46 protein-coding genes and 1 pseudogene (1 of these 47 running past the window's edge) are annotated in these 57,071 nt (G+C 75.2%); 30 read left to right on the plus strand and 17 right to left on the minus strand.

Going from position 1 to position 57,071, the window contains the following annotated elements; all coding sequences use genetic code 11:
• Positions 1–58: 58 nt before the first annotated feature.
• Complete coding sequence (locus RNC47_RS00270) at positions 59–1,243, plus strand: acyl-CoA dehydrogenase family protein (RefSeq protein WP_311594500.1); 1,185 nt, start codon at positions 59–61, stop codon at positions 1,241–1,243.
• 7 nt (positions 1,244–1,250) lie between these two features.
• Here the strand turns inward: RNC47_RS00270 and RNC47_RS00275 are convergent, their stop codons facing one another.
• Positions 1,251–1,655 carry a hypothetical protein gene (locus RNC47_RS00275; protein WP_311594501.1) on the minus strand — a complete coding sequence of 135 codons (405 nt, stop codon included), beginning with the start codon at positions 1,653–1,655 and terminating at the stop codon, positions 1,251–1,253.
• 214 nt (positions 1,656–1,869) lie between these two features.
• On the opposite strand from RNC47_RS00275, the gene RNC47_RS00280 reads away from it, so the two are divergent.
• The 4 genes from RNC47_RS00280 (at position 1,870) to fxsA (ending at position 6,789) form a co-directional block, all read left to right on the plus strand.
• Entirely contained in the window at positions 1,870–2,310 is a 441-nt protein-coding gene (locus RNC47_RS00280) for an Lrp/AsnC family transcriptional regulator (protein WP_311594502.1), read from the plus strand.
• A gap of 60 nt (positions 2,311–2,370) precedes the next feature.
• Positions 2,371–4,011, plus strand: a complete 1,641-nt coding sequence (locus RNC47_RS00285; RefSeq protein ID WP_311594503.1) for an amidohydrolase — start codon at positions 2,371–2,373, stop codon at positions 4,009–4,011.
• A 465-nt stretch (positions 4,012–4,476) separates the two neighbouring features.
• Complete coding sequence (lnt, locus tag RNC47_RS00290) at positions 4,477–6,189, plus strand: apolipoprotein N-acyltransferase (protein WP_311594504.1); 1,713 nt, start codon at positions 4,477–4,479, stop codon at positions 6,187–6,189.
• A 3-nt stretch (positions 6,190–6,192) separates the two neighbouring features.
• Entirely contained in the window at positions 6,193–6,789 is a 597-nt protein-coding gene (gene fxsA / locus RNC47_RS00295) for an FxsA family membrane protein (RefSeq protein WP_311594505.1), read from the plus strand.
• Between the two features lie 171 nt (positions 6,790–6,960).
• Here fxsA and RNC47_RS00300 read toward each other — a convergent pair whose 3' ends face one another.
• Together RNC47_RS00300 and yczE are read right to left on the minus strand one after the other, a co-directional pair.
• Entirely contained in the window at positions 6,961–7,335 is a 375-nt protein-coding gene (locus tag RNC47_RS00300) for an RNA polymerase-binding protein RbpA (protein ID WP_132818429.1), read from the minus strand.
• Between the two features lie 168 nt (positions 7,336–7,503).
• On the minus strand, positions 7,504–8,244 hold the full coding sequence (yczE, locus tag RNC47_RS00305) for a membrane protein YczE (protein ID WP_311594508.1): 741 nt from the start codon (positions 8,242–8,244) through the stop codon (positions 7,504–7,506).
• 63 nt (positions 8,245–8,307) lie between these two features.
• Here yczE and yczR point away from each other — a divergent pair, with 63 nt between their 5' ends.
• Positions 8,308–9,813: a MocR-like transcription factor YczR gene (gene yczR, locus RNC47_RS00310; protein WP_311594509.1), complete on the plus strand. Its 1,506-nt coding sequence runs from the start codon at positions 8,308–8,310 to the stop codon at positions 9,811–9,813.
• A gap of 6 nt (positions 9,814–9,819) precedes the next feature.
• Here the strand turns inward: yczR and RNC47_RS00315 are convergent, their stop codons facing one another.
• Positions 9,820–11,502 (minus strand): bifunctional 3'-5' exonuclease/DNA polymerase, encoded by a 1,683-nt coding sequence (locus tag RNC47_RS00315; protein WP_311594510.1) that lies wholly within the window; start codon positions 11,500–11,502, stop codon positions 9,820–9,822.
• 44 nt (positions 11,503–11,546) lie between these two features.
• Positions 11,547–12,377: a DeoR/GlpR family DNA-binding transcription regulator gene (locus RNC47_RS00320; protein ID WP_311594511.1), complete on the minus strand. Its 831-nt coding sequence runs from the start codon at positions 12,375–12,377 to the stop codon at positions 11,547–11,549.
• A 123-nt stretch (positions 12,378–12,500) separates the two neighbouring features.
• Here RNC47_RS00320 and RNC47_RS00325 point away from each other — a divergent pair, with 123 nt between their 5' ends.
• Complete coding sequence (locus RNC47_RS00325) at positions 12,501–14,831, plus strand: hypothetical protein (protein ID WP_311594512.1); 2,331 nt, start codon at positions 12,501–12,503, stop codon at positions 14,829–14,831.
• Positions 14,832–14,837: 6 nt separating this feature from the next.
• Here the strand turns inward: RNC47_RS00325 and RNC47_RS00330 are convergent, their stop codons facing one another.
• Positions 14,838–17,276 carry a right-handed parallel beta-helix repeat-containing protein gene (locus RNC47_RS00330; protein WP_311594513.1) on the minus strand — a complete coding sequence of 813 codons (2,439 nt, stop codon included), beginning with the start codon at positions 17,274–17,276 and terminating at the stop codon, positions 14,838–14,840.
• 379 nt (positions 17,277–17,655) lie between these two features.
• On the opposite strand from RNC47_RS00330, the gene RNC47_RS00335 reads away from it, so the two are divergent.
• Together RNC47_RS00335 and RNC47_RS00340 are read left to right on the plus strand one after the other, a co-directional pair.
• A complete protein-coding gene (locus RNC47_RS00335; RefSeq protein ID WP_311594514.1) occupies positions 17,656–19,083 on the plus strand; it encodes a family 2B encapsulin nanocompartment shell protein in 1,428 nt (475 codons plus the stop codon).
• 90 nt (positions 19,084–19,173) lie between these two features.
• The gene (locus RNC47_RS00340; RefSeq protein ID WP_311594515.1) at positions 19,174–20,550 is read left to right on the plus strand and encodes a family 2B encapsulin nanocompartment shell protein; all 1,377 of its coding nucleotides are present in this window, start codon (positions 19,174–19,176) and stop codon (positions 20,548–20,550) included.
• Positions 20,551–20,580: 30 nt separating this feature from the next.
• Here RNC47_RS00340 and RNC47_RS00345 read toward each other — a convergent pair whose 3' ends face one another.
• Complete coding sequence (locus RNC47_RS00345) at positions 20,581–21,117, minus strand: DUF6643 family protein (RefSeq protein WP_311594516.1); 537 nt, start codon at positions 21,115–21,117, stop codon at positions 20,581–20,583.
• Between the two features lie 238 nt (positions 21,118–21,355).
• On the opposite strand from RNC47_RS00345, the gene RNC47_RS00350 reads away from it, so the two are divergent.
• From RNC47_RS00350 to RNC47_RS00360, 3 genes are read left to right on the plus strand one after another with little or no spacing between them, the layout of a single operon-like run.
• Positions 21,356–22,858 carry a TerD family protein gene (locus RNC47_RS00350; RefSeq protein WP_311594517.1) on the plus strand — a complete coding sequence of 501 codons (1,503 nt, stop codon included), beginning with the start codon at positions 21,356–21,358 and terminating at the stop codon, positions 22,856–22,858.
• Complete coding sequence (locus RNC47_RS00355; RefSeq protein WP_311594518.1) at positions 22,855–23,676, plus strand: glutamate racemase; 822 nt, start codon at positions 22,855–22,857, stop codon at positions 23,674–23,676. The genes RNC47_RS00350 and RNC47_RS00355 overlap by 4 nt, the downstream gene beginning before the upstream one ends.
• A 9-nt stretch (positions 23,677–23,685) precedes the next feature.
• Positions 23,686–24,186, plus strand: coding sequence for an NUDIX hydrolase (locus RNC47_RS00360; protein WP_311594519.1), 501 nt, complete (start codon positions 23,686–23,688; stop codon positions 24,184–24,186).
• A 7-nt stretch (positions 24,187–24,193) separates the two neighbouring features.
• On the opposite strand, the gene RNC47_RS00365 is transcribed toward RNC47_RS00360, so the two are convergent.
• From RNC47_RS00365 to dhaK, 3 genes are read right to left on the minus strand one after another with little or no spacing between them, the layout of a single operon-like run.
• Positions 24,194–24,607, minus strand: a complete 414-nt coding sequence (locus RNC47_RS00365) for a PTS-dependent dihydroxyacetone kinase phosphotransferase subunit DhaM (protein ID WP_311594520.1) — start codon at positions 24,605–24,607, stop codon at positions 24,194–24,196.
• Entirely contained in the window at positions 24,608–25,222 is a 615-nt protein-coding gene (gene dhaL, locus RNC47_RS00370; protein WP_311594521.1) for a dihydroxyacetone kinase subunit DhaL, read from the minus strand.
• Between the two features lie 40 nt (positions 25,223–25,262).
• Positions 25,263–26,255, minus strand: a complete 993-nt coding sequence (dhaK, locus tag RNC47_RS00375; RefSeq protein ID WP_311594522.1) for a dihydroxyacetone kinase subunit DhaK — start codon at positions 26,253–26,255, stop codon at positions 25,263–25,265.
• Between the two features lie 258 nt (positions 26,256–26,513).
• Between dhaK and RNC47_RS00380 the strand changes: the two genes are divergently transcribed.
• On the plus strand, positions 26,514–28,598 hold the full coding sequence (locus RNC47_RS00380) for an NAD-binding protein (RefSeq protein WP_311594920.1): 2,085 nt from the start codon (positions 26,514–26,516) through the stop codon (positions 28,596–28,598).
• Here the strand turns inward: RNC47_RS00380 and RNC47_RS00385 are convergent.
• Positions 28,573–29,481 (minus strand): annotated as a pseudogene (locus tag RNC47_RS00385) (methyltransferase); the annotation flags it as partial. The gene RNC47_RS00380 and the pseudogene RNC47_RS00385 sit on opposite strands and share 26 nt — an antisense overlap.
• Before the next feature lie 269 nt (positions 29,482–29,750).
• Here RNC47_RS00385 and RNC47_RS00390 point away from each other — a divergent pair.
• From RNC47_RS00390 to RNC47_RS00425, 8 genes are all read left to right on the plus strand, one after another.
• Positions 29,751–30,263: a hypothetical protein gene (locus tag RNC47_RS00390; protein ID WP_311594922.1), complete on the plus strand. Its 513-nt coding sequence runs from the start codon at positions 29,751–29,753 to the stop codon at positions 30,261–30,263.
• Positions 30,263–31,654, plus strand: coding sequence for a hypothetical protein (locus RNC47_RS00395; RefSeq protein ID WP_311594523.1), 1,392 nt, complete (start codon positions 30,263–30,265; stop codon positions 31,652–31,654). Before RNC47_RS00390 ends, RNC47_RS00395 begins: the two co-directional genes overlap by 1 nt.
• Complete coding sequence (locus RNC47_RS00400) at positions 31,651–32,943, plus strand: VWA domain-containing protein (protein WP_311594524.1); 1,293 nt, start codon at positions 31,651–31,653, stop codon at positions 32,941–32,943. The genes RNC47_RS00395 and RNC47_RS00400 overlap by 4 nt, the downstream gene beginning before the upstream one ends.
• 35 nt (positions 32,944–32,978) lie before the next feature.
• Positions 32,979–34,109 carry an ATP-binding protein gene (locus RNC47_RS00405; protein ID WP_311594525.1) on the plus strand — a complete coding sequence of 377 codons (1,131 nt, stop codon included), beginning with the start codon at positions 32,979–32,981 and terminating at the stop codon, positions 34,107–34,109.
• Positions 34,106–36,955 carry a DUF5682 family protein gene (locus RNC47_RS00410; protein WP_311594526.1) on the plus strand — a complete coding sequence of 950 codons (2,850 nt, stop codon included), beginning with the start codon at positions 34,106–34,108 and terminating at the stop codon, positions 36,953–36,955. Before RNC47_RS00405 ends, RNC47_RS00410 begins: the two co-directional genes overlap by 4 nt.
• A 67-nt stretch (positions 36,956–37,022) precedes the next feature.
• The gene (locus tag RNC47_RS00415) at positions 37,023–37,349 is read left to right on the plus strand and encodes a plasmid stabilization protein (protein ID WP_311594527.1); all 327 of its coding nucleotides are present in this window, start codon (positions 37,023–37,025) and stop codon (positions 37,347–37,349) included.
• A 104-nt stretch (positions 37,350–37,453) separates the two neighbouring features.
• Positions 37,454–37,963 (plus strand): ArsR/SmtB family transcription factor, encoded by a 510-nt coding sequence (locus tag RNC47_RS00420; RefSeq protein ID WP_311594528.1) that lies wholly within the window; start codon positions 37,454–37,456, stop codon positions 37,961–37,963.
• A gap of 38 nt (positions 37,964–38,001) precedes the next feature.
• Entirely contained in the window at positions 38,002–38,826 is an 825-nt protein-coding gene (locus RNC47_RS00425) for a M23 family metallopeptidase (RefSeq protein ID WP_311594529.1), read from the plus strand.
• Between the two features lie 27 nt (positions 38,827–38,853).
• On the opposite strand, the gene RNC47_RS00430 is transcribed toward RNC47_RS00425, so the two are convergent.
• On the minus strand, positions 38,854–39,894 hold the full coding sequence (locus RNC47_RS00430) for a LacI family DNA-binding transcriptional regulator (RefSeq protein ID WP_311594530.1): 1,041 nt from the start codon (positions 39,892–39,894) through the stop codon (positions 38,854–38,856).
• Between the two features lie 162 nt (positions 39,895–40,056).
• Between RNC47_RS00430 and RNC47_RS00435 the strand changes: the two genes are divergently transcribed.
• Both RNC47_RS00435 and RNC47_RS00440 read left to right on the plus strand, forming a co-directional pair.
• A complete protein-coding gene (locus RNC47_RS00435) occupies positions 40,057–42,381 on the plus strand; it encodes a glycoside hydrolase family 3 N-terminal domain-containing protein (protein ID WP_311594531.1) in 2,325 nt (774 codons plus the stop codon).
• Positions 42,382–42,470: 89 nt separating this feature from the next.
• Positions 42,471–43,316, plus strand: coding sequence for a siderophore-interacting protein (locus RNC47_RS00440; protein ID WP_311594532.1), 846 nt, complete (start codon positions 42,471–42,473; stop codon positions 43,314–43,316).
• Here the strand turns inward: RNC47_RS00440 and RNC47_RS00445 are convergent.
• From RNC47_RS00445 to RNC47_RS00455, 3 genes are read right to left on the minus strand one after another with little or no spacing between them, the layout of a single operon-like run.
• Positions 43,313–44,179, minus strand: coding sequence for an amidohydrolase family protein (locus RNC47_RS00445; RefSeq protein ID WP_311594533.1), 867 nt, complete (start codon positions 44,177–44,179; stop codon positions 43,313–43,315). The genes RNC47_RS00440 and RNC47_RS00445 overlap by 4 nt on opposite strands.
• Positions 44,176–45,099 carry an aldo/keto reductase gene (locus RNC47_RS00450; protein ID WP_311594924.1) on the minus strand — a complete coding sequence of 308 codons (924 nt, stop codon included), beginning with the start codon at positions 45,097–45,099 and terminating at the stop codon, positions 44,176–44,178. The genes RNC47_RS00445 and RNC47_RS00450 overlap by 4 nt, the downstream gene beginning before the upstream one ends.
• Positions 45,096–45,926, minus strand: a complete 831-nt coding sequence (locus RNC47_RS00455; protein WP_311594534.1) for a FadR/GntR family transcriptional regulator — start codon at positions 45,924–45,926, stop codon at positions 45,096–45,098. Before RNC47_RS00455 ends, RNC47_RS00450 begins: the two co-directional genes overlap by 4 nt.
• 209 nt (positions 45,927–46,135) lie before the next feature.
• Between RNC47_RS00455 and RNC47_RS00460 the strand changes: the two genes are divergently transcribed.
• From RNC47_RS00460 to RNC47_RS00470, 3 genes are all read left to right on the plus strand, one after another.
• Positions 46,136–46,912: an SDR family NAD(P)-dependent oxidoreductase gene (locus tag RNC47_RS00460; RefSeq protein WP_311594535.1), complete on the plus strand. Its 777-nt coding sequence runs from the start codon at positions 46,136–46,138 to the stop codon at positions 46,910–46,912.
• A gap of 222 nt (positions 46,913–47,134) precedes the next feature.
• Positions 47,135–48,955, plus strand: a complete 1,821-nt coding sequence (locus RNC47_RS00465; RefSeq protein WP_311594536.1) for a serine/threonine-protein kinase — start codon at positions 47,135–47,137, stop codon at positions 48,953–48,955.
• 24 nt (positions 48,956–48,979) lie between these two features.
• Positions 48,980–49,477 carry a hypothetical protein gene (locus tag RNC47_RS00470; RefSeq protein ID WP_311594537.1) on the plus strand — a complete coding sequence of 166 codons (498 nt, stop codon included), beginning with the start codon at positions 48,980–48,982 and terminating at the stop codon, positions 49,475–49,477.
• A gap of 33 nt (positions 49,478–49,510) precedes the next feature.
• Here RNC47_RS00470 and RNC47_RS00475 read toward each other — a convergent pair whose 3' ends face one another.
• Positions 49,511–50,611, minus strand: a complete 1,101-nt coding sequence (locus tag RNC47_RS00475) for an aminoglycoside phosphotransferase family protein (RefSeq protein ID WP_311594538.1) — start codon at positions 50,609–50,611, stop codon at positions 49,511–49,513.
• A gap of 237 nt (positions 50,612–50,848) precedes the next feature.
• On the opposite strand from RNC47_RS00475, the gene RNC47_RS00480 reads away from it, so the two are divergent.
• Complete coding sequence (locus RNC47_RS00480) at positions 50,849–52,324, plus strand: DNA-binding protein NsdB (RefSeq protein WP_311594539.1); 1,476 nt, start codon at positions 50,849–50,851, stop codon at positions 52,322–52,324.
• A 51-nt stretch (positions 52,325–52,375) separates the two neighbouring features.
• Here RNC47_RS00480 and RNC47_RS00485 read toward each other — a convergent pair whose 3' ends face one another.
• Positions 52,376–53,824 (minus strand): SpoIIE family protein phosphatase, encoded by a 1,449-nt coding sequence (locus RNC47_RS00485; RefSeq protein ID WP_311594540.1) that lies wholly within the window; start codon positions 53,822–53,824, stop codon positions 52,376–52,378.
• A gap of 235 nt (positions 53,825–54,059) precedes the next feature.
• Here RNC47_RS00485 and RNC47_RS00490 point away from each other — a divergent pair, with 235 nt between their 5' ends.
• From RNC47_RS00490 to RNC47_RS00500, 3 genes are all read left to right on the plus strand, one after another.
• Positions 54,060–55,496: a HEAT repeat domain-containing protein gene (locus RNC47_RS00490; RefSeq protein ID WP_311594541.1), complete on the plus strand. Its 1,437-nt coding sequence runs from the start codon at positions 54,060–54,062 to the stop codon at positions 55,494–55,496.
• A gap of 141 nt (positions 55,497–55,637) precedes the next feature.
• On the plus strand, positions 55,638–56,762 hold the full coding sequence (locus tag RNC47_RS00495) for a glycosyltransferase family 4 protein (RefSeq protein WP_311594925.1): 1,125 nt from the start codon (positions 55,638–55,640) through the stop codon (positions 56,760–56,762).
• Positions 56,759–57,071: the 5' portion of a glycosyltransferase gene (locus RNC47_RS00500; protein ID WP_311594542.1), read on the plus strand. Its footprint extends 863 nt past the window's final position; 313 of the gene's 1,176 nt are visible here — the first part of the coding sequence; it begins with the start codon at positions 56,759–56,761; its stop codon lies beyond the right edge, outside the window. The genes RNC47_RS00495 and RNC47_RS00500 overlap by 4 nt, the downstream gene beginning before the upstream one ends.

The raw sequence follows: 57,071 nt of genomic DNA on the forward strand, positions 1-57,071 counted from the left end.
CGCCGAGACCCGGCGACACCTCCGCGTCACCTGCCGACCACTCGCAGGAGGAAGCGCGATGACGCTCGCCCAACCGCCCGTGGCGCCGGCGCCGGTGCCACGCCGGATGCCCGCCCCCGAGTCCCACGACCTGCTCGGCCTCGTCAGGGACCTGATCCGACGGGAGATCAGGCCGGTGGCCGCCGAGGAGGAGGCGGCGGGGACCTTCCCCCGTGAGCTCTTCTCCCGGCTCTCCGCCACCGGGCTGCTGGCGCTGCCCTACCCGGAGCGGTTCGGCGGCGGCGACCAGCCGTACGAGGTCTACCTCCAGGTGCTGGAGGAGCTCGGCGCGGCCCGGCTGACCGTGGGCCTCGGCGTCAGCGTGCACACCCTCGCCTGCCACGCGCTGGCCGCGTTCGGCACCGACGAGCAGCGCGCCTGGCACCTGCCGCAGATGCTGGGCGGCGGGCTGCTGGGCGCCTACTGCCTCTCCGAGCCGCAGTCCGGGTCCGACGCGGCGGGGCTGCGCACCCGCGCCCGGCGCGAGGGGGACGAGTGGGTGCTCTCCGGCACCAAGGCGTGGATCACCCACGGCGGGATCGCCGACTTCTACACCGTGCTGGCGCGCACCGGCGGCGAGGGACCGCGCGGCGTCACGGCCTTCCTGGTGCCCGGCGGGGCCCGCGGGCTCACCGCCGCGGCTCCCGAGCGGAAGATGGGCATGGGCGGATCGCCCACCGCCCAGCTGCACTTCGACGAGGTGCGCGTCGCGGACGCGCGCCGCATCGGCGAGGAGGGGCAGGGCTTCGCCATCGCCATGGCCGCCCTGGACTCGGGGCGGCTGGGCATCGCCGCCTGCGCCGTGGGCGTGGCACAGGCGGCGTTGGACGAGGCGCTGGCCTTCACCACGGGGCGCCGCCAGTTCGGCCGGCCGGTCGCCGACTTCCAGGGGCTCCGCTTCATGCTGGCCGACATGGCCACCCAGATCGAGGCCGGCCGGGCTCTCTACCTGGCCGCGGCCCGCCTGCGGGACGCCGGCGAGCCGTTCGGCCAACAGGCCGCCATGGCCAAGCTGTTCTGCACGGACATGGCCATGCGGGTCACGACCGACGCCGTGCAGCTGCTCGGCGGCTACGGCTACACGGCGGACTTCCCGGTCGAGCGCTATCTGCGCGAGGCCAAGGTGCTGCAGATCGTGGAGGGCACCAACCAGATCCAGCGGGCGGTCATCGCCCGCCATCTGGTCGGTCCCGAGCAGCGCTGACCTCTCGTCAGGCGGCCCGCTCCAGCGGCGGCACGGCGGCCGGGCGGACACCGGGCCCCGAGGCGTGGGAGAACGGCTGGAGCCGCCAGTCGAGGCCCTCGGGGAGCGCCGCGTCGGCGGCGCTCTCGGGGAGGAGCGTCGTGAGCGGCAGGGGCGTCAGCCCGTCCTCGTCGGCGAGGCGCCCCGAGCCGGGGCAGATGGTCAGCCCGAACGGGTTCCACGGCGTCGGGCAGAGCGCGTGCTGCGGCAGCGGCTCGCCCAGACCCCCGAGGGCGATGGGCCGCGAGCAGTCGGGGCAGACGACGCGGTACAGCTCGACGTCCGCCGGTTCCTCCCCGTAGTCCTGGTCGTCGTCCTCGAACTCCGGCAGTCCGCCGGCCGGTTCGGAACGGAGTGGCTTCACTGAGCGCATGTACATCCCCCTAGGACGGCGCAGTGGCGTTGGCCACAGCAAGCACTTCCCGCGCCGTTCGACGAATAATCGTGCAGGCGAACCGCAGGTGGGCGGCCCTTTGTGTCGTTCGTCACACAAGTGTTGTGAAACTGTGGCCCGTCACGCGCCCCCTTTGGCACCCCGAGCGTCGCGCGTCTCCGGGCGGGCGCCGTTCCGGGTAGGTTACGGGACCGTGGAGGAACTTGACCGGCGCATTGTGGAACTGCTCGTCAAGGACGGGCGGATGAGCTACACCGACCTGGGCAAGGCCACCGGCCTTTCCACCTCGGCGGTCCACCAGCGGGTACGCCGCCTCGAACAGCGCGGCGTCATCCGCGGCTACGCGGCGATCGTCTCGCCCGAGGCCGTCGGCCTGCCGCTCACGGCCTTCATCTCGGTGAAACCCTTCGACCCCAGCGCCCCCGACGACATCGCCGAGCGCCTCGCCGGCGTCGCCGAGATCGAGGCGTGCCACAGCGTGGCGGGCGACGAGAACTACATCCTCAAGGTCCGGGTGGCCGCCCCCGCCGACCTCGAACACCTGCTGGCCCGCATCCGCTCGCTGGCCGGCGTCTCGACCCGCACCACCGTCGTCCTCTCCACCCCCTACGAGGCGCGCCCGCCGCGGGTCTGAGCGGCCCGCCCCCGGCACCCCGGGCCAGCGTCGGCGCCCGGGAGCCGGAAGACTAGGGGCATGACCGAAAGCACCGCCCCACACCGGCCGCCGCGCACCGTCCTGCTGCGCCGCGGCGAGGTCCACAGCCCGGCCGACCCCTTCGCCACGGCCATGGCCGTCCAGGGGGACCGCATCGCCTGGATCGGCTCGGAGAGCGCCGCCGACTCACTGGCCGCCACCGCCGACGAGATCGTGGACCTCGACGGGGCGCTGGTCACCCCCGCGTTCACCGACGCGCACACGCACGCCACCGCCACCGGCCTCGCCCTCACCGGACTCGACCTGGCCCCGGCCGCCGACCTGCCGGCCGCCCTCGCCCTGATCCGCGCCCACGCGGCGGCCACCCCGCCCGGCGGCGTGCTCCTCGGCCACGGCTGGGACGCCACCCGCTGGCCCGAGCGCAGGACCCCCACCCGCGCCGAGCTCGACGAGGCCGCCGGCGGCCGTCCCCTCTACCTCAGCCGCGTCGACGTGCACTCCGCGCTCGTCACCACCGCGCTGCTCGACCGGGTGCCGGGGATCACCACGCTGCGCGGCTACGCCCCCGAGGGGCCGCTCACCACCGACGCCCACCACGCCGCCCGGCGCGCCGCGCACGCCACCGTCACCGCCGAGCAGCGCACGGCCGCCCAGCGGGCCGCGCTGCGCCGCGCCGCGTCGCTCGGCATCGGCTCGCTGCACGAGTGCGGCGGCCCCGACATCTCCAGCGAGGACGACCTCACCGGGCTGCTCGCGCTGGCCGAAGCCGAGCCGGGGCCGCGGGTCTTCGGCTACTGGGGCGCGCTGGTCACCGGCGTCAAGGAGGCCGAGGCGGTCCGCGAGCTCGGCGCGGTGGGCGCCGGCGGCGACCTGTTCGTCGACGGCTCCCTCGGCTCGCACACCGCGCACCTGCACGCGCCCTACGCCGACGCCGACCACACCGGGGCCGAGCACCTGACCGTGGACGAGGTGGCGGCCCACGTCGCCGCCTGCACCGAGGCCGGCCTCCAGGCCGGCTTCCACGCCATCGGGGACGCGGCGATCGACGGGGTCGTGGCGGGCGTGCGGGCGGCGGCCGAGCGCGTCGGGCTCGACCGGGTGCGGGCCCTGCGGCACCGGGTCGAACACGCGGAGCTCATCACCGAACAGGCCGTCGAGGACTTCGCCGAACTGGCGCTCACCGCCTCCGTGCAGCCCGCCTTCGACGCCGCCTGGGGCGGCCCGGACGGCATGTACGCGCGGCGGCTCGGCGCCGAGCGGGCGGCCGCCCTCAACCCGTTCGCCGCCCTGCTGCGGGCCGGCGTGCCGCTGGCCTTCGGCTCCGACGCGCCGGTCACCCCGCTCGATCCCTGGGGCACCCTGCGGGCCGCCGCCTTCCACCGCACCGAGCGGCACCGGATCTCGGTGCGCGCCGGCTTCGCCGCGCACACCAGGGGCGGCTGGCGCGCCGTCGGCCGCGACGACGCCGGCGTGCTGGCGCCGGGCGCCCCCGCCGACTACGCGATCTGGCGCACCGGTGAGCTGATCGTCCAGGCGCCGGACAGCCGGATCGTCCGCTGGTCGACCGACCCCCGCTCGGGCACCCCGGGGCTGCCCGACCTGACCCCCGGGTCGCCGCTGCCCGAGTGCCTGCGCACCGTGGTCGCCGGCCGCACGGTATACGACCGGCTGAACGAGTGATCCACCGGCCCCGGATACCGCCGAACGACGTGCGCTCCGCCTGTCGAACTCCCGCGCCCACTCCGCACTGACCTGGCCCTTTGAGGAAAACGCCGAGGTCAGAGGGCTGTTGACAGGCGGCGGTTGTCGAAGGGTAGGTTCGGCCGGGTCCACCACAGGACGTCCGGTCGGCGCTCCTCCGCGCAGTCGACGAACGCCGCTGGGCCAGAGGGCGGGGTGCCGGACCGGCGCTTCGCCAGCGGGAGCCAGGTCCAGCGGGTCCGCGGCACGGGGGCGGAAGGCTTCGTCCGTCCGGCTGGTGCGACCCGGGCGGGGCCCGGACGCTCAGTAGACAACGGCTTTCGGTCGACCCGCAGCCAGCGGGTCCCGGGTCGGACCGAAGGGCGCCGGGTCCCGATCCGCCGCTGTTCGCCCTTTCGGGGTACGGTCGTTCATCATCGCCCGCTCAGCAGAGAGGCCACGACCGTGCCATCGGGCCCAGACGCGACCACGGCCAGCGAGACCGAAGGCGGGGGACCCGAGGGCGCGGACCCGTCGGCCGGCGAGGCACCGCGGGCCGGGGCGGGCGCGGCGGCGGCCCCTCGTCGCCCGGGCCGGTTGCGGAGGCTGGCGGGCGGGGCGCGCCGCCACTGGCGGGCCGGCGTGGCGGCCGCGGTGGCCGGACTCGGACTGGCGCTCGCCTTCCCGCCGTTCGGCCTGTGGCCGCTGTCGGTGGCGGCCGTCGCCGCGTTCTCCCTCCTCACCCACGGTCGCACCGGTCGCCAGGGCGCCTGGCTCGGGCTCGCCTTCGGCTGGCCGTTCTTCCTCCTGCTGCTGAGCTGGCTGCGGGTCATCGGCTGGGACGTCACGGTCGGGCTCGCCCTCGTCGAGTCGCTGTTCGTGGTGGTGCTCGGCGCCGGGCTCGCCCGCACCTCCCGGCTGCGGGCGTGGCCGCTGTGGGCCGCCTGCCTGTGGGTGGCCCAGGAGTGGGCCAGGGACCGCGTCCCGTTCGGCGGCTTCCCGTGGGGCCGCCTGGCCTTCGCCAACACCGGCAGTCCGTTCACGCCGCTGGCCGCGCTCGGCGGCGCGCCCCTGGTCACCTTCGCCGTCGCGCTCAGCGGCGCCCTGCTGGCCTGGGCGGCGCTGCGGCTGCTCGCCGCTCGGCGCGTCGCCGAGGCCGCCGAGCGGGCCCCGGGGGCCCGGCTGCCGGCGCTCGGCGCGGTCGGCCTGGCGGCGGCGGTCGCCGTCGCCGGCTACGCGGTGCCCGTGCCCACCGGCGCCGACGACACCGTCTCCGTCGCGGTCGTCCAGGGCAACGTGCAGCAGCCGGGCATGGACTTCCTCGGCCGCCCGATGCTGATCCTCAACAACCACGTGGCGGCCACCCTGGACCTGGCCGCCGAGATCGACGCCGGACGCGTCGAGCGGCCCGATCTCGTGATCTGGCCGGAAAACGCCTCCGACCTCGACCCGTTCCGGAGCGACGAGGCACGCGCCGCCATCGAGCGGGCGGTCGGGGCCGTGGACGTGCCGATCCTGGTGGGGGCGCTGGTCGAGCACCCCACCAGGGAGGGCTACGTCGAGAACCAGGGCATCGTCTGGGACCCGGAGACCGGCCCCGGCGCCTCCTACACCAAGCAGCACCCGGTGCCGTTCGGCGAGTACGTGCCCTTCCGCGAGCAGTTGAGCACCTTCATCACCCGCCTCGAACGGGTGCCGCGCGACTTCTACCCCGGGGACTCCACCGGCGTCCTCGACGTCGGGCCCGCCCGCCTCGGGGACGTCATCTGCTTCGAGGTCGCCTACGACGGGATCGTCAGGGACACCGTCAACGACGGCGCCCGGGCCCTGGTCGTGCAGACCAACAACGCCACGTACGGCAACACCGGCCAGCCCGAGCAGCAGCTGGCCATGTCCAGGCTGCGGGCCGTCGAGCACGGTCGGGCCGTCGTCACCGCCGCCACCAGCGGGATCAGCGCCGTCGTGGCCCCGGACGGCCGGGTAGAGCAACAAACCGAGGAGTTCACCAGGGACGTGCTCACCGCCGAGCTGCCGCTGCGCGACGACCGCACCGTCGCGGACCGTGTCGGCGCGGCACCCGAGTGGGTGCTGGCCGGGCTGGGGCTCGTCGCCTGGGGTGTCGCCGCGCGGGCTCGGGCCGGCGCGTTTCGGGAAGGCGCGCAGGCCAGGCACACTTGATCCATGACGACCGGCAGGCCGAATCCGTACGGCATCCAGGGAGCGACCAGCGTCCGCCCCGTTCGCAGGCGGCGGACGCGGCCGCTGCTGCCTCTCGGCGTGGCGGCCTGGGCGCTGCTCGAGATCTATCTGCTCACCCTGCTCGGCCGGCTGGCCGGTGGGCTCACCGTCTTCCTGGTCCTGGTGGCCGGCGTGCTGCTCGGCGCGCTGGTGATCAAGCGCGCCGGCAGCCGCGCGTGGCAGCGTCTCGTGGCCAGCATGCGCCCGGAGGGCGCCCCCACGGAGGACCGCGGGGGCAACGGCCTCGCGATGCTGGGTGGCCTGCTGCTGATGGTGCCGGGGCTCGCCTCGGACGTCGTTGGGCTGCTCTGCCTGTTCCCGCCCACGGCGGCGCTGCTGCGCAAGGGCGCGGGCCGCTACCTGCGCCGGCGCGGTGGACCGCTCGGCGAGGCGTTCCAGGAGGCCAGGGCGGCCCAGGAGCGCATGCGAATGCGGCGGCCCGACGGCAAGGTGGTGCCGGGCGAGGTGGTGTCCGAGGAGGACGAGGGGGACAAGGGCCCGGCCGAGGGCCGCGAGCGGCGGGACGGCGGGGACGACTGACTGAATGCCGCGGCCCGCCCCTCGCGAGGGGCGGGCCGCGGCATTCAGTACGGCTCGGTACGGCCGTGAGAACAGACAAAAGGCAGACAAAAGGGCCGGGTCACACCCGCGTGACCCGTGCCCCTGGTCTGCTCGTGGGCCTCGGTGGTGGGCGTCAGTGGCGCCGGCGCCCTAGGCCGTCTTGCGGCTGTCGCGCGGATGCACCGCGATGTTCATCGCACCGGAGCGCAGGACGGCCAGCCGCTCGGCCAGCACCTCCTCGAGCTCCTCTCGGGTGCGGCGCTCCATCAGCATGTCCCAGTGCGTACGCGCGGGCTTGGCCTTCTTCTCCTCCGGTCCCTCGCCGTCCACCAACAGGGCCTGAGAGCCGCATACCTTGCATTCCCACTCCGGCGGGATCTCGGCCTCCACCGAGAACGGCATCTCGAACCGATGGCCGTTCCGGCATGCGTACTCCACCGCCTGCCGCGGCGCCAGGTCAATGCCGCGGTCCGTCTCGTAGCTGGTCACCACGAGCCGCGTGCCGCGAAGAGCTCGCTCACTCATGAATCGTGCCTCCCGGGCTGGTCGCCCACAGGACAGGTGTCGCTGTCGTCATCATCAGGTCAACGTCCGGTCGGCGGTGAAGATTCCCGTTGCGGGTCATGCGTCGCCCGTCGTACCGCCCCTTCTTGTACCCACCGGCGTCCGGTTTGTCACATCTGACAGGAGATGTCACCCGGCGTCCGCACAGGATGGCCCGGGGTAACGGCTCATCCGGCGGGACCGAAGGCGAAGGATACCCGGCCCGCGCCGCTCCTCGAAATCCATTCCGGATTCCGTCTCCCGGATGGCGAAGATCCGCAGGAAGAACTGGGCCAGCGGGCCGATGGCCACCGCGTACACCACCGTGCCCACCCCGGCCGTGCCACCCAGCAACACGCCGCTGACCAGCACCGTCACCTCCAGGGCCGTGCGCATCAGCCGGATGGACCGACCGGTGATCCGGTGTAGCGCGGTCATCAGCCCGTCCCGGGGCCCGGGGCCGAACCTGGCCGAGATGTACAGGCCCGTGGCGGCGCCATTGAGCACGACGGCGCCCAGCATCAGGGGGACGCGCGCCCCGAGGGCCGTCACCTCGGGAAGCAGCCGCAGCGCCAGGTCCATCGTGGTGCCGATGAGCAGCACGTTGGAGAGCGTGCCGAGGCCAGGCCGCTCCCGCAGCGGGATCCACAGCAGCAGCACCAGCGCGCCCGTGATGTTCACCACCATGCCGATGGAGAGCCCGGTGTGCTCCGCCACCCCCTGGTGGAACACGTCCCAGGGGTCGAGCCCCAGCCCGGCCCGCACCATCAGCGCCATGCTGGCGCCGTAGAGCGTCAGCCCGCCGTACAGCTGGAGGAGGCGGCGCGGTATTCGCTTGTTCAACACTGCTCCCGTCGATCGGATCCCGCTGGCGCGAGTGGCCTGGTGCATGTCACCCTGTGGCCTGACTGGACCCGTGAACCATGGCCAATCGCCGAAAGGTGGACTGATTTCGTGCCCCAGTGGACCTCGACCATCGGTGCCGGCCAGCTCGCCCGGCTGCTCAACTCCGGGGAAGGCCACCAGCCGACGACCGGGCCACGGCGCCAACCCGCCTACCGCGCGCTGGCCGACGGGATCCGGCTGCTGGTCCTCGAAGGCCGGGTGCCCGTCGCCGCCAGGCTGCCCGCCGAGCGGGAGCTGGCCGGGGCGTTGGCGGTCAGCCGGACCACCGTGGCCACCGCCTTCGAGGCGCTGCGTGGTGACGGCTTCCTGGAGTCGCGCCGGGGCTCCGGCAGTTGGACGGCCGTGCCGCCCGGCAGGCCGCTGCCGGGCCGGGCGCTGGAACCGCTGCCGCCGGACGCGGCCGGTCGCGTCATCGACCTGGGCTGCGCCGCGCTGCCGGCCCCCGAGCCCTGGCTCACCCGCGCCTTCCAGGCCGCGCTGACGGCGGTGGCGCCGGCCGCCAGGACCCACGGGGACTTCCCGGCCGGGCTCGCCGAGCTGCGGCAGGCCATCGCCGACCGCTACACGGCCCGCGGGGTGCCCACCATGCCGGAGCAGATCATGGTCACCACCGGCGCCATGGGCGGGGTCGGCGCCGTCTGCCGGCTCTTCGTCGCGCACGGCGAGCGGGTCGCGGTGGAGCACCCGTCCTACGCCAACGTCCTCCAACTGCTGCGGGAGGCCGGCGCCCGCCTGGTGCCGGTCCCGATGGCCGACGGCCTCGCCGGCTGGGAGCTGCCGCTCTGGCGCCGGGTCCTGAAGGAGGCCGCGCCACGCCTGGCCTACGTGGTCGCCGACTTCCACAACCCCACCGGCGTGCTGGCCACCGAGGAGCAGCGCCGCGAGCTGGTGGCGGCGGCCCGCGCCGCCGGCACGCTGCTCGTGGTCGACGAGACCATGGCGGACCTCGCGCTCGACACCGAGCCCGGCGCGCCACCGCCACGGCCGGTCAGCGCCTTCGACCACGGCGGCGCCACGGTGATCACGGTCGGCTCGGCGAGCAAGAGCTTCTGGGCCGGGCTGCGCATCGGCTGGGTGCGGGCCGCCCCCGAGGTGATCCGCAGCCTGGTCGCCGCCCGCGCCTACGCCGACCTGGGCAGCCCGGTGATGGAGCAGCTCGCGCTGCACTGGCTGCTGACCGAGGGCGGCTGGGAGGAGGCCCTGACCCTGCGCCGCGCCGAGATCCGCGCCAGCCGCGACGCGGTCGTGGCCGCGCTCCGCGCGCACCTGCCGGACTGGGAGTTCACCGTCCCGTCCGGCGGCCTCGCGCTGTGGGTGCGCACCGGCGGCCTGTCCGGGTCCCGCGTCGCCGACGTGGCGGAGCGGCTCGGCGTCCGGGTGCCCTCCGGGCCGCGCTTCGGCGTGGACGGCGCGTTCGAGGGCTACGTTCGGGTGCCGTTCACCGTCAGCGGCCCGCTCGCCACCGAGGCCGCCGTCCGGCTGGCCGCCGCGGCCCGCCTGGTCGCCGAGGACACCACCCCCGCCCTCCAGACCCCGGCCGGCTACACCACCTGATCGCGGCTAGTCCTTGGCGTCGGCATAGCACTCGACGACCGCCGTGGTCAGCGGGAAGCGGACGGGGGTGGGGCCGAACGTGAGGTGGCCGGCCGAGGCGGCCGCGGCGTGGACGGCCTCGACGACGGCTTCCGCCTCCTCGGCCGGGCAGTGCACGATCACCTCGTCGTGCTGGAAGAAGACCAGCTCGGCGGCCATGTCCCACAGGGACCCGCGCAGGGCGGCCAGCATCAGCAGCGCCCACTCCGCCGCGCTGCCCTGCACCACGAAGTTCCGGGTGAACCGGCCGCGGGCCCGGGCCGACGAGGAGCCCTGGCCGACCGGCTCCGCCCGGTCCTCCGGTGGGATCCCGGCGTCGGCCGGGGGACAGGTGCGGCCCAGCCAGGTCCGCACCAGGCCGCCCTGCTCGCCGACCCTGGCCGCCTCGTCCACATGACCGACCGCCGCCGGGAAGCGGCGCCGCAGCGCCGCGAGCTGCAGCAGCCCGTCGCCCGAGGTCTGCCCGTAGATCGCGCCCAGCAGCGCGAGCTTGGCCGCCGCGCGGTCCCCCGAGAACCCGCCGTGGGCCAGCGCCGTGTAGAGGTCGTCGGCCGCGCCGGCCGCGGCCATCAGGCCGCGGTCCCGGGAGACCGCGGCCAGCACCCGCGGCTCCAACTGGGCCGCGTCCGCCACCACCAGGCGCCACCCCGGGTCCGCGACCACCGCGCGCCGCACCACCCGGGGGATCTGCAGCGCCCCGCCGCCGTTGGTGGTCCAGCGGCCCGACGGCGTGCCGCCCGGGACGTACTCGGTGCGGAAGCGCCCGTCGCGCACCCAGGAGCGCAGCCAGGACCAGCCGTGCGCGGTGTGGATCCGGTACAGCCGCTTGTACTCCAGGAGCGGGGCCACCGCCGGATGGTCGACCTCCCGCAGCTCCCAGGCCCGGGTGGACGACAGCCGGATGCCGGCCCCGGCGAACGCCCTGATGACCTCGGCCGGCAGGTCGGGCCGCACCCGCGCCCCGGGGCCGAAGGCCGCCGACACCTCCTCGGCCAGCTCGGCGAGCCGCGCCGGCTGGGCGCCGCCCGGGTAGCGCCGGCCGAGCAACTCGTCGAGCAGGCGCAGGTGGACGTCCGCGCGCCACGGCAGCCCGGCCCGGCCCATCTCGGCCGCCACCAGGGTGCCGGCCGACTCGGCGGCGATCAGCAGCCGCATCCTCTCCGGGTGCGCCACCGCGCCGGCACGCGCCAACTGCCCGGCGTACACCTCGAGGAGGGCGACCAGGGGGTCGGCGGTGGCCGGCAGCGGGGCGGGCCCCGCGTCGAACAGCGAGGGCTGGGCCGAGTCCGCCGCGGTCGGCCGGGGGGCGTCCGGCACCGGAAGGCCGTGCAGCCTGGCGAAGGCCGCGCTCAGCGAGCGCGGCAGCCCGTACCCGCCCTCGTGGCCGAGGAGCAGCGCCTCGGCCGCCTCCACGTCGTAGCAGCGGGGGACCCGGAGCCCGGCCGCGAGGAGCCGGGGGTAGACGCTCGCGGTCGACCGCCAGACCCAGCGGGCCACCCCGGGCCGCGCCCGGACCGCCTCGGCGGGGCCCGGCTCCACCACGACGGGGCCGACGGGGCGCCCGGCCTCGTCGAGCGCGCACACCCGGACCGAGCCGTCGGCGTACTCCGCCAGGGCGTGTCTGCCGCTCACCGACCTTTCCTCGCTCATGTGTGCGAGTCTGGCAGTCGCCACTGACAACGCCCCGACGGTCGTCAGCCCTCGCTCTCCCCGGCGATGACCAGCTCCGCCAGGTGCTCGGCGATCTCCTCGCGGTCGGCGCGCGGCAGCCCCGCGTCCGTCACCAGGGTGTCCACCTCGTCCAGCGTCGCGAACGAACTCAGCCCCGTCGTCCCCCACTTGGTGTGGTCGGCGACCACCACCACCCGGCGGGCCGAGCGGATGAAGTGCCGGTTGGTCTCCGCCTCGGCCAGGTTCGGGGTGGACAGGCCGGCCTCCACCGAGATGCCGTGCACCCCGAGGAACAGCACGTCGAAGTGGAGGGAGGCGATCGCCGCGTCGGCGACCGGGCCCACCAGGGCGTCCGAGGGCGTCCGCACCCCGCCCGTCAGCACCACCGTCGCCCCGCCCGCGCCGGCCGGCCGACCGCCGTCGCCCGGCTGCCCGGCGTGATGGAACACGTCCGCCACCCGCACCGAGTTGGTGACCACCGTCAGGTCGGGCACCTCAAGCAGCTCGTGCGCGAGCGCGAACGTGGTCGTGCCACCGGACAACGCCACCGCGCTGCCGGGCGTCGCCAGCGTGGCCGCCGCCCTGGCGATGGCGCTCTTGGCCGACAGCTCGAGCGAGGACTTGGCCTCGAAGCCCGGCTCGTGGGTCCGACGCTCGGCCACCGGCACCGCGCCCCCGTGCACCTTCTCCAACGCGCCCTGCCGCGCCAACACGTCCAGGTCGCGGCGCACCGTCATGTCCGACACCTGAAGCATCCGCGTCAACTCGCTGACCCGGATGCCGCCCCGCCGTCTGACCTCGTCAAGGATGAGCGCACGGCGCTGCCCCGCCAGCAGGTTCTGGTTGTCGCTCACGGCGTCTCCTCACAAGTGAATGAGTCATCCTCGCATGCTCCAACATCCCCCGATCGGGGACGGTTCGGCGTGCCCCTGACAGGAGAGAGGTCAAGGGAGGGCAAGACAGCAGGGGGAGCCAGGATGAGTGCCGACGAGATCACGTCCAGGCCCGCGGCCGCGCCGCAGGAGCTCCCGGAGCCGGCCGTCGAGTTGCTGGTGCACGGCGTCGGCGGCACCACGCCGCAGGCGATGCTCGAGGACAACCGCACCACCCGGGTCACCGGCGACGCCACCGCCAGCGTCCACCGCCGCACCGACGACCTCGACGAACGGCCCTGGGACGACGGGCGGCCGCTGCGCGAGGCGTACTCCTGGTCCAACCTCACCTCGGGCAACGGGGCCCGCGCGCTCTGGCTGCTGCTCCTCCCGTTCATGATCGTCAACCTGGCCCACTGGATGCGTCCGGCCGCCGCCGGCACCCGCCGCACCCAGCGCGCCTTCGACGTGCAGGTGCGACTGCTGGCGCTCTCGCTCACCGTGCTGTTCACCGCCGGCGCCTGCGCCGTCGCGCTCGACCTCGTCGCCTGGCAGTGCGCCGGCTCCGCCGCCTGCGCCGCGGACTCCGGCTGGCTCGACCCGCTGGCCGGCGAGGGCTGGTGGGCCCAGCCGGGCCGGCGGCTCGCGCTCGGCGCCGCCCTGCCGCTGGTGCTCGTCCTGCTGCTGTGGGGGCTCTCGCACCGCACCTGGAGCGCCTACGAGTCGGCCTCCCCACCGGTGCGACCCCGTCCGGACGGCGAGGAGCCGGCGGTGCTCGGCCGCGCCGGCTTCTGGTACGGCCGCGGCATCGTCGCCCGGCTGCGCGCCAGCCACACCGCCATCGGCCTGCTGACCCTCGCCGCCGCGCTGCTCACCGCCACCGGCCCGCACGACCGGGGCCCGGAGGGCGCGGGCGCGCTGGCCGCCGCCGGCTGGGTGCTGACCGGCCTCACGGCGGTCGGCTGGCTGGTGGTCGTGGTCCAACTGGTCCGGCACGGCCGCACCGAGGAGGAGCGCGACGACAGCCCCGAGCCGTCGCTGGCCCGCGCCCTGCCCTGGAGCGCCCTGGCCCTGGTGCTCGTGGTCGTCGTGCACACCGCGTGGAGCAGGCCCGAGTGGCTGACCAGCGGACGCCATCCGGCCGGCGCCGGCATCTTCCCCGGGCTGATGATCGTGCAGGGCGTGCTGGTCGTGGGTCTCGCGTTGACGGCCCACCGGCTGCACCGGCAGGCGCCGAGCGCCGACCGCGGGGCGCTCGCCGGGCTCGGCGCCGCCTCGGTGGCCCTGCTCGCCTGCGGGCTCGGCGGAGTGCTGACCGGAGGCGTGACCGAGTGGGTCGCCGACCGGCTCGCCTCCTCGCACGACGACGCGTCCGGCGGCTCCATCGCGGGCCCGCCGGTGGTGCTGAGCTGGGAGGCGGCCGCCATCCCCCCGCTGCTCCTCGTGGTGCTCGGGCTCGCGGTGGCCGCCGGGCTGCGGGTGGTCCGCCGACGCCGCGAACTCGCGCCCGGCGTCAGGGACCGCTACCCGGACGAGGGCTGCGAGCCCCAGGAGGACCGCAGCCGCAGCATCGCCTCGGCCGTGGCCCGCGCCGAGCTCACCGACTCGGCGCCCGTCCTGGTCGGCTGGGTCACCGCCTCCTGCCTGGTGCTCGGCCTCGGCTGCGTCGCCGGGGCGCTGACCGGCGATCCGCCGTCCGAGGCGGCGGACTCGGCGCCGGCCGTCGTCTCCGCGCTCGCCGACGCCTGCCAGAGCACGGGCTCCTGGCTGATGGGCGCGGGCGTGGTGCTGATGGTCGCGCTCGGCCGCCGCGCCTACCGCGACGCCGGGGCCAGGCGCACCATCGGCATCCTGTGGGACGTCGGCACCTTCTGGCCGCGCGCCGCCCACCCCTTCGCCCCGCCCTGCTACGCCGAGCGTGCCGTGCCCGACCTGTCCTGGCGGATGGGCACCTGGATCGACGCCACCGGCGGGCGCCTGGTCATCTCGGGCCACTCGCAGGGCAGCGTGCTGGCCGCCGCGGCCGTCTGGCAGCTGGACGCGGCCACCCGCAGCCGGATCGCGCTGCTCACCCACGGCTCGCCGCTCGAGCGGCTCTACGGCCGCTGGTTCCCCGTCTACTTCGGCCCGGCCGCGCTGCGCGCGCTCCACCGGGACGTGCCCTGCTGGCGGAACCTGTGGCGGGCCACCGACCCCATCGGCGGCCCGGTGCTGGTGGCCGGGGCCGACCTGCCGCCGGTGGACCGCGGCCCGCTCGCCGACCCGTTGCACTACGGCCGGAACCTGCTCCGGCCCCTGCCCGAGCCGATCCTGGGGCACGGCGACTACGCCGCCGACCCGGCGTTCGCCGCGGAGCGCGCCGCCCTGTTCGACCGGCTGCTGCGCGGCCAGGCACCGCCGCCGCTGCCGGAGCAGCGGGCGGCCGAACCGGTGTGACGGCGGTCAGAGCCCGGGGCCGCCCTGCGCCAGCGGCGGCAGGTCGTCCGGGTAGAGCAGGGTCAGCTCCTCGGTGCTCGGGTCGGCCAGTCGCGCCACCCGGCCGGCGTGCCGCTCCACCATCGCCTCGAACGTCTGCCGCGCCGTCCTGCCATTGCCGAACGAGGGGCCGCGGTCCATCGCCGTGAAGTACTTCAACAGCGCGTCCTGGGTGCCGACGCCCAGGTCGTACTGCTGGTCGTGGGCCTGCTGCCCCACGATGCTCAGCAGCTCCTCCGGCGAGTAGTCGCCGAAGGTGATGGTGCGCGAGAAGCGGGAGGCCACGCCGGGGTTGACCGCCAGGAACCGCTCCATCTCGGCGGTGTAGCCGGCGACGATCACCACCACCGCGTCCCGGTGGTCCTCCATGAGCTTGACCAGGGTGTCGATCGCCTCGCGCCCGAAGTCCCGGCCGGCGTCCTCCGGGGAGAGCGCGTACGCCTCGTCGATGAACAGGACACCGCCGCGCGCCCGCTCGAACGCCTCCTGGGTGCGGATCGCCGTCGAGCCGATGTGCTCGCCCACCAGGTCGACCCGGGACACCTCCACGAGGTGCCCGCGCTCCAACACGCCGAGGGCGGCCAGGATCTCGCCGTAGAGCCGCGCCACCGTGGTCTTGCCGGTGCCGGGCGAGCCGGTGAACACCAGGTGCCGGCGCACCGAGGCGGCCTTGAGGCCGGCCTGCTGGCGGCGCCGCCCCACCTCGATCATGTCGATCAGCGCCCGCACCTCGCGCTTGACCGTGTGCAGGCCGACCAGGGTGTCGAGCTCGGCCAGCACCTCGTCGGCCGGCCGGCCGTCCGCCGCGGCCGGCTCCTCGGCGGGCGGCGGCTGGCTGGGCGCGGCGCCGGCCGGCGCCGCGGTGACCCGCTCCGGCCGGGCGGCGGGCGGGGGAGCGGCGTCGGTGGCCTTCAGCCGCACGTCGGCGCCCGGGGCGGTGGACTCGTCGCTGTGGCAGTCGGTCAGCACCGGGCTGTCCTCGGCGAAGACGTAGCCGCCCCTGGCGCACCGCTCGGTGCGGCAGCGGTTGAGCTCGGTGCGGCAGCCGTCGATGACGTGGAAGCCGTAGCCGCCCGAGTCGCTGATCCGGCAGCGGGTGAACCGGCCCCGGCCGCCCGCCGAGACGTAGACCCCGGCCTCGGTCGCGCGGCTCACCGTGCAGTCCTCGACGCTCGGGTCGGCTCCCTTGGTGACGATGAAGCCGGTGCGCGCCTCGTGGATGGTGCAGCCGGTGACCGTGCCGCCGCTGCCCTGGTCGCGGAACCAGGCGCCGGTGCCGACCCGTTGGACCCGGCAGGCGTCGAGCCGCGCGGTGGCGCCGTCGCTGACCGAGACGGCCGAGCCACGCACCTCCTCGAGCTGGCTGTCCACCACGTCCACCCGGGACCCGGAGTCCAGCACGAAGAGCGCGTCCGGCACGTGGTGCACCCGGCAGGACTCGAGCACCGCGGTGGCGCCGTCGCTCACCCAGACCGCCGGGTAGTCCCCGGTGCTCTCGTGGATCTCGCAGTCGTGGGCGTCCGCGTGGCTGCCCGGGTCCCAGACCGAGACGCCGTTGCGGCCGAACCGGCGCACGGTGGTGCGCACCAACGTCAGCACCGCGCGGGACCGCAGGTCGAGCGCGTTCTCCGGGATGTCCGAGACCACGCTGTCGGCGAGGGTCAGCACCGCGTCCGTGTCCATCGTGACGCCGTCGCCCGTGGTGGCGCCGATCCGGCAGTCGGTGAGGTGGGCGGTGGCCCGGTCGGCCAGGCGCACCCCCGTGCCCTTGATGTCGGTGAAGTCGCACTCCACCGCGTCCACCGCGGAGCCGTCCCCGGTGACGGAGAGACCCGCGCCGCCGGCCTGCCGGACCCGGCAGCGCTCCAGCCGCAGATGGGCCGGGCCGCGCACCGTGATGCCGGGCTGGCCGGACTCGGCGACCTCGCACTCCTCGAACAGACCGCCGCCGCCGTCGGTGACGCTGATCCCGGTGCCCGTCGGATTGCTGACGGCGCAGTGCCGCACGGTCGGCCGGGCGCCGCCGCGCACCTCCATACCGGCGGCCGACGCGGTGCGGATCCGCACCCCGGTGAGCTCCGGGGTGCTGTTCTCGACGAGCACCGCGGGCACGGTGGTGTCCTGGCCCTCGATCAGCAGGTGCTGGATGGTGGCCGAGCCACGCACGGTGAGCGGGACCCCGTCCGCCGGGGCGATTCTGGCGGGCCCGTCCTTGTCCTCCCCGGGGCCGCGCACCGTCACGGACTGCTCGATCACCAGGTTCTCGCGGTAGGTGCCGGGCGCGAGGACGAGGACGTCCCCGTCGGCGGCCGCGGCCAGGGCTTCGGTGACGGTGCTGTAGACGGCGGTCCGCCGCCGCCAGCGTGCTGTTCCGGTGTGCGTCACCTGGACCGAGCCCTTAGTCATGGACTGATGTGCCCCAAACGTGTCAACTGAGCTGTCAACTGGGCGCGCTACCACGCGTGCCTGGTCGCTCCACGTTAGCGCGCCGTGGACCGATGGGATGACCGGATCGGACACGGTGCGCGCGTGCCCCCTCCGCGCTCCGCGCACCACGGTCGTGCGCCGACGCGCCCCTCACCCTACGTGCTCACGCACCGTGTCCCCGTGAGTGCCTTGGGTGCGCGGACGCAGGAACGTCACGCCTCGATACCCAGCAAAGTCCTTGGGAAATCCCGGAGTTGTCCCCACTTTCGAGTGATTGCCCCAGTCGGCCGCAGCCTTTAGCTTCTTCGCGGGATCCCTCAATTGGCCTCTGTACGACCCCACATTGGCGGTGTAGCGCATGACGACCTCGATCGAGCCGACCTCCGAGAGCGGTGCTCCCGAAAGCGGCACCGCACATTCGAGGCTCAGCCTCGACACGGCGGCGGCCCGAAATCTGGCGACCACGACCAAGACGCCGCCGCAGATGCAGGGGATCACCTCCCGATGGCTGTTGAAGGTGCTGCCGTGGGTGCAGGTTTCCGGCGGCACCTTCCGGGTCAACCGGCGGCTGACCCACACGCTGGGAAACGGCCGGGTGGAATTCGTCTCCACCGGCGCCGAGGTCCGCGTGATTCCGGCCGAACTCGGCGAACTCCCGGCGCTCGCCGGATACTCCGACGCCGAGGTGCTCGGGCTGCTCGCCGACGCCTGCGTCCAGCGGGACTTCGGCCCCGGCGAGGTGCTCGTCCAGGCCGGCGAACCGGCCGACCGGGTGGTGCTCGTCGCCCACGGCAAGCTCGGCAGGCGCGGACCCGGGCGCTACGACGCCGAGGCCGACCTCGGCGTGCTGGCCGACGGGGACTTCTTCGGCGACCGCGTCCTCACCGACGAGACCCCTGGCCCCTGGGAGCACACGCTGCGGGCGCTCACCAGCGGCACCGTGCTCACCCTCGCCCGCAGCGCCTTCCAGGAGATCGCGGAGCGCGCCCCCGGGCTCGCGGAACACCTCGCCGGGCTGCGGGCCGCCGTCCCGGCGCAGCGCAACGCCGCCGGCGAGGCGGACATCGCGCTGGCGTCGGGGCACGCGGGCGAGCCGGTGCTGCCCGGCACCTTCGTGGACTACGAACTGTCGCCCCGTGAGTACGAGTTGAGCGTGGCGCAGACCGTGCTGCGGATCCACTCCCGGGTGGCCGACCTGTACAACGAGCCGATGAACCAGGTCGAGGAGCAACTGCGGCTGACGGTGGAGGCCCTGCGGGAGCGGCAGGAGCACGAGCTGGTCAACAACCGCGAGTTCGGCCTGCTGCACAACGCCGGGCTCGGGCAGCGGATCCACACCAGGAGCGGCCCGCCCACCCCCGACGACCTGGACGAGCTGCTGGCCACCGTCTGGAAGGACCCCAGCGTCATCCTCGCCCACCCCAAGGCCATCGCCGCCTTCGGCCGCGAGTGCAGCGCGCGCGGCATCTACCCGTCCAACACCCAGTTCGGCGGCCAGGCGGTCCCGGCCTGGCGCGGCGTGCCCGTGCTGCCCTGCAACAAGATCCCGGTGAGCGCCACCGGCAGCACCTCGATGCTGGCGCTGCGCACCGGCCAGGAGAACCAGGGCGTGGTCGGGCTGCACCGCACCGGAATTCCGGACGAATACCAGCCCAGCCTGTCCGTCCGGTTCATGGGCATCAACGAGCAGGCCGTGATCTCCTACCTCGTCAGCGCCTACTACTCGGTGGCGGTTCTGGTCCCCGACGCGCTGGGAGTTCTCGAGGACGTCGAAATCGGGCACTGAGAGGTCCGGAAGGGGGCCGCGACGCCGGCCCCCTTCCGGTACCGGAATTCAGCCGCCAAGGCCACCAGAGAAGACAAGGAAAACGTCCGCGTGAACTCCCCGCTCACCCCCGTGCCCACCAGCCTGGAAACCGCCGCGGCGCGGAATCTGGCGACCACGACCAAGACGCCGCCGCAGATGCAGGCCATCTCCTCCCGATGGCTGTTGAAGGTGCTGCCGTGGGTGCAGGTTTCCGGCGGCACCTTCCGGGTCAACCGGCGGCTGACCCACACGCTGGGAAACGGCCGGGTGGAATTCGTCTCCACCGGCGCCGAGGTCCGCGTCATCCCCGCCGAGCTCACCGAACTGCCCGCGCTCCGCGGCTTCGAGGACACCCGGGCGCTCACCGCGCTGGCCGACGCCTGCGTCCAGCGCGAGTACGCGCCGGGCGAGGTGATCGCCGACCACGGCGGTCAGGTGACCGAGGTGCTGCTGATCGCCCACGGCAAGGTCCGCCGGGTCGCCCCCGGCGCCTACGACGCCGAGGCCGGCCTCGGCGTGCTCGCCGACGGCGACCACGCCGGCGCCGAGGCGCTCGCCGCGGAGCCCGGCACCTGGCCCACCACGCTGCGTGCCATCACCCGCTGCACCGTGCTCGCCCTGCCCCTGGCCGAGGTCCGTGCCCTCGCCGACCGTCACCCCGAGCTCCGCGGCCACCTGGACGGCTTCGCGGCCAGGCCGGCGCCGCCGACGAACCGGCGTGGCGAGGCGGACATCGCGCTGGCCTCCGGGCACGTGGGGGAGCCGGTGCTGCCCGGCACGTTCGTGGACTACGAGCTCACCCCCCGCGAGTACGAGTTGAGCGTGGCGCAGACCGTGCTGCGGGTGCACTCCCGGGTGGCCGACCTGTACCACGAGCCGATGAACCAGGTCGAGGAGCAACTGCGGCTCACCATCCAGGCGTTGCGGGAGCGGCAGGAGCACGAGCTGGTCAACAACCGCGAGTTCGGCCTGCTGCACAACGTCGACCTGAGCCAGCGGATCCACACCAGGAGCGGCCCGCCCACCCCCGACGACCTGGACGAGCTGATCTCCCGCCGGCGCAAGACCCAGTACCTGCTCGCCCATCCCCGCACCATCGCCGCCATCGGCCGCGAGTGCACCGCCCGCGGCGTCTACCCGGGCCAGGTGGATCTCGACGGCACGGCGCTCAGGTCGTGGCGCGGCATCCCCATCCTCCCCTGCAACAAGATCCCGGTGACCGCCGCCGGCACCAGCTCCGTCCTCGCGCTGCGCACCGGCCAGGAGAACCAGGGCGTGGTCGGGCTCCACCAGACCGGCATCCCCGAGGAGTACGAGCCCAGCCTCAACGTCAGGTTCATGGGCATCAACGACCAGGCGGTGATCTCCTACCTGGTCAGCGCCTACTTCTCGGTGGCCGTCCTGGTGCCGGACGCCCTCGGGATCCTGGAGGACGTCGAGATCTGACGTTCTTCGCGCTCCTCGCGCCCCGCGCGCCTAGTGACCCGTCCCCGGCTCCGCCCAGTAGCCCGGGGACGGGTACTGGTGCTGCTGTTGCTGGTTGGGGTACGGGTGCTGCTGCCCCTGCTGCTGGTACTGCCCCGGCATCTGGCGGGGCGCCGCGGGCCGCGGCGCCGCAGGCCGCATCTGCTGCGGGACCGGCGCCTGCGGCATGCCCGGTGCCTGGTAGGGCCTAGGCGTGGCGGCCTGCTGCGGGAAGTACGGCGCGGGGGCCTGCGGGGCCGGCGCCGACAACTGCGGCCTGGCCGGGGCCGCCTGGTACCCGGGGTAGCCGCCGGCCGCCTGCGGGTGCGGCTGGGCGTGCGTGGGCGACGGGGCGGACGGTAGGGCGGGCAGGGCCGGCAGTGCGGGCTGGGCGGCCGCCGACGGGTAGCCGAGCGGTTCGTAGGCGGCGGGCACGCGGATCGGCGCGATCTGCGGGGTTCCGCGCTCGGCCACCAGCCTGTCGTAGATGGGGGTGTCAGGGAACGACGGTGAGGAGTAGCCACCGCCGTAGGGGCGCGGGGAGGTCATACTCCATAAGTTAAGCCCACCATGTGGTCGTTGGGGAGACCGATTAGAGGGTCTTTTCATGGCCTTGGGGCTTCCTCCGGCGCTCAATCCGAAGGAATACCGGAAAAAACGTCGATGGGCGTTCAGATGATGTTGTGTCCAGGGGTCGCCCAGGGGGTTAGCGGGACCGGGATGGCATAGTGGACGGTGTCCGCAGAACAGGTGGCGTGACGACGGCCACCCTACGGAGGAATCCACGATGCTCAAAGGTGCGAACGTGCCCGTGCCCGCCCGATCGGTCCGTGTGGAGATCGGCTGGAACTCCTCCGCCGGAGTCCCCGACGTGGACGCGTCGGCGCTGCTCCTGGCGGATGGCAGGGTCCGTTCGGACGACGACTTCGTGTTCTACAACCAGCCCCGGCACACCTCGGGCGCGGTCCGCCACGAGGGCAAGCAGCCGCAGGGCGGCACGGTGATCGACCGGCTCGCCGTCGACCTGACCGCGGTGGAGCCCGAGATCGAGAAGGTCACCGTGGCCGCCTCCGCGGACGGTGGCACCTTCGGGCAGGTCCCCGGGCTGCATGTGCGGGTGCTGGACGCGGACAACGGCACCGAGATCGCGCGCTTCGACAGCCAGGACGCGAGCACCGAGACCGCCTTCGTGCTCGGCGAGCTCTACCGCCGCCAGGGCGCCTGGAAGTTCCGCGCCGTGGGCCAGGGCTACGACAGCGGCCTCGCCGGCCTCGCCACCGACTTCGGCATCTCCGTGGACGACGAGCCGGCGCCGGCCGCCGCGCCCGTCCCGCCCCAGGCGGCGCCGCAGCCGCCGGCCCCCGCCGCGCCCCAGGCGCCGGCGCCGCCGTCGCCCTACGGCGGGCAGCAGCCCGCGGCCCCGCCGGCCGCCCCGATGCCGTCCTCCCCGTACGGCGCGCCCTCGCCCTACGGAAACCAGCCGCCGGCCGCGCCGCCCGCGCCCATGCCGCCGTCCCCCTACGGCGCGCCGGCCCCCGCCGCGCCCCAGGCGCCGATGCCGCCGTCGCCCTACGGCGGGCAGCAGCCCGCGGCCCCGCCGGCCGCGCCGTTCCCGCCGCAGGCCCAGCCCGCGCCCGCGCCGGCCGGCGGTGGCATCAACCTGAGCAAGGTCACCCTCACCAAGGCGGCCCCCTCCATCTCACTGGCCAAGCAGGGCGCCACCTCGGGCCGGATGCTGGTCAACCTCAACTGGCAGGAGCGCGGCCAGCAGAACGTGGGCTGGCGCGAGCGGATCAGCAAGGCCATGGGCGGCGGCCTCGACCTCGACCTGTGCGCCCTGTTCGAGCTCAGCGACGGCCGCAAGGGCGTCGTCCAGGCCCTGGGCAACGCGTTCGGCTCGCTGCACCAGCCGCCCTACATCCACCTCGACGGCGACGACCGCACCGGCGCCGTCGCCACCGGCGAGAACCTGACCATCAACCTCGACCACGCCCAGGAGCTGCGGCGCGTGGTGCTCTTCGTGACCGTGTACTCCGGGGCCGCCAGCTTCCAGGGCATCTCCGCCCTCGTCACCCTCACTCCCGAGCGCGGCGCGCCGATCGACTTCACGCTCGACGAGTGCACCGTCCCGTCGCCGGTCTGCGTGCTCGCCGAGCTCACCAACCAGGGCGGCGAGCTGATCGTCCGGCGCGAGGCCCGCTACCTGGTGCCCGAGCGCGGGGTCAGCCCTCAGCGCACCGTCGACCACGCGTACGGCTTCGGCATGCAGTGGACCCCGGGGCGCAAGTGAGACACCCGCGCATCGCGCTGGTCGACTCGGGCATCGGCCTGCTCGCCGCCGCGGCCGCCGTCCGGCGGCTGCGGCCCGACGCCTCGCTGGTGATCTCCAACGACCCGGAGGGCATGCCCTGGGGGCCGCGCACCCCGGCGGACATCACGGCGCGCACCCTGGCCCTGGCCAGGGCCGCGGTCACCACGCCGCCCGACGCCCTGATCGTCGCCTGCAACACCGCGACCGTGAGCGCGCTGCCCCAGCTGCGCGCCGAGCTGGAGCCGGCGGTGCCGGTGGTCGGCACCGTGCCCGCGGTCAAGCCGGCGGCGGCCGCCGGCCGGCCGCTCGCGGTCTGGGCCACCCAGGCCGCGACCGAGAGCGCCTACCAGCGTGACCTGCTCGACCGGTACGCCGCGGGGCTGCCGGCCGTGGGAGTGCCCTGCCACGGCCTGGCCGACGCCGTGGAGCGCGCCGACGAGGAGGCCGTCGAGGCCGCCGTCCGGGCCGCCGCGGCGCTGACGCCGCCCGAGACCCGCACGGTGGTGCTCGGCTGCACCCACTACGAGCTGGTCGCCGACCGGATCCGCCGGCACGTCGCCGCCGTCACCGGGGCCGAGGTCACCCTGATCGGCTCGGCGGACGCCGTGGCCGCTCAGGCGCTGCGCCGCGCGGGTCTCGCCCCGCACCCGACCGCGGCGCCCGGCGGCACGCTGGAGGTGTTCGCCAGCACCCGCCCCGCCGCCCTGCCGGAGGTGGCCCTGGCCTATCCGGAGGGGCGCCTGGTCGCGGCCATGGCCGGCACGCCGGCGTCCGCGTCCCTGGGGCCCGCGTCCTAGGCTCGTGCCATGACGACTCCCGGATTCATCCGTGACCTGCGCACCCGTATCGGCCACGAGCTGCTCTTCCTCCCCGGCGTCACCGCCGTCGTCCTCGACGACCAGGGCCGGGTGCTGCTCGGCCGGCGCGCCGACGACGGCGGCTGGGCCCTGGTCAGCGGCATCCCGGAGCCGGGTGAGCAACCCGCCGAGGCGGCGGTCCGCGAGGTGCACGAGGAGACCGCGGTGCGCTGCGTGGCCGAGCGGGTCCTGCTGGTGCAGACCCTGGACCCGATCCGGTACGACAACGGCGACTGCTGCCAGTACATGGACGTGACGCTGTTGTGCCGCGCGGTGGGCGGCGAGGCCCGGGTCAACGACGAGGAGTCCCTGGAGGTCGGCTGGTTCAGCCCGGACGCGCTGCCGCCGCTGCGCGAGGCCGCGCTGACCCGGATCAAGCTGGCCCTCTCCGAGGCCCCCACCTGGTTCGAGCCGGCGCCCGTGCCGCCGGCCGGGGACGGAGAGGGCTGAGGGGCCCTCAGGTCTTCCTGAAGGTGTACGCCTCGCCGGCGGCCGCCGCCACCGCCGCCAGGTCGCCGCCGGCCGAGGCCGTCACCAGCGCCGCCACCGCGCCCTCCACGAACGGCGCGTCCACCAGCCGGGTGTCGGGCGGCAGCTCCTCGTCCTCCGCCAGCATCGCCTGCACCGTCAGCACCGCGCTGCCCAGGTCCGCGAGCACCGCCACGCCCGCCCCCCGGTCCACCCGGCTCGCCGCCTCGGCGATCAGCTCGGAACTCGTCCCGAAGCCGCCGTCGCGCCGCCCGCCGGCCGCCGCCGTCGGCGCGAGCTCGCCGCCGCCGGCCAGGCCGGCCGCCAGCCGCGCCACCGACTCCGCCACCTCGGCGCTGTGCGAGACGAGCACGATGCCCACCAGGGGCCGCTCCTCGGTCATTCAGGCCTCCTCGCCCGCCGCGGCGGTCTCGGCCAGCGCGACGACCAGCAGCGCCGAGGACGCCGCGCCCGGGTCGAGGTGGCCCATGCTCCGCTCGCCCAGGTAGCTGGCCCGCCCCTTGCGGGCCCGGAGCGGCACGGTCGCCTTCGCGCCCTCCTCGGCCGCCTGTCGGGCCGCGGCGTAGTCGGGCAGCACGGCGACCGCCGGCAGTAGCGCGTCCAGCATGGTCTTGTCGCCGGCCGCCGCGCCGCCCAGCCGGGCCACCGAGTCCACACCGGCGCGCAGCGCCTCGGCGAGCCGCTCGTCCGCCACCGTCTGTTCGTCCCCGAGCGCCTTGCCCGCGCCGCGCAGCAGCGTGCCGTACAACGGGCCGGAGGCGCCGCCGACCGTGGAGATCAGCGTCCGCCCCGCGACGAGCAGGGTGTGGCCCGGGTCCGGCGGCGGTTCCTCGGTCAGCGCGGCGACGACCGCCGTGAAGCCGCGCCGCATGTTGCTGCCGTGGTCGGCGTCGCCGATGGCCGAGTCGAGCTCGGTCAGTCGACTCGCGTCCCGGGTGATGGCCTCGGCCGCCGCGCCGAGCCAGCGCCGGATGAACTCCGCGTCCCGTCGCGCCACTCGTGCTCCTCCCACCGCTCGCTCCACGATCGTGTCCGGCTCAACGACCCCAGCGCAGCCCCGGCGTGCTCACCGGGGCGTCCCACAGTCGCAGCAGTTCCTCGTCCACCTGGCAGAGCGTCACCGAGCAGCCCGCCATGTCGAGCGAGGTCACGTAGTTGCCGACGAGGGTACGCGCCACCGACACCCGGCGCTCGGCGAGCGCCCGCTGCACCTCGGCGTTGAACCCGTACAGCTCCAGCAGGGGAGTGGCGCCCATCCCGTTGACCAGCGCCAGCACGGGCCCGGTCGGCTGCCGGTCGGTCAGCAGCGCGTCGACCGTGACGTCCGCGATCTCGGCCGAGGTCATGACGGGCCGCCGCTCGCGCCCCGGCTCGCCGTGGATGCCGATGCCGAGTTCGAGTTCGGCCGCCGGCAGGTCGAAGGTCGGGCTGCCCTTGGCGGGAGTGGTGGGGGCACCGAGCGCCACCCCGAAGCTGCGCGAGGACTCGGCGGCCTGCCGGGCGACGGCCGCCACCCGGTCCAGCGGGGCGCCGGCCTCGGCGGCCGCGCCGGCCAGCTTCTCCACGAAGAGCGTTCCGCCGGTGCCGCGCCGACCCGCCGTGTAGAGGCTGTCGGTGACCGCCACGTCGTCCTCGACCAGCACCCTGGCCACCTCGACGCCCTCGTCCTCGGCCAGCTCGGCCGCCATGTCGAAGTTGAGCACGTCGCCCGTGTAGTTCTTGACCACGAACAGCACGCCCGCGCCGCCGTCGACGGCGGTCACCGCCCGCAGCATCTGGTCGGGGACGGGCGAGGTGAACACCTCGCCGGGACAGGCGGCGTCCAGCATGCCGGGACCGACGAAGCCGCCGTGCAGCGGCTCGTGCCCCGAGCCGCCGCCCGACACCAGACCGACCTTGCCGGCCACCGGGGCGTCGCGTCGCGTGATCACCCGGCGCTCGACGTCGACCGCCAGTTCGGGGTGCGCGGCCGCCATTCCCCGCAGCGCGTCGCCGACGACCCGCTCGGGCCCATTGATCAGCATCCTCACCGGGTGTCCTCCCTGGCTGAAGCCCACGGCTGTCGTGGGGGCCAGCGTACGGACCCGCGCCCGATGTCGGCAGGCTTTGCGCGGCCGAACGGCGCGCGCCGGTCGGTGGGCCGGGACGCGGGCGGCGGTGCCCGAACGCCGGACGGGGCGTCAAACCTCGTGCAGACCTGGGTGGTTGGGCCGACGACCGGCTCGGGGGAGACTTGGCTCGTGACGTCACTTCCCCAGCAGAGCCGGCGCGACGGCGCGCCCGGGCACATGATCGTCTGCGGCGACGACGCGCTGGCCGCCAGGCTGGCCGCCGAGCTGCACGAGGTCTACCGGGAGCGGGTCACCCTGGTCGTCCCGCCGGCTCCGGGCGCCGACGGGGCGCCCGCCTCGCCCACGCCGGGCCGGGCCAGGGCCGCCACCCTGCTGCGCCGGGTGACCGCCGCCGTCACCCGCCCCGGGCCGGCGGCCCCCGACGACACCGGCGTCTTCGCGCGGCGCATCGACGACTCGAGCGGCGAGATCCGGCTGCCCGTCGAGGAGATGGCCGCGGCGGAGGCCAGCCAGGAGGTGCTGCGCCAGGCCGGCGTCGAGCAGGCCACGGCGCTGGCCCTGGTCTACGAGGACGACGAGGCCAACATCCGGGTCGCGCTCGCCGCCCGCCGCCTCAACCCCCGGCTGCGGCTGGTGATCCGGCTCTACAACCGGAAGCTCGGCGAACACCTGGCGCGCCTCCTCGACCAGGCCGCCGCGGTCGCCCTGCCGGAGGCCGACCGGGCCACCGTCGACGCGGCCACCACCATCCTCTCGGACGCCGACACGGCGGCCCCGGCGCTCGCCGCCACCGCGGTCGCGGGCACCAGCAAGATCGTCGAGGCGGAGGGGCTGCTGCTGCGGGCCGTGGAGCGGCCGCCGCCGGGGCCCGGCCAGCTCGCCGACCCGGGGCTCTGCGTGCTGGCGCTGCTGTCCTCCACGACCAACGACCCCGCGGGCGCCGAGGGTTCGGACAGCAGCGGGCCCCGCGCCCCGCAACTGCTGCCCGACGAGGAGACGGTCGCCGCCGCCACCGGGCGCGGCACGATGGTGCTGGAGACCGTCGCGCACGCCGGCCCGCGGCCCGCGCGGCGGGTGGCGTCGGCCGCCCCGCTCGCGGAGATCTTCTCGCGCCGGCTGCGCTGGGCCGTGGCCGGCGTCGTGCTGGCCGTGTTGGGGCTGGCCGTCACGTCCCTGTTCACCACGCCGGACGATCCGGTGCACGCGACGTACCTGATCGTGCTCGACCTGTTCTCGATCAACGAGCCGGCCATCGGGGAGCCGGCGCCCCGGCAGGTGCTGCAACTGCTGTCCGGGCTCGTCGGCCTGGCGCTGCTGCCGATCCTGGTGGCGGGCGCGCTCGAGGCGCTGGGTGCCTTCCGGGGCAGCTCGGCGCTGCGCCGCCCGTCGCGTGCCCTGTCGGGACACGTGGTGCTGCTGGGCCTCGGCAAGATCGGCACCCGGGTGCTCGGCCGGCTCAAGGAACTGGACATCCCGGTGGTGTGCGTCGAGGAGGACCCCGAGGCGCGCGGGGTGCCGCTCGCCCGCCGGCTTCGGGTGCCCGTGGTGCTGGGTGACGTCACCCAGGAGGGCGTGCTGGAGGCCGCCAAGATCGAGCGGGCCGGCGCGCTGCTGGCGCTCACCAGCTCCGACACCACCAACCTGGAGGCCGCGCTCTACGCCCGCTCGCTCCGCCCCGACCTGCGGGTGGCGCTGCGGCTCTACGACGACGACTTCGCGTCCGCCGTCTACCGCACCCTGCGCGCCGCCCACCCCGGCGCCCTCACCAGGAGCCGCAGCGTCTCGTCGCTGGCCGCGCCCGCCTTCGCGGGCGCGATGATGGGCCGCCAGATCCTCGGCGCGATGCCGGTCGAGCGCCGGGTGCTGCTGTTCGCCGCCGTGGAGGTCGCCGGGCACGCGGAGTTCGAGGGGCGCACGGTGGCCGAGGCCAACCGCCCCGGCGCCTGGCGGGTGGTCGCGCTGGACACCAGCGCGCCGGCCGACCGGCACCCCGACCTGACGGCCCGCCCGGCGGACGCCGGTCGCGGGGACGGCGCCGGACTGCTGTGGGAGCTGCACCCGGGCTATGTGCTGCGCCCGGAGGACCGGGTGGTGCTGGCCGCCACCCGCCGCGGTCTTGCCGAGCTGCTTGGCCGGCTCCCGGCCGCTAGTCGGCCGCCCGGTGGCAGACGGCCAGGGTGTCGTACTCGCCGAGCGGCTGGTGCGTCACGGAGGCGAATCCGGCCGCCGCGGCGTGCCCGCGCAGCTCGTCCAGCGGGTAGCCGGAGCCACCCCTGGTCATCACCAGCATGGAGAGGCTGACCCGCAGGTTGTGGCGCTGGGTCTCGTCCCGCGCGCCGGTCAGCATCCGGTCGTAGACGAGCAGGACGCCGCCCGGGTTGACGCTCTCGAAGAGCGCGCGCAGCAGGAAGCCGCGCCGCTCGGCCGGCCAGTTGACCAGGGTGTGGCCGATGATGACCACGTCGGCCCCGGGCAGCGGGTCGGCGAAGAAGTCCCCGGCGTGGAAGGACATCCGCTCTCGCAGGCCGTGGGCGGCGGCCTGCTCGGCGCAGAGCGACGCCATCATCGGCAGGTCGAACACCTTTCCGGTCAGGTGTGGGTGGGCGCGCAGCACCCGGGTGAGGACGCCGCCCCGGCAGCCGCCCACGTCGAGCACCGTGCGGTGGCGGCCCCAGCCGTCGTAGGCGTCGATGAGCGGCCCGGCCAGGGAGTCGGTGATGAAGTCCATCTGGTTGGCGAACTGCCGCACGACGTCGAGGCGGTGCACCGTGTCGGTGAACTCGTCGGTGCCGTGCGGCTCGCCGGTGCGCAGCGAGTCGGTCAGCGCGAACAGGGCGGGGAACATGCGGCGGCGCAGCACGTCCCCGGTGTAGGCGGGGCGGCCGCGCACCAGGTAGGTGTCGGCCACCCGGGAGTTGCGGTAGCGGTCCTGCTCGCGCTCCAGCATGCCGGTGTGCACGAGCAGGTCGAGCCAGTCCGCCATGCCGCGACCGTGCAGGCCGAGCGCCGTGCGCAGGGACTCCAGGTCGGCCGGGCCGGCGGCCAGGGTGGTGAACAGGTCGAGGTCGAGGGCGGTGAGCAGGGCCTGGGCGTCGCAGAGGGAGTTGGCCTGGGCGATGAAGTCGGCTGTGGTGCTGGGGGTGGGGTGGGCGGCGGCTTCGGCGATCACGGACGAGGTCGTCACGCAGACTCCTTGGCTGTCGAGTGGCGGGGCCGCTCCGCCTATTAGGGAAAAATCCCGAGTCGGTGTCAATAACGCACCATCGGCGACGAAAAGGATGATTCCCCGATGAATCGGGTGATCCGATGATGCGCTGAGCGGTCATCCTCCGTGCTCTGAGGGATTGTCAGTGGTCGCCGCCATGCTGTTCCCAAGATCGACGCGCCGGGGGAGAACCCGCGTCGATCCTCACACGCATGGGCGATGGCGCGGGCGCGCCGGGCGGGAGACCGATGGTCGTGGACATCGAGGTCGAGGACGTGGCGACGGCCGCGTGGGAGCGTGGCAGCACGGTCCGGGTGGTGGAGCCCGTCCGGCCGCGCAAGCTGGCGAAGGTGCCCTTCGTCGAGCTGGCCGAGGGGCGGCTGCAGGGGGTGGTGTCCAGCGGCTCCGACCTGGCGCGGGTCTATGTCTCGTCGATCGCCGCCCGCACCCACGGCTTCAGCTGCGGGACCAACAACAACCGCCCGTGCGGCGGCCTCGGCCAGCGGCCGTGCAAGCACCTGCGGGCGCTGGTCGACGAGGCGGTGCTGCAGTACGGGCTCGAGCGCGTCGCCCGCTACCTGCACGCCGAGGTCGGCCCCGACGGCGACCTGCTCGCCGGTCTCGACGGCGGCCGGGAGTCCGGCGCCACGGCCGCCGTCTTCAGCCGCTTCCTGCGCCACCTGGCCTACCTGGAGCTGCCCGACCACCCGGCGCCGCTCCCCGAGCTGCACTGGTTCCCGGCCGTCGAGGCGGTGCGCTGATGCTGGGAGCCCAGTTGGCCGCGCTGCACGCCGCGGGTACACCGGGGGCGGCGGCCGCCCTCGACCTGGTGGCCGGCCTCGACGCCGCCCTCGGCGAGGGGCTGGCCCGCCTCGGCGGCGAGCACGCCACCGCGCTCACCGACCTGGCCGCCGCCCTCGCCGGCAGCCCGCTCGGCCCCGCGGTCGCCGAGGCGGTCGAGAAGATCGCCGCCGGATCCGTGACGGACGAGCACCTGGCGGCCCTGGCGGGCGCCCGTACCGCGCTGTTCGGCGCCCTGCACGACGCCGACCTGGCCGCGCTCGACGCGGCGCTCGGCCGCACCAGGGCCGAGTGGCCGGAGCCGGCGGGCGGCACGCCGGCCCCGGCCGCGGGACCGCTCGCCGGCTGCCGCTCGTGGCTGCGCGAGCTGGCCATCGCCGGCTGGCGCGGCGTCGGCCACGACCTGGTCGCCGCCGTGGACCAGACCGTCGAGGCGCTGCTCGCCGACCCCGCACAGCGTCGCCTCGCCGTGCTGCTCGACGGCCTTGCCGCCGAGCTGCGTGCCGCCTCCCCGGTGGCCGCCATGGCGCGGCTGCCCCTCAGGCGCTGGGCGGACCTGTGGGCTCGCGCCCTGCTGCTCGCCCGGGCGACCGAGTCGTCCGCCGCCGGCGCCGAGCCGGTCTCCGGCCGGCTGCTGATCCTCGGCGCCGACGTGCACGAGCACGGCACGGTCGTCCAGGTCCAGGCGCACGCCGTCCTGGAGCCCGCCGCCGGCGGCCCGCCGCGCCTGGTCCGCGCCGCGGTCAGCGCGGGCAAGGTCGACACCATCACGGGACCCGCCGTCTGGCGGCTGCTGCACCGGCACCCGGCGCTGCTCGCCGCGCTCGCCGAGCGCCGGGCCCTGGAGATCTCCGAGCTCCCGCTGCTGCCCGGCGGCGACCTGGTCTGGGACGACGCCCGGGCGACCGTGGGCGAGCCGACCGACCCGTTCGCCACCGCCCGGGTGTCGCTGCCCCTGGCCGTGGCCCCGCCGACGCCGCCCCTGGAGCGCCACCCGGTGCGGATCGCCGAGCCCGTACTGGTCGAGGGCTACACCTCGGACGGCGGCACGCTGGAGCTCGACGGCACCACGCTCCCGCTCGACGTGCGCCGGCTGCCGGCGTGCGGGCCGCTCACGCCGCGGCTCGTGGCGGCCTCCTCGGCCTGCCTCGGACTGCTGCGCAGGGACGGCGACCGCTGGCTGCTCCAGCCGCTCGCGCTCCAGGCCACGGTCAGGCGCGCCCCCGTCGAGGCACACAGCGGCGCCTGGGCGCTCGGCGTCACGGACCCCAAGATCGCCAAGGCGGAGACGCGGGCCGGCGACCCGGTCGCCGTGCTGCGCGAGCGAGCGGGGCGGTTGCTGCGGAAATGACCGACGTCAACGGCGCACAGCCGTATCCGAACCGCCGCCAGGTCCTCTACTGGCGGCTGCTGTCCCGCCTCTTCGACCACGAGGAGCAGCCCGCCCTCGAGTCCGCGAGCGTGGCCGTCGTCGACGATCTCGGGCTGCCGCCCGCGCTCCTCGACCCGGCCGTCTCGGTGGACAACCTGGTGCAGCGCTTCCCCGAGCTGGCCGGCGCCTTCCAGGACCTCGCGGACCACTCCACGGAGAGCGCCGACGAGGACCCGCGCGAGCAGGCGCGGCGTGCGGCGCTGGTCTCCAAGCTGCTGCTCAACGCGTTCGCCACCGGCGGCGGCCCGGTGACGGCCGGGCAGCTCGCCGACTGGCAGCGGGACGCCGGCTGGTGCCGGCGCGCGCTGGGCACCGAGGGTGGCGGGGAGCTGGCCGCCACCCTGGCCGGCGTCGAGGGCGAGCTGGTCTCCCGCATGCGGCTGCGCGAGGTGCTCGCCGACTCGGCGCTCGCCGGCCGGCTCACCCCCAGCATGTCGCTGATCGAGCAGCTGCTGCGCGACAAGGACAACCTCTCCGGCGTGGCGCTGGCCAACGCCAAGGCGCTGATCCGCTCCTACGTCGACCAGGTCGCCGAGGTCCTGCGCACCCAGGTCCAGAAGACCAGCGCGGGCACCCTCGACCGGTCCGTGCCGCCCAAGCGGGTGTTCCGCAACCTCGACATCGACCGCACCATCTGGAAGAACCTCACCAACTGGAGCCCGGAGGACCGGCGGCTCTACGTGGACCGGCTGTTCTACCGGCACACCGCCCGGCGCACCACGCCGGCCCGGCTGATCGTGGTGGTCGACCAGTCGGGGTCGATGGTCGACGCGATGGTCAACTGCACCATCCTCGCCTCGATCTTCGCCGGCCTCCCCAAGGTCGACGTCCACCTCGTCGCCTACGACACCCGCGCCCTCGACCTCACCCCCTGGGTGCGCGACCCGTTCGAGACCTTGCTGCGCACCACCCTGGGCGGCGGCACCGACGGCACCGTCGCGATGGCCAGGGTCCGGCCCAAGATCGCCGACCCGCGCGACACCGCGCTGGTGTGGATCTCCGACTTCTACGACAACCAGGCGCTGATGACCGACTTCGAGTCCCTGCACCGGTCGGGCGTCAGGGTCATCCCGGTCGGCTCGGTCAACAGCTCGGGCGGCGCCAGCGTGAACCCGTGGTTCCGGCAGCGCCTCAAGGACCTGGGCACGCCGGTGATCTCGGGCCACATCCGCAAGCTCGTGTTCGAGCTCAAGAACTTCCTCGCCTGACCCCTTCCGCGAACGTTCCCACGAAAGAAGCACTCATGACCGACACCGACATGCTGCGCGCCCCCGCCGAGGTCAAGTACGCCGAGGAGCTGGACTGGCTGGAGTCCGTCGACGAGGGGCCCAAGCCGTTCTCCTGGCGGCTCAGCCCCCGGATGGTCCGGCTGTTCGTCCTCGGTTCCGAGCGGGCCGACGGCCTGGACCGGGAGATACCGCGGAAGTGGTTCGGCGACCGGAGCTTCGTCGAGCGGTGCATCGTCACGCTCGCCTCCGACCGCGGCCTGCTGCTCATCGGCGACCCGGGCACCGGCAAGAGCTGGCTGGCCGAGCTGCTGTCCGCCGCCATCAGCCGGAACTCGACCCTGGTCGTCCAGGGCACGGCCGGCACCACCGAGGACCACGTCAAGTACTCGTGGAACGTGTCCATGGTGATCGCCAAGGGGCAGTCCCGCGAGTCGCTGATCCCCTCGCCGATCATGACCGCCATGGAGCGGGGCGTCATCGGCCGCTTCGAGGAGCTCACCAGGGCCACCAGCGACGTGCAGGACGCGCTGATCTCCATCCTCTCGGAGAAGTACGTGTCCATCCCCGAACTCGACGGCGGCAGCGGGGACAACGTGGTCTTCGCCAAGCCGGGCTTCTCCGTCATCGCCACCGCCAACAGCCGCGACCGGGGCGTCAACGACCTGTCGTCGGCGCTCAAACGGCGGTTCAACTTCGTCCGCATCCCCGTGGTCACCAACAAGCGCAGCGAGGCCGAGATCGTCAGGTTCCGCACCGGCGAACTGCTGCGCCGGCACCGGATGGAGCTCGACGTGCCGCCCTCGCTGCTCGACATCCTGCTGCAGAGCTTCGCCGACCTGCGGGCCGCGTCCGCCTCGGCCACCAGCGACGACCAGCGGCTCGAGTCCTCGCTCTCCACCGCCGAGCAGATCGGCGTCCTGGAGGACGCCATCCTGCACAGCCAGTTCTTCGGGGACCGCGCCCTCGGCGCCCGCACCCTCGCCGGCTCCCTGGTCGGCTCGCTGGCCAGGCGCAGCCCCGAGGACCTCGCCATCCTCAACACCTTCTGGCACGGCGTCGTCGAGCCCCGCGCCAGGAAGGACGAGGGCGGCCCCTGGCAGGAGTTCCTGGAGGGCGGCCGCGACGCGATCGCCACCCTGTCATGAGCGGGCAGGCCACCCCCGGCGCGGCGCCGGACACCGCCCCGCCGTTCGCCGCCCTGCGTGAGCAACTGCTCGCCGCCGCCGACGCGTTCGCCGGCGACCCGGGCGCGGTGCCCGACATCCTGGCCGGCATGGTCGACGACGTCGACCGCGCGCTGCGCGAGGAGCTGGAGATCTTCCCGGTCTGCCACCACTCGCCGGCCTCGGCGCTCGCCATGGCACGGCGGCTGCGGGAGAAGCGCCCCACCGTCATCTACCTGGAGCTGTGCGAGGACCTGCGGCCGCTCCTCGACGAGCTGCGCAACTGCCGGCTCCCGGTGGCGCTCCAGGCGTTCGCCACCGAGCTCGACGGCTTCCCGCCCGGCTGGGCGCCGCTCAGCGTGGTCGCGCCCATCACCGAGGCCTCCGCCGAGTACCAGGCCATCGCCTACGCCCTGGGGACCCCGGGCGTCGAGCTCGTGCTGGTCGACCGCTCGACCGACCACGTCTTCCAGTGGCTGCGGCGGGACGAGCACGACGAGCGGGCGGCGGCGGACCCGCCGGCGGGCGACGCCGCCCTGCACGGGGACGCGGTCGGCATCGAGATCGGCGACCTGCGGCCCCGCTTCGCCGAGTTGGAGGAGCACCTGCTGCACCACGGCCGGGTCCGGCACTGGACCGAGTGGTGGGAGCAGTACGTGGAGCGGCCGCTGGCCGGCGCCGACTACGACACCTACCGCCAGGTCATGGTGATGATCGGCAGCCTCTTCCGGCGGCTGCGCCCGGAACGGCCCGAGCGGGACGCGCGCGAGACGGACCGCGAGCGCTACATGTGGACCAGGATCCGCGAGCACCTGGCGACCTCCGGCGCCGACCCGGCGCGCTGCCTCCACGTCTGCGGCGCCTTCCACGCCGCCAGCCGCGTCGAGCAGTTCGGGCTCGCCGCCGAGGCCCCGGCGTACGAGATCGGCCCGCGCACCGGGACCACCTGGCGGTACGGGCTCATCCCGTCCAGCCACTCGGCCGTCGAGGCGCAGTTCGGCCTGGCACCGGGAGCGGTGTCCGTCGCGGCCGCTGCCTGGCAGCGGGCGCTCACCCGACACGGCGTGACCCCCTACCGGCTGGGCGGCCGCGGGTCCGGCGGCGCGCAGGCCGGCGCCACGTCCGGCCGGCGGGCCGGGCGCGGTCGGGCCACCGCCCCGGCGGACCGGCCGGGGCCGCCCGCCGACCGGCTCTCGGGCTTCCTCGGCACCCCGCCCCAGCCGGACGGGCTCGACGCCGAGGAGCTGCTCGGCTGGTGCGTGGACCTGGTCCGGCTCGCCCGGCGCAACGGCTACCAGGCGAGCACCGCCGACGCCATCGCCGTCTACGAGACCTCGGTGCTGCTGGCCGGCATGCGCGGCCGCGACCGCCCCACCCCCTACGACTTCGAGGACGCGGCGGTCACCTGCGTCGAGAAGGACACCGTGCCCGGCCGCCGCGACGTGCGCCGGCTCTGCGGGATCCTGCTCGGCGGCGACCGGATCGGATCCGTCGGCTACGACGCGCTCCCGCCGCTCGCCCGCGACCTGCTCGACCGGCTGGCGCCCCTCGGGCTCAACCTCCAGGCCCGCACCAACCAGCGGGCGCTGCTCGACCTGGAGGCGAATCCCGAGCTGCGCCCGTGCTCGGACCTGCTGTGGATCCTGCGCCGGCTGCTGGGCGACGTGGCCCGCCCGATCATGGGGGCGCGCCGGCTCGGTGAGCGCTCCATCCAGGAGAGCTGGGACCTGGCCATCGGCCGCGAGCAGCGGGCCATCGTCGAGCTCGGCTACGAGGGCGTCACCATCGAGCAGGTGCTCGAGCAGCGGCTGCGCCGCGACGCCTGGGCGCCGACCGCCACCGCGGCGGCCGCGCTGGAGGGCGTCGAGGAGGCCGTCCTGTACCTGGGCGGTGGCCGGCTCGCCGACGAGCTCGGCGCGCGCGCCGTCGAGCTGTTGGCCGCCGAGCGCACCGTGGACCACGCGCCCCGGGTGGTGCGCCAGATCCGCCGGCTGCTCGCCCACTACCACGCCACCCAGTCCGAACTGCCGGGCTGGTGCGAGGAGTTCGTCACGGCGGGCTACGCGCACTACTGCACCCTGCTGCCCACCGCCTTCGCCGACGACGACGCCGGGGTGCGCCAGGTGGGCGCCATGTTCGGCTTCCTCTTCGGCATGGAGAGCCTCGCGCTGTCCCTCGGCTGCGACCACACCCAGCTGGAGCTCGCCGTCCGCCAGTCCCATCCCGAGGCGCCGGAGAAGGTCGCGCTGCTGTGGGCGGCGAAGTCGCGCCTCGGGCTGCTCTCGCCGGACGAGCTGCGCGAGCGCTGCGCCGAGCTGCTGGCGAACCCGCTGGTGATCCCGGCCTTCCCCCGCTACGTGAGCGGATTCGTGCAGGCGCTGGAGTCGGTGCCGACGCTGACGCCGTTCGTGGTGGAGGTGCTGTCCCGTGCCTTCGCCGACCTGCCGGACGCGGTGCTGCTGCCCTGGCTGCCCCGCCTGATCACCACCCTGCGGGCCGACGGTGGCGGCCTGCTGCCGCTGCTGGTCCGCGAGGCGGGCCGCACCTTCCCCGCCGCGCTGCCCGCCCTGGACGGCTGGGTGCCGCCGTGGGCGGCGGAGCGGCGGTCGTCGGCGCCGACCGCCTCGGCGGCCTCCGTCGGGCCGGTCGCCGAGCTGCTGGCCGGCGCGCCCGCCAGCTGCGACGCGGTGGCCGCCCTGCTCGGCTGTGACGCCGGGTGGCGGCGGCCCCGGCCGGCGGCTGGTCCGCCGGCGGCCGGCCCGCTGGTGGCCCGCCACCCCGCGACCGCCGAGGCCGTGGCCCGGCTGCTCGCCGGCCGCGCGCGCTGACGCCGTTTACCCGGAGCGACCCCGGGTACCCGGCGGCCGATACGGTCCCCGGACGAGGAGAGGTGCCATGCCGGCAGGATCGAGCCGTAAGCGTGAGCGTCAGTACGAGCACATCAAGGACAGCACCCGGCGGCGCGGCGCGACCCTCGGGCGCGCGAAGGAGATCGCGTCCCGCACGGTCAATAAGCAGCGCGCCCGCTCGGGCGAGGCCAAGTCGTCGAGCAAGGTCTCGACGCGGGACTCGAAGTCCGCCTACCAGCGTGGCGGCGAGCGTTCGCACCGGGGCGCCAAGGGGCCCACCAAGTTCCAGCTCTACGAGGAGGCCAAACGCCGCGGCGTGGAGGGCCGTTCCTCGATGACCAAGGACGAGCTGCGCAAGGCGCTGGGCCGCTGAGCGGCCCGACGCACCGCCCCTGACGAGGCGGCGACCGGTCCGGGACGAGACCGGTCGCCGCCTTTCGTTTGACCGTGGATTACGTAGTTACGTATATTCGCGATATGGATCTGGAAGAGCGGGTCGCCGAGCTGGAGCGCCGCCTCGCGGCCCTCGAGGAGTCGGCCGACCGGCGGGCGGCGGCCGTCCCGCCCGCCGAGGGCGACTTCTGGGCGCTCGACGGCCTCAAGGCGCGGCTCGCCGAGGCGGGGGCCGAGGCCGGGGGAGTGCTGTTCACGGGCACGGTCCGGCTCCCGACCGGTCAGCGCTTCGACTGGCAGTACGGGCTGACCGCCGAGGCGCTCCTCGACCACGACTGGTCGGAGGCCGCCGAGTCCTTCGCCGCCCTCGGGCACGCCGTGCGGCTGCGGCTGCTCCGCGAGATCCTCGGCGGCAGGCACACCGCCGCCGAGCTGGCCGCGCTCGACGACCTCGGCACCACCGGCCAGATCTACCACCACCTGCGTCAGCTGACCGCCGCCGGCTGGCTGCACGCCGCCGCCAGGGGCCGCTACGAGGTGCCGCCCGGCCGGGTGGTCCCGCTGCTCGTCGCGCTCGCCACGGCCCAACCCTGACCCACTCGCCCGCCCGCAGGCACGAAAGGCCGGAGCCGATGCTCAAGACCCTCTCGATACTCCGTCGCACCCTGATGGCCGCGTTCTTCCTCCAACTGGTGGCCGGCCTCTGGCTGGACTTCTCCATGCTCTGGGGCTGGCTGCTGGTCGGCGGCGCCATCCTGGCGAGCATCGCCGCCGAGTCGGCGCACCGGCCGGCGCCGAAGGGGGAGGGGGCGAGCACGAAGGCCGCCGTCGAGGTCGGGGTCCCGGTCACCGGTCGCTGGTCGGCGCTGAACAGCCCGGCCGACAAGGTGCCGAGCCACGGCACGAGCGGCTACGGGCAGTCCCACGCGATCGACATCACGGCCGCCCCCGAGGACCGCCCGGCACCGGCCTTCGGCTGGTGGCCGATCGCCCGCGGCAACCGGGCCTTCCCGGCCTTCGACCAGCCGCTGTTCGCGGTCGCCGACGCCACCGTCGTGCACGCCACCGACCGGCACCGCGACCACCTCAGCCGCAACTCCTACCCCGCCCTGGCCTACCTGTTCCTCGAAGGGCTGGTCCGGGACACGGCCGGCCCCGGCCGGGTCGTCGGCAACCACCTGATCCTCGACCTCGGCGGCGGTGTGTACGCCATGTACGCGCACCTGCGGCGCGGTTCGCTCACCGTCCGCCCCGGCGACCGGGTGACCGCCGGCCAACCAGTGGCCCGCTGCGGCAACTCGGGCAACTCCACCGAGCCCCACCTGCACTTCCAGCTGATGGACGGCCCGGACCTCACCACCGCGCGCGGGCTGCCGTTCACCTGGCGCGGCGTCGGCGTCCCCGCCAACGGCGAGCGGTTCTCGGTGAGCGGCGACGAGCTCTCGACGACCTCCTGACCGGGCCGCCGGGCTGCCGCGCCGACCTCAGCGGCGGCGCGGCGGCCCGGTCGAGCCGCGCACCAGCAGCCGGGTGGCCAGCTGCACATGGTGCGAGTCCGGGGTCTCGCCCCTGGCCAGTTGCAGGGTGGTGCGGAGCGCGACCCGGCCCATGTCGCGCAGCGGTTGGTGGACGGTGGTCAGCGGCGGGTCGGTCCACAGCGTGCCGAAGGTGTCGTCGAAACCGACCACGCTCAGGTCGCCGGGGACCCGGAGCCCCCGGCCCCTGGCCGCCGCCAGCACGCCCATGGCGATGCTGTCGCTGCCGGCGAAGACCGCCGTGGGCGGCTCGGCCAGGTCGAGCAACGCCTCGGTCATCCGGCGCCCGGCGTCGGGGTCGAACGCCTCGAACCTGACCAGCTCGGGATCGGGGCGGACACCGGCGGACTCCAGCGCCTCCCGGTAGCCGTGCAACCGCTCGCGCGCCGGCACCGACCGGTCCTGGCCGCTGGCGTAGCCGATCCTGCGGTGGCCGAGGGAGAGCAGGTGCTCGGTGGCCTGCACGCCGCCGGCCCAGTTGGTGGCGCCGACGCTGACCAGGCTCTCGTCCAGCGGGTTGAGCGGATCGACCACCACGAGGCCCAGGCCGAGGCGGTGGCAGGCGGCGATCTCCTCCGCCGTCAGCTCCGAGGTGACCAGGATCAGGCCGGCCCGCCCCCGGGCGCTGAGCTGTTCGAGCCAGGCGGGGCCCGGCGGCCGCACCCGCGCGCCGCCGTCGGGCCGCAGCACGCTGGTGACCACCTCGGCGCCCAACTCGTCCGCGCCCGCGAGCACCCCGCCGAGCACGTGGAGCGCGTAGGGGTTGGTCAGCGTGTCGAAGACCACCTGCACGGTGCCGGCCGGCGCCGGATCGCGGGGCCCGGTGGTGGGCGTGTACCCGACCCGGCGCATGGCCTCCCTGACCCGCTCCCGAGTCTCGCCGGAGACGCCGGGCCGCCCGTTGAGCACCTTGGAGACCGTGGCCTTGGACACCCCGGCCGCGGCGGCCACCGCGTCGAGGGTCGCCCGGGTGCCGTTCGTTCGCGCCATCGCCTCCGCCTCGCGCCGTGTCGAGTCGCCACCCTACACGAGGCGAAGCGAAATAGTTTCGGGGGGCCTTGCCCGTATTGACGCCTGCCTGTCGGCGACCTACGGTGCCAGATGTTTAGTAAACAACTTGAAACTTTTTCCATCGGGGACGAAGGAGCATCCATGTCCGAGTTCGTGCCCTGGCGCGACCCCTCGCTCTCCCCGGACGACCGGGTCGAGGCGCTGCTCGCCGTCATGACCACCGAGGAGAAGCTGGCCCAGCTCGGCGCCCACTGGCCGCGGGTGGTGGCCGAGGCCCAGGCGGAGGGCGCGGACGTCGCCCCCATGCAGAGCGCCTTCGAGGCCGGCCACCGCCCGTTCGAGGAGGCCGCCGCGCACGGCCTCGGCCACCTCACCCGGGTCTTCGGCAGCGAGCCCGTCGAACCGGCCGAGGGCGTCCGGCGGCTCACCGGCTACCAGCGCCACCTCACCGAGCGGACCCGGCTCGGCATCCCCGCCATCGCCCACGAGGAGTGCCTCACCGGCTTCACCACCCTGGGCGCCACCGTCTACCCGGCCGCCATCGCCTGGGGCGCCACGTTCGACCCGGAGCTGGTGCGCCGGATGGCCGCCGCCATCGGCCGCGACATGCGGGCGGTCGGCGTCCACCAGGGCCTCTCGCCGCTGCTCGACGTCGTCCGCGACTACCGCTGGGGCCGCGTGGAGGAGACCATCGGCGAGGATCCCTACCTGGTCGGCACCCTGGGCACCGCCTATGTGCGGGGCCTGCAGGAGCACGGCGTCATCGCCACCCTCAAGCACTTCGCCGGCTACTCGGCCTCCCGCGCCGGCCGCAACCACGCCCCGGTCCCCATCGGGCCCCGCGAGTTCGCCGACGTGATCCTGCCGCCGTTCGAGATGGCCGTCCGCGAGGGCGGCGTCGGCTCCGTGATGAACTCCTACGCCGACCTCGACGGGCTGCCGGCCGCCGCCCACCGGGGGCTGCTCACCGGCGTGCTGCGCGACGAGTGGGGCTTCACCGGCACCGTCGTTTCCGACTACTGGTCCGTCGCCTTCCTCGACCTGACGCACCGCGTCACCGCCACCCGCGCCGAGTCCGGCGCCCTGGCGCTGCGCGCCGGCATCGACGTGGAACTGCCCGCCACCGACGCGTACGCCCGGATCGCCGACCTGGCGCCGGCCGAGCTGGTCGACCGCTCCACGCGCCGGGTGCTGCGGCAGAAGGTCGCGCTCGGGCTGCTCGACCCCGACTGGCGGGCCGTGCCCGCGGAGACCGGCGACGGCGGCGCCGTCGACCTCGACCCGGCGGCCAACCGGGCCATCGCCCGGGAGCTCGCCGAGAAGTCCGTGATCCTGCTCGACAACCACGGCGCGCTGCCGCTGCCCGCCACCGCCCGCCGGATCGCGCTGACCGGCCCCTGCGCCGACGACCCGCGCACCCTGCTCGGCTGCTACTCCTTCCCCAACCACGTCCTCTCCCGCTACCGGGAGCGCGGCACCGGGCTGCCCATCGACTCCCTGCTGACCGCGTTGCGCGCCGAACTCCCGGACGCCGACGTGGAGTACGCCAGGGGCGTGGCCGTCCTCGACCCCGACCCCGCCGGCATCCCGGCCGCCGTCGAGGCGGCCGAGCGGGCCGACGTCTGCGTGGCCGCCGTCGGCGACCTGGCCAGCATGTTCGGCCGCGGCACCTCGGGCGAGGGCTGCGACGCCACGGACCTGCGGCTGCCCGGCGCCCAGGCCGACCTCGTCGAGGCGCTGCTGGCCACCGGGACCCCCCTGGTGCTGGTCGTGGTCTCCGGCCGCCCCTACGCGCTCGGCGCCTTCGCGGACCGCTGCGCCGCCGTCGTCCAGGCGTTCCTGCCGGGCGCCGAGGGCGGCGCCGCCGTCGCCGGGGTGCTCTCGGGGCGGGTCAACCCGAGCGGCCACCTGCCGGTCGGCGTCCCGAACCACCACGGCGGTCAGCCCGGCACCTACCTGGCCCCGCCGCTCGGCCGGTTCAGCGAGGGCGTCTCCAACCTCGACCCCTCGCCCCGCTACCCCTTCGGGCACGGCGGCTCCTACACCGAGTTCCGCTACGAGGACCTGACCCTCAGCGCCACCGACATCCCGGTCGACGGCGAACTCACCGTCGAGGTGACGGTGCGCAACACCGGCGACCGGGACGGCGACGACGTCGTGCAGCTCTACCTCTCCGACCACACGGCCCAGGTGACCCGCCCGGTCAGGGAGCTCGTCGGCTACGCCAGGGTCTCGCTGGCCGCCGGCACCGCCGCCCGGGTCGGCTTCCGGCTGCACGCCGACCGCACCTCGTTCACCGGCGTGGACCACCGCCGGGTCGTGGAGCCGGGAACCTTCACGGTCGCCGTCGGGCACTCCAGCGAGGACCTGCCCCTGACCTGCGACTTCGCCGTCACGGGCACCACCCGCGTGCTGACCGGCGCCCGGGTCCTCAGCACCCCGGTGGAGGTGAGCGCGGCCCGCTGAACCCGCGGTCGCCGGCCGGCCGGGAGGGCGGCTCCATTTGACGCACCCTCCGAGTTAGGTGACCCTAACCAGGAGAGCGAGGAGAGCACGTGACCGAACGGCAGACCCCCCAGGCCCCCAGGACCCACCGCGCACTCGTGTTGCGCAGGGAGCGCCTCACCCCTCACATGATCAGGGTGGTGTTCGGCGGCGACGGGCTGCGCGACTTCGCCACCGGGCCGTACACGGACAGCTATGTGAAGCTGCTCTTCCCGGCGCCCGGCGTCGCCTATCCGCAGCCCTTCGACCTGGCGGCCGTCCGCCGCGACCTGCCCCGTGAGCAGTGGCCGCGCACGCGGACCTACACCGTGCGGAACTGGGACCCGGCGGCCCTGGAGCTGACCATCGACTTCGTCCACCACGGCGACACGGGCCTGGCGGGCCCCTGGGCCGCCACCGCCCGCCCGGGCGACGAACTGCACCTGGCGGGCCCCGGCGGCGCCTACGCGCCCGACCCCACGGCCGACTGGCACCTGCTGATCGGCGACGAGAGCGCCCTGCCCGCCATCGCCACCGCGCTCGCCGCGCTGCCGGCCGGTGCGCCGGCGCGGGTCTTCCTCGAGGTCGGCGGCCCCGAGGAGGAGCAGAAGCTGGACTCGCCGGGATCGGTCGAGATCACCTGGCTCGACCGCCCGGCCGACGCCCCCGGCGCGGCGCTGGTCGCGGCGGTCACCGCCGCCGAGTTCCCGACCGGCCGCGTCCACGCCTTCCTGCACGGCGAGGCGCACTTCGTCCGCGAGCTGCGTCGCCACCTGCGGCACGACCGCGGCCTCGGCCGGGAGCAGCTCTCGGTCTCCGGCTACTGGCGGCGCGGCAAGGACGAGGACGGCTGGCAGGCGAGCAAGCCCGAGTGGAACCGCCGCATCGAGGAGGAGCAGGAGCGGGAGCGGCCCTAGCCGGCCGGCGCCGCCGGCAACCGGTAGGCGCGTGCCGCGACGCCGCCGAAGACCTCGGCGCGCTCGGCCGGCGTGAGCGCCGCGGTCAGGTCCTCGGCCGCCGCCACCACCTCGCCGTAGGAGGCGGCCAGCAGGCACACCGGCCAGTCCGAGCCGAACATCAGCCGGCCGGGCCCGAACGCCGCCAGCGCCGTCTCGGCGTACGGCCGCAGCGCGGCCACCGTCCACCCGGCGTGGTCCGCCTCGGTGACCAGCCCCGACAGCTTGGCGTACACGTTCGGCGCCCCGGCCAGCTCGCGGAGCAGCCCGGCCCAGGGATGGGTGACGCCGGCGGCGATCGGCGGCTTGGCCAGGTGGTCGAGGACGAAGCTGAGCCCGGGCAGCGCCCGGACCGTGTCGACGGCCGCCGGCAGCTGGTGCGGCAGCACCAGCAGGTCGTAGCTCAGCCCGGCGGCCGCCACGGCGGCCAGACCGCGCCGCACGTCGGGCCGGCACAGCCAGCGGTCGTCCGGTTCGCCCTGCACCAGGTGCCGCACGCCCACCAGCAGCTCACCGCCGGGACCCGAGCGCAGCGCCGCCAGCCGCTCGGTCACCGCGTCGCCCTCCGTCAGGTCGACCCAGCCCACGACGCCGGCGACCAGCTCGCTGCCGGCCGCCAGGGCGAGGAACTCGGCGGTCTCGGCGAGGTCGGGCAGCACCTGCACCAGCACCGTGCCCGTCACCCCGGCGGCCGCCGCCTGGCCGGCCAGGTCGCCGAGGCCGAAGGTGCGGCGGATGGCGGCGCTCTCCGGCCCGTCGAGCCAGTGGTGCGGCCGGCGCGCCAGGTCCCAGACGTGGTGGTGCGCGTCGATTCTCGGCGTCATCGGCCCCCCTCGGTACGGTCCAGTTCCGCCCACAGCTCCTCGGGGATCTCGCGCGCCGCGTGGCCGGCGTTGGCCGCCACCTCGGCCGCGCTGCGCGCCCCGACCAGCACCCCGCTGACCGCCGGGTGGCGCAGCGGGAACCGCAGCGCCGCGGCGGCGAGCGGCACCCCGAAGCCGGCGCACACCTCGGCGAGCCGCCTGGCCCGCCGCAGCGTCGCGGGCGGCGTCGGCGCGTAGTCGAAGGTGGCCCCGGGAGCCGGGGCGGCCAGCACGCCGCTGTTGAACACCCCGCCGACCAGCACCCCGACCCCGCGCTCCGCGCAGCGCGGCAGCAGCCCGTCGGCCGCCGCCCGGTCGAGCAGCGAGTAGCGGCCCGCCACCAGCACGCAGTCCACGTCCGTCTCGGCCACGAACCGCTCCAGCATCGCCGTCTGGTTCATGCCGACCCCGATGGCCCGCACCGCGCCCTCGGCGCGCAACGCCGCCAGCGCCGGGTACGCCTCCCGCACGGCCGGCTCCCAGTGGTCGTCCGGATCGTGGATCAGCACCAGGTCGAAGGCGTCGAGCCCGGTGCGCTCCAGGCTCTCGGCCAACGAGCGGCGCACCCCGTCCGCCGAGTAGTCCCGCACCCGCACCCGGGGCGGGGCGCCGAAGAAGCCCTCGTCCCCGGGGCGCGCCGCACCGGGCCGCAGCAGCCGGCCGACCTTGGTGGACACCACCACCTCGGCCCGCGGCACACCGGACAGGAAGGCGCCGAGCCGCTCCTCGGCGAGCCCGGCCCCGTAGTGCGGCGCGGTGTCGAAGTAGCGGATGCCGCACTCCCAGGCCGCCTCCAGGGTCGCCGCGGCCTGCTCCTCGTCCACCGCGCGGAACAGGCCGCCGATCGGCGCCGTGCCCAGGCCGATCCGCCCGACGGTCAACCCGGAGGCGCCGAGTGTCGCGCCCGGGGTGACGCCGGGCGGGGCGCCGGGGTGTCCTTCGGAAGGCTCGACGGGGGGCTCGTCGGGGAAGCGCACGGTTCCTCCAGATCGCTCGCGTCGCTCGGATGGCCCGGATCGCTCGACACGGGTCCCGCAAGCTGCCGCCGCAGCCAGCGCTCGGTGCTGCTCACGTGGACCAGCGCCGCCGCCTCGGCCAGCACCGCGTCCCCGTCGGCGAGCGCGTCGACGATGGCCTGGTGCTCGGCGAGGGCCAGGTCCGCCGCGCCGTCGTCCACCAGGCCGCGCCAGACCCTGGCCCGCAGTGTGCGGCCGGCGATCCCGTCGAGCAGCGAGCTCAGCGTCTGGTTGCCGGTGGCCGCGACCACCGCGCGGTGGAACGCCGCGTCGTGCTCGATCAGCGCCTCGATGTCGTCGCTGGCCGCCCGCATCGCCGCCAGCTGCCGCCGCACCGCCGCCAGTTGGGCGGGGGAGACGCGGCCGGCGGCCAGCCCGGTGGCCGCCGGCTCGAGCAGCCGCCTCACCTCGGTGAGTTCGAGCAGTGTCTCGCCGCGCAGCAGCTCCACGGCCTCGCCGATCCCCTCCAGCAGCAACCGGGGTTCGAGGCTGGTCACATAGGTGCCGTCGCCCCGGCGGATCTCCAACACCCGGGAGGCCACCAGCGCCTTGACCGCCTCCCGGGTCAGGTTCCGGGAGAGGCCGAGCTCGGCCGCGAGCCGCTGCTCGGGCGGCAGCTTGGCGCCCGGCGGCAACGCGCCCGACCGGACGAGTTCCCGGATGCGCGCGATGGCGCCGTCGGTCAGCGACACGGGTCCTGACCGTAGCAGCGGCATCCCATGTCCGACAGACCCCGCGCGCCAACCACCGGCCGGAGCCACGGCGTTGAGCAGGGCGTTCGGTGGGGGGTCTGGACGGCCACCCCCGAGCGGCCTATAAAACGATCCCATGTCCGAGTGATCGTCACCGGCGAGCCGGCCGCAGGACCGTCCCGCCGCTGGACCCGTCTGGAGGCCCCGGCATGACCCACCCCGACGACCTCAGTGGCCTGTCGGCCCTCGTCACCGGCGGCGCCTCCGGCATCGGCCTGGCCACCGCCACGCTGTTCGCCGCCCGGGGCGCCAGGGTCGCCTGCCTCGACCTCGTCCCCGAGGTGCCGGAGCCGCTGCTCGGCATCCGCGCCGACGTCGCCGACGACGCCTCGGTGCGGGCCGCCGTCGACCGGGCCGCGGCCGAACTCGGCGGCCTCGACATCGTCGTCAACAACGCCGGGATCGGCGCCCAGGGCACCATCGAGGACAACCCGGACGACGAGTGGCGCCGGCTGTACGAGGTCAACGTGCTCGGCGTCGTCCGCACCACCCGCGCCGCCCTGCCCCACCTGCGGCGCTCGGCCCACCCCGCCGTCGTCAACACCTGCTCGGTGGCGGCCACCGACGGGCTGCCGGCCAGGGCCCTCTACTCGGCCACCAAGGGCGCGGTGCTCGCCCTCACCAGGGCGACGGCCGCCGACCTGGTCGCCGAGGGGATCCGGGTCAACTGCGTCAACCCCGGCACCGTGGACACCCCCTGGGTCGGCCGGCTGCTCGCCACCGCCGAGGACCCCGCGGCCGAACGCGCCGCGCTCGAGGCCCGCCAGCCCACCGGGCGCCTCGTCACCCCCGAGGAGGTGGCCGCCGCCATCGCCTACCTCGCCGGCCCGGCCGCCGGCGCGACCACCGGCACCGCGCTCGCCGTCGACGGCGGCATGGCCGGACTCAGGACCCGCCCGCGGACGACCGCGCGGGCCGGGGGCTGAGGGACCGGCCGCCGGTCCGTCAGGGGCGCGCCCGGCGGACCACCCGAAGGAGCGAATTCGCCCGCCGGCCGGTCGACGCCGCTGGCCGTGGCCGGATTGTTCAGTGGGCCGCCCGTTCCTGCTCTTTGTCGCCCATTGGCATAGGAACGTCCGGACCAGGTAGCCATACTGGGTGGGAGTGGGGGCGGTACACAGCCGGCGACTACGGGGGCGAGACGGGCGATGGCGGAACGCGCGTTGATCCACGGCCGCTACCAGCTGCTCGAGCTGATCGGGCGCGGCGGCATGGGAGAGGTCTGGCGGGCCAGGGACGAGGCGCTCGACCGGCGGGTGGCCGTCAAGTGCCTCAAGCCGTTGGGCGGTCGGCAGGACGAGGAGCCCTTCCTCCGCGTGCTGCGCGAGCGGTTCCGGCGTGAGGCGCGGGTCGCCGCCTCGTTGCAGCACCGCGGCGTCACCGTGGTGCACGACTTCGGCGAGTCCGAGGGCGTCCTCTACCTGGTGATGGAGCTGCTCGAGGGCCGCAACCTCAGCGAGCTGCTCACCGAGCGGGCCGGCCCGCTGCCCGTCGAGGTGATCGTCGACGTCGCCGACCAGGTCGCCGCCGCTCTCGCCCACACCCACGGGCAGGGCATCATCCACCGGGACCTCAAGCCGGCCAACATCATGCGGCTCACCGACGGCACCGTGAAGATCTGCGACTTCGGCATCGCCCGCATCGCCCAGGACATCGGCCTCACCTCCAAGCTCACCAGCGCCGGCATGGCGATGGGCACCCCGCACTACATGTCGCCCGAGCAGATCGCCGGCGCCGGCGTCGACCACCGCAGCGACCTCTACTCGCTGGGCTGCGTGCTGTACGAGATCGCCACCGGGGCGCCGCCGTTCGACCTCGGCGACCCCTGGGCCGTCCTCATCGGCCACCGGGACACCCCGCCGACCCCGCCGCGCCACCACCGGCCAGAACTGCCGGTCGAGCTGGAGCGGTTCATCCTCCGGCTGCTCGCCAAGGACCCGGCGGACCGCCCCGAGGACGCCGCCGCGATCGCCCACCGGCTGGTCGTGGGCCGCACCGCCGACACCGCGGTGCCGGCGCCCGCGCGCCCGCAGCCGGAGCGCATGCCGGCCTGGACCCGCGGCATGCGCCCCGGATCGCGGGCCAGCGGCTCCTGGTCGCTGCGGCTGCCGCCGCCCGACCGTTCCGCAGGCCTCACCGGCCAGTGGACCGGGCTCGCCCCCACCGCCCTGCTCGGCCACACCGGCGAGCGGCGTGGGCCGGCGCCCGAGTACCTGGCGGTGCTGGAGAGCCGACACCGGGCGGGCCTGAGCCTGGGCCGGCTCGGCCGCTGGGAGGACTCCCACGACGTGCACCGGGCGGTGGCCGCCGAGCGGGCCAGGGCCCTGGGCGACGAGCACCCCGACACCCTCGCCAGCCGGTACGAGACGGCCTACGCGCTGTTCCGGCTCGGCCGCTACGACGAGGCACTGGCCGGCCACTCCGCGGTCGCCGCCGCCCGGGCCCTGGCGCTCGGCCCCGACCACCCCGACACCCTCGACGCCCGCTTCGAGATCGGGGTCGTCCTCGGCCGGTTGGGGCGCCCGGGCGAGGCCGTGCCGGTCTTCCACGAGGTGATCGAGGCCAGGACCAGGACCCTGGGTCCCGCGCACGCCGACACCCTGCGCGCCCGGCACGCCCTGGGCATCAGCTTCGGCCGGCTCGACCGCTGGGAGGAGGCGCTGGCCGAGGCCCGCGTCGTCCGGGACCTCCGCGCCGACACCCTGGGCGCCGACCACCTCGACACCCTGGTCAGCGGCCGGGAGATCGCGGTGGCCCTCGGCTGGCTCGGCCGCTGGGACGAGGCGCTCGCCGAGTACCGGGGCGTGCGGCGGGCCAGGGAGCGGGTGCTGGGTCCCGGCCACCCCGACGCGCTGGCGAGCCGCCACGACGAGGCGCACTGCCTGGAGCAGCTGGGCCGCGCCGGCGAGGCCGTGGAGCTGTACCGACAGGTGGCCGCCCCGGGGGATCGCGGTCCGGCCGGGGTGTGATCGACCCCCACGTACCATGGCGACATGTCGTTTCTCCGCCGCCGTAGCGCCGCCTCCCCCGCAGGGCCCGACTTCGACGTGCTCGCCATGGATCCGGGGGACTGGCCCGGAGTACTGGGCGCCGGGCTGCTGCCCGCCCCGGACGGCAGCTGCCAGGGCGTGGTGCTGCGATACGACCTGTTCGGCGGCCGTGGCCCCGCCATGGTCATCGGCAACCTGCCGGAGGGCTCGCCGGCGCGGGACGTCGAGGAGGACGATGTCCCGTTCGAGGTGCACCAGTTGCTGGCCGCGCTGGAGATCGACGAGGACGTGCGGGCCACCGGCAGCGAGGACGTGCCGGTCATGCACGACGGCAACCTGCTGATCGTGCGGCGCATCACGTGCACCGAAAGCCGCGTCTCCTGCGTCCAGTTCGACCGGGACGACGGCGTGCTGGTCACCATCGCCAGCTGGGACCGCCCCATCACCGACGACCTCTACGCCCTGCTGAAGCCGCTCCCCGCCGAGATGTTCCAGCGGTAGCCCACCGCCCGCCCCCGGCGGGCGGGCGCCCGGCTACCTCGTGCCGACGGCGGCGCGGATGGCGCGGCGGGCCAGCGCCCAGTCGTCGTGCAGGCGGCGCAGCAGCAGCCGTTGCTCCTCCCCGTAGGACAGGCCGCCGCCCACCGGCGTGGCCATCGGCCGCCGCATGGCGCGCTGCACCGCCTCCTCACAGATCCGGATCTCCCGGGTGAGCACCAGCATCAGGTTGACCAGGAAGGCGTCCCGGCCTGGCACCCCCGCGGCCTGCGCGGTCTGGCTGATCTGTCGTCGCATCAGCGGCGCGTCGCCCAGCACCGACCACAGCGTGGCCAGGTCGTAGCCCGGCAGGTACCAGCCGGCCGACTCCCAGCTCACGAACACCGGGCCGCCCGGGGCGAGCAACACGTGGGACAGGCGCGCCGCGCCGTGGCAGAACTGCCGGGGCAGCTCCTGCCGGCCACGGCCGCACAGGCCGTGCAGCAGCGCCTGCATGTCGCCGACGTCCCGGTCGGTCAGCAGCCCGAGCGAGTGGTAGCGGGCGAGCCACGCCGGGTAGCTCACCGCCTCGGGGAACACGCCGTCCGGTGGCCGCCAGGAGTTGAGCCGGCAGATCGCGCCGAGCACGCCGCGCAGCTCGCCGGCGGACGGCGCGGACGTCGGGTGGCGGCGGGTGGCGCCCACCCGGCCGGGGGTGAACTCGACCACCAGGGTGCCGCTGTGCGGGTCGTCGGCGATCAGCCGCGGCACCCGCGCCGGCGGCCGGTGGTGGACGAAGGTGCGATAGGCGGTTATCTCCTGCCTGGTGCGGTCGGCCCGCGGCCCGGTCGGGTCGATCAGGCACTTGGCGACCGCGGCGCGCCGGCCGGCCATGCCGATCAGCACGATCGAGGGGCCGGCGTCACGGACGACCTGCACCGGGGTGAACTCGGGACAGATCTCCTGGGCGGCGGACAGCGCGGTGCGCAACCGCTCCCCACGCGCGCCCGAGAAGTCGATCCGCCCGGCGCCCGGCGTCGGTCCCGGCCGCCGCGGCCGGCGGCCGCGGTCGTCCGCGACGCCCACCGGTGCGGCGCCGAGCTGGCCGATCAGGCGCGGCCTGGCCCGGGAGACCACGGGGGATGGTGCTGGATACATAGGCGGGCATGGTCCCTTCGTGTGCCGGAAGGTTCACGGCGCCCCCGGCCCCGCGCGACCTCCCAGCACCCTGGGGAAATGCCGGGCGGTCACCGGACCGGGGTGGCGCGGTGTCTACATCACTCCCTCGCGCGGGTGGCACACCATGTGGCGAGCCCTGGCGAAACCATGGCGAATGCCCATCCGGCCGTTGAGTGGCGGCTACTGTCAACTCAGCCGAGATCCTGGGGGCTTGACGTGAGCAGCAGAACCAACACCCGCCTCGCGGACCTGTTCCGCCTGGCCGGATGGTCCAAGGGCGAACTCGCCAGGCTGGTGAACCGGCAGGCGGCGGCCCAGGGCCATCCGCAACTGGCCACGGACACCTCGCGGGTGCGTCGCTGGATCGATACGGGGGAGACCCCGCGCGATCCGGTGCCCGAGGTGCTGGCGACGCTGTTCACCGAGCGGCTCGGTCGTGTCGTGACCATCGAGGACCTCGGGTTCCGCCGGCCGGGGGAAGCGGGGACACGGCCGTCCATCCATGGACTGCCGTGGGCACCCCAGCGGACGGCCGCGGTCCTCACCGAATTCACGGGAATGGACCTCATGCTCAACCGACGCGGCATGGTGGGTGCGGGCGCCGCGCTCGCCGCAGGATCAGCCCTCAGCGACGCCATGTACGACTGGTTGCGGACCCCGAAGGACCGCGACACCCTGACCGCTCACGACTCATGGACCACCGCGGATCCGGCGGGGCTCGACCGTTACGAGGCGGCGCCGGTGGGCGCCGAGGAGGTCGAGGCCCTGGAGCGCTCGGTGGACATCTTCCGCGCCTGGGACGCGTCCCGGGGCGGCGGCCTGCAACGCAAGGCCGTGGTCGGGCAGCTCAACGAGGTGGGCGGCATGCTCGCCTTCCGACACCCCGAGCACCTGCAGCGTCGGCTGTGGGGGGTGGCGGCCAACCTCGCGGTGCTGGCCGGCTGGATGTCGCACGACGTGGGCCTGGAGCCCACCGCGCAGAAGTACTTCGTGATAGCCGCGCACGCCGCCAGGGAGGGGGGCGACCAGCCGCGCGCCGGCGAGGCCCTGTCCAGGGCCGCGCGCCAGATGGTCCACCTGGGGCGGCCGGACGACGCCCTGGACCTGATGCAGCTGGCCAACTCCGGCATGGGAGAGGAGGCGCTGCCCCGGACCCGGGCCATGCTGTGCACCATCGAGGCCTGGGCCGAGGCGTCGATGGGACACGCGCAGGCCATGCGGCGGCTGCTCGGGCAGGCGGAGGAGCTGTTCGTCTCCGACCGGGGCGACGTGCCGCCGCCGAGCTGGATGCAGATGTTCGACGAGGCCGACCTGTACGGCATGCAGGCGCTCGCCTACCGCACCCTCGCCGAGCACGACCCGGCCGCCGCGCGACCGGCCACCAGGTATGCCGTCCAGGCGCTCGCGCTGCGCGAGGACGAGCGGGGCAGGTCGCGGATCTTCGACCAGATCTCCATGGCCTCGGCCTGCTTCATCGCCGACGACCCGGAGCAGGCCGACCGGTACGCGCGGCTGGCCCTGGCGAGCATCGGCGAGAACTCCTCGCTCCGCACCTGGGACCGGCTGCGGGAGATGTACCGGCTCACCGGGCAGTACGCCGGCTACGCCAGGATCGAGAACCTGCGCGAGGAGATCGAACAGGTGTTGCCGCCGGCCTCCGGCTCGCCGCGGTTCGGCGGCCGGTCGGTCTGAGCGCCGCCGACGGCGGTGCCGGCGCCCCCGGCCCGCCGTCGGCGGCGTCCGTCACGCCCTGACCCTGGCCACCAGCAGGCAGGCGTCGTCCTCCCTGGCCACCTCGCCGCAGGCGGTGACGATCGTCCGCAGGCACTCGGCCGCGCCGCGCGCCGAGCTCAGCCGGGGAGCCAGGTCGATCAGCCGGTGCTCGCCCGCGTGCCCCGCGGGCAGCTGCCGTGGGATGGCCGAAAACAGTCCGTCGGTATGGAGTACCAGAACGTCACCGGGCGCCAGCCGGTCCGCGCGCTGGGCGAAGCGGGCGTCGCCGACCGCGCCGAGCAACGGCCCGGCGGGTCGCGGCAGCGCCCAGCCGCCGCCGTCCCGGCAGAGCAGGGGAGCGGGGTGGCCGGCCTGGGCCCAGGTGAGCACCCCGAGGTCCGGCTCGTAGTGGCAGCACAACACGCTGGCCAGCACCGGGTGCGCGGCCCGGTCGAGCAGCTGGTTCAGGTGGCCGAGCAGCGCGCCGGGCGCCGCGCCGGTCAGCGCGATGCCGCGGATCGCGCCCAGCACCGTGGCGGTGCCGGCCGCCGCGGCGGCGCCGTGCCCTGACAGGTCGCCGACGCTGAACAGCAGCCCGCCGTCCGGCAGCGTCAGCGCGTCGTACCACTTGCCGCCCATCGGGCCCCCGGCGCCGGCGGGCAGGAAGCGGGCGGCGAGTTCGAGCGATCCGGGCGGCCCCTCGGGCCCGGCGGGCCGTTGCGCGTCGAGCGAGGGGGCCAGCACCGAGTCCTCCAGCGCCACGGCGAGGCCGCGCCCGGCCCAGCCCGTCGCCGCCCGCGGCTGGTCCCCGGCCCCGCCGGCCCCGCCGAGACCGTCCGGCACCTGGGCCGTGGCACCGGCGTCCGCCCCCGGCTCCGCGCCGTCGGCCGCGACGCCCGGGCGGGCCGGCGGCCGGTCCACGCGCAGCTCGCGGATCATCGCCAGCATCGCCACGGTGCCGCCGTTGTCGTCGAGCACCGGCTCGCCGGCCATCCGCACCAGGCGGCGCGAGCCGTCGGGGCGGGTGACGCGGAACTCGCAGTCCATCGGCCGCCCGTCCACCAGGCAGTCCGTGACGGCCGCGGTCAGCGTCGGCTGGTCCTCGGGCGGCAGCCAGGACGGCAGCTGGTCCAGGGTGAGCGGCCCCTCGTCGACCGGGCGCCCGAAGATCTCGAACAGCTCGTCCGACCAGACCACGCCGTCGGTCAGCAGGTTCCACTCCGCGTTGCCCGCGGGGCCCGGCGCCCGCGCCCCCGCGGCGCCGCGCAGGCCGGCGAGCCGCTCGCCCACGTCGTCCAGCTCGTCGAGCGCCAGCTCCCAGGCCGCCTGGCGCCGCTCCGGCGTGACACCGGCCGCCTCGCCGCGCCGCAGGGCGTCGACGTCGTCCCGCAACCGGCGCGCGCGGGCGATCAGGTCGTCGAGCGCGGCCTCGTCGGTGAGGTCGTTCGTGGGGGGTTCCGGGTGCTGCGAGGAGAGCATGGCGGGTCCCTGATACGGCGCGGACAGGACCAACGTCCCGGGTCGGTCGGCGGGGCCGCCTTTCCCGGCGGACGACTCCAGACTGTTGCACAGCCTTCCCCGCTCCGTAAGAGATTCAGCCGCCCCCGGGACAGGCGTTCCGGCCCCGAAGGGTGTAGAACGGGCTCGCACCGGCAAGGAGCCGCCATACGGAAATGCCTTGCCACGGGAACGACCGCACCGGATGCTGACTCATATGTTCGCCAGCCACATCGAAACAGACATAGCGCCCAGCGGAACCCTTCTGGGGCTCCTCCAGCGAGGGCGTGGCGACGGCTGGCTGCACGCGCTCGCGGCGCCCAGGGCCGAGGCCGTCGCCGCGCTGGAGCGCTGCGTGCTGCACGACCCGCGCCGGGACTGGCGGCTCGAACACCGTTCCCTCTACTACGCCCGGCTCTACGTGGAGCTCGGCGCGGATCTCGACGCCATCACCGACCACCTGTTCCGGCCGGACGACGCCGTCCGCCCCGAGGAGGAGCGCACCGGCCTCGCCCTCTCCGTGCTCGGCCACCTCACCTCCTACGGCGACCGCGAGGCGCTCCGCCTGTTGCGCCGCTACGCCGTGGAGGGCGCCAACTGGCGCTGGGCCCTGGACGAGCTGGCCGTGCGCGACGACGACGCGGGGCTGCGTGCCCTCGGCCCGCGGATCCTGCTGCGCTTCCCGCACACGGAGGAGGGCGAGGCCGCCCTCACCGCCGCGGTCCGCGACTCCTTCGAGCCGCGCCCCTGGCACGTGTGGGCCGCCGACCCCGACCGCCCCGGTCAGCGCGCCCGTCTCGAGCGTGCCCTGGAACACGGCGACTTCGACCGCTGGCAGCGCCAGCTGCGGTCGCCTGGCCCGCAGCCCGGCTGGAGCGTGGCCGCCATCCTCGACTGGGCCCAGGAGGGGTACGAGCAGTCGCCGCGGCAGTGGCGGGAGGCCGCGGCCGCCCGTTGCCTGGCGGCGGTGGCGGGACCCGCCGACCGCCCCCGGCTGCTGGCCGCCGCGGAGGCCGGCCCGCCCGCGGTGCGGGCGGCGGCGCTGCGGCACCTCGCGGAGCGCGAGGAACCGGCGGTCTTCCCGCTCGTCGAGGCGGCCGCCGCCGCGCCCGACGAGGACGTGGCAGGCGCCGCGGTCACCGCCTTCTCGCGGATGGGCGGGCGGCCGGCGCTCGAACAGGCCAGGCGCTGGGCCGACCGCGACGACCAGCTCGGCTCCTGCGCCGCCGCCATGCTGGCCACTCGCGGCGAGAGCCGGGACGCCCCCCGGGTGCTGACCGCCCTGCTGCGGTCGGTGCGCACCCGGGGCATGGACGCCAGGGAGCTGCGCCCGCTGGTGGAGGGGGCCGGGCGGCTGGCGGTGGGCGCCGCCGTTCCCGTGCTGCGCCACATCTACCGGGAGACGGCCTCCTCGCAGCTGCGCGGCGATGTCGCCCGCGCCCTCTCCGGCACCGACCCCTCCTTCACCACCGGCTTCGCCGTCGAGTGCCTGTGGGACTGTGAGGAGGATACCCGCGAGGTCGCGGCCCGCTGCGCCACCACGGTCGACACCCGGGTGGTGGAGCGGCTGCGCCGGCTGGCCACCGATCCCGCCGAGCAGGCCGGGGTGCAGACCGCCGTCCGTGGCCGGCTGGCGGACCGCGCCACGGGGTGAGCGACGGGCCCGGCCCGGGGCCCGGTTCCTGTGCTCGGCCGGCCAGGGCCTAAGGCTCATGGGACGTTTTCCGAACGGACATACGGATGTGGGCCTGCCCATGCCCCGGTCGGCGACAACGCTCGTATGCGCACCTCCCCGATGCGAGTCCTGATCGTCACCGAGTCCTATCCCCCCGACGTCAACGGCGTGGCGCACACCGCTCTGCAGACCGCCAGGCACCTGGTCGAGCGCGGCCACCACCCGCTGGTCGTCGCCCCCGCGCCGGCCCCCGGCACGGACACCCGCGACGAAGGACCCGCTCCCGTCGTCCACGTCCCCTCCCTGCCGTTGCCCGGCTACCCCCAGGTCCGGGTCGCCCTGCCGAGCCGCCGGCTCGCCGCCGCCCTGGCCGGCCACCGGCCCGACATCGTGCACCTGGCCAGCCCCTTCGTGCTCGGCGTGCGCGGCATGGCCGCGGCGGCCCGCGCCGGGGTGCCGGCCGTCGCCGTCTACCAGACCGACCTGGCGGGCTACGCGCGCACCTACCTGGGCGCCGGCGAACTGGCCGCCTGGCGCCGGATCCGCGCCGTGCACTCCGCCGCCGACCTGACGCTGGCCCCCTCGAGCCACTCGGTGCGGGCCCTCGAAGCCCACGGGGTGCCGCGGGTGCGGCTCTGGCAGCGCGGCGTGGACACCGGGCGGTTCAGGCCCGCGCTGCGGGACGAGCGCCTGCGCGGCGAACTCGCCCCGAACGGCGAGCTGCTGCTCGGCTACGTCGGCCGGCTGGCCCCGGAGAAGCGGGTGGACCTGCTCGCCCAGGCCTCCGCGCTACCCGGCGTCCGGCTGGTGGTCGTCGGCGACGGGCCCAGCGGCACCGCGCTGCGCGCCGCCCTGCCCAGGGCCCGCTTCCTGGGCCGCCGCACCGGCGACGACCTGGCCGGGATCTACGCCTCGCTCGACGTCTTCGCGCACCCCGGCCCGTTCGAGACGTTCTGCCAGACCGTCCAGGAGGCCCAGGCCAGCGGGGTCGCGGTGGTGGCCCCGGCCGCCGGCGGCCCGCTCGACCTGGTGGACCACGGCGGGACCGGGCTGCTGGTGCCGCCGGGCGACGGCGCCGCGATCCGCCAGGCCGTGGCCACCCTGCGCGACGACCCGGCGCTGCGCGCCCGCCTGGCCGGGGCCGCCGCGACCGCCGTCGCGGGACGCACCTGGACCGCCGTCGGCGACCAGCTCATCGAGCACTACGCCCGCGTCCGGCACGCCAGGGAGGTGGCGGTCAGGTGACGGGGCTGCGCATCGTCCGGCTCGCCAACTTCGTCGCCCCCTCCTCCGGCGGCCTGCGCACCGCGCTGCGCGAGCTGGGCGCCGGCTACCTGGCGGCGGGACACGACCCGGTGCTGGTCGTCCCCGGCGAGACCGTGAGCGACGTCCGCACCGCCCAGGGCCGGGTGATCACCCTGCCCGGGCCCCGGGTCCCGGGCACCGGCGGCTACCGGGTGCTGACCGACCGGCGGCGCCTCGCCCGGCTCCTGGAGTCGCTCGCCCCCGACCGGCTCGAGGTGTCCGACCGCACCACCCTGCGCTGGACGGGGG

The organism is Streptomyces millisiae (assembly GCF_031845425.1).
In the GTDB taxonomy this organism is placed as follows: Bacteria; Actinomycetota; Actinomycetes; order Streptomycetales; family Streptomycetaceae; genus Streptomyces; species Streptomyces millisiae.

What these genes read in the sequence shown, in the direction of transcription:
- RNC47_RS00485 (WP_311594540.1), bottom strand. Translation starts at nt 53,824, where the DNA reads ATGCTCTCCTCGCAGCACCCGGAACCCCCCACGAACGACCTCACCGAC.
- RNC47_RS00395 (WP_311594523.1), top strand. Translation starts at nt 30,263, where the DNA reads ATGCTGGGAGCCCAGTTGGCCGCGCTGCACGCCGCGGGTACACCGGGG.
- RNC47_RS00325 (WP_311594512.1), top strand. Translation starts at nt 12,501, where the DNA reads ATGAGTGCCGACGAGATCACGTCCAGGCCCGCGGCCGCGCCGCAGGAG.
- RNC47_RS00390 (WP_311594922.1), top strand. Translation starts at nt 29,751, where the DNA reads ATGGTCGTGGACATCGAGGTCGAGGACGTGGCGACGGCCGCGTGGGAG.
- RNC47_RS00270 (WP_311594500.1), top strand. Translation starts at nt 59, where the DNA reads ATGACGCTCGCCCAACCGCCCGTGGCGCCGGCGCCGGTGCCACGCCGG.
- RNC47_RS00495 (WP_311594925.1), top strand. Translation starts at nt 55,638, where the DNA reads ATGCGAGTCCTGATCGTCACCGAGTCCTATCCCCCCGACGTCAACGGC.
- RNC47_RS00300 (WP_132818429.1), bottom strand. Translation starts at nt 7,335, where the DNA reads ATGAGTGAGCGAGCTCTTCGCGGCACGCGGCTCGTGGTGACCAGCTAC.
- RNC47_RS00410 (WP_311594526.1), top strand. Translation starts at nt 34,106, where the DNA reads ATGAGCGGGCAGGCCACCCCCGGCGCGGCGCCGGACACCGCCCCGCCG.
- RNC47_RS00360 (WP_311594519.1), top strand. Translation starts at nt 23,686, where the DNA reads ATGACGACTCCCGGATTCATCCGTGACCTGCGCACCCGTATCGGCCAC.
- RNC47_RS00470 (WP_311594537.1), top strand. Translation starts at nt 48,980, where the DNA reads ATGTCGTTTCTCCGCCGCCGTAGCGCCGCCTCCCCCGCAGGGCCCGAC.
- RNC47_RS00315 (WP_311594510.1), bottom strand. Translation starts at nt 11,502, where the DNA reads ATGAGCGAGGAAAGGTCGGTGAGCGGCAGACACGCCCTGGCGGAGTAC.
- RNC47_RS00460 (WP_311594535.1), top strand. Translation starts at nt 46,136, where the DNA reads ATGACCCACCCCGACGACCTCAGTGGCCTGTCGGCCCTCGTCACCGGC.
- RNC47_RS00400 (WP_311594524.1), top strand. Translation starts at nt 31,651, where the DNA reads ATGACCGACGTCAACGGCGCACAGCCGTATCCGAACCGCCGCCAGGTC.
- RNC47_RS00430 (WP_311594530.1), bottom strand. Translation starts at nt 39,894, where the DNA reads ATGGCGCGAACGAACGGCACCCGGGCGACCCTCGACGCGGTGGCCGCC.
- RNC47_RS00275 (WP_311594501.1), bottom strand. Translation starts at nt 1,655, where the DNA reads ATGCGCTCAGTGAAGCCACTCCGTTCCGAACCGGCCGGCGGACTGCCG.
- RNC47_RS00420 (WP_311594528.1), top strand. Translation starts at nt 37,454, where the DNA reads ATGGATCTGGAAGAGCGGGTCGCCGAGCTGGAGCGCCGCCTCGCGGCC.
- RNC47_RS00435 (WP_311594531.1), top strand. Translation starts at nt 40,057, where the DNA reads ATGTCCGAGTTCGTGCCCTGGCGCGACCCCTCGCTCTCCCCGGACGAC.
- RNC47_RS00335 (WP_311594514.1), top strand. Translation starts at nt 17,656, where the DNA reads ATGACGACCTCGATCGAGCCGACCTCCGAGAGCGGTGCTCCCGAAAGC.
- RNC47_RS00465 (WP_311594536.1), top strand. Translation starts at nt 47,135, where the DNA reads ATGGCGGAACGCGCGTTGATCCACGGCCGCTACCAGCTGCTCGAGCTG.
- RNC47_RS00380 (WP_311594920.1), top strand. Translation starts at nt 26,514, where the DNA reads ATGATCGTCTGCGGCGACGACGCGCTGGCCGCCAGGCTGGCCGCCGAG.
- RNC47_RS00285 (WP_311594503.1), top strand. Translation starts at nt 2,371, where the DNA reads ATGACCGAAAGCACCGCCCCACACCGGCCGCCGCGCACCGTCCTGCTG.
- RNC47_RS00490 (WP_311594541.1), top strand. Translation starts at nt 54,060, where the DNA reads ATGTTCGCCAGCCACATCGAAACAGACATAGCGCCCAGCGGAACCCTT.
- RNC47_RS00415 (WP_311594527.1), top strand. Translation starts at nt 37,023, where the DNA reads ATGCCGGCAGGATCGAGCCGTAAGCGTGAGCGTCAGTACGAGCACATC.
- RNC47_RS00350 (WP_311594517.1), top strand. Translation starts at nt 21,356, where the DNA reads ATGCTCAAAGGTGCGAACGTGCCCGTGCCCGCCCGATCGGTCCGTGTG.
- RNC47_RS00425 (WP_311594529.1), top strand. Translation starts at nt 38,002, where the DNA reads ATGCTCAAGACCCTCTCGATACTCCGTCGCACCCTGATGGCCGCGTTC.
- RNC47_RS00445 (WP_311594533.1), bottom strand. Translation starts at nt 44,179, where the DNA reads ATGACGCCGAGAATCGACGCGCACCACCACGTCTGGGACCTGGCGCGC.
- RNC47_RS00330 (WP_311594513.1), bottom strand. Translation starts at nt 17,276, where the DNA reads ATGACTAAGGGCTCGGTCCAGGTGACGCACACCGGAACAGCACGCTGG.
- fxsA (WP_311594505.1), top strand. Translation starts at nt 6,193, where the DNA reads ATGACGACCGGCAGGCCGAATCCGTACGGCATCCAGGGAGCGACCAGC.
- RNC47_RS00345 (WP_311594516.1), bottom strand. Translation starts at nt 21,117, where the DNA reads ATGACCTCCCCGCGCCCCTACGGCGGTGGCTACTCCTCACCGTCGTTC.
- RNC47_RS00475 (WP_311594538.1), bottom strand. Translation starts at nt 50,611, where the DNA reads ATGTATCCAGCACCATCCCCCGTGGTCTCCCGGGCCAGGCCGCGCCTG.
- yczE (WP_311594508.1), bottom strand. Translation starts at nt 8,244, where the DNA reads ATGCACCAGGCCACTCGCGCCAGCGGGATCCGATCGACGGGAGCAGTG.
- RNC47_RS00405 (WP_311594525.1), top strand. Translation starts at nt 32,979, where the DNA reads ATGACCGACACCGACATGCTGCGCGCCCCCGCCGAGGTCAAGTACGCC.
- RNC47_RS00365 (WP_311594520.1), bottom strand. Translation starts at nt 24,607, where the DNA reads ATGACCGAGGAGCGGCCCCTGGTGGGCATCGTGCTCGTCTCGCACAGC.